The sequence below is a fragment of the Listeria farberi genome (assembly GCF_014229245.1).
Taxonomy (GTDB): domain Bacteria; phylum Bacillota; class Bacilli; order Lactobacillales; family Listeriaceae; genus Listeria; species Listeria farberi.
The window spans coordinates 57672-102376 of the sequence record NZ_JAARZJ010000013.1; the positions used below are offsets into that span (position 1 = coordinate 57672).

The 44705-nt window shown below is 37.2% G+C and carries 43 protein-coding genes, 1 rRNA gene and 1 other annotated feature (1 of these 45 only partly in view); of the genes, 3 read left to right on the plus strand and 41 right to left on the minus strand.

Going from position 1 to position 44705, the window contains the following annotated elements; genetic code table 11:
- A protein-coding gene (gene gltB / locus HCB45_RS12015; RefSeq protein ID WP_185620035.1) for a glutamate synthase large subunit crosses the window boundary here: on the minus strand, window positions 1-591 show its beginning. 4002 nt of this gene lie to the left of the window's left edge; the window shows 591 of its 4593 coding nt (coding positions 1-591); the start codon lies at window positions 589-591; its stop codon lies off the left edge, out of view.
- A gap of 193 nt (window positions 592-784) precedes the next feature.
- Here gltB and gltC point away from each other — a divergent pair, with 193 nt between their 5' ends.
- Window positions 785-1672 (plus strand): glutamate biosynthesis transcriptional regulator GltC, encoded by an 888-nt coding sequence (gltC, locus tag HCB45_RS12020; RefSeq protein ID WP_185620037.1) that lies wholly within the window; start codon window positions 785-787, stop codon window positions 1670-1672.
- Here the strand turns inward: gltC and HCB45_RS12025 are convergent.
- From HCB45_RS12025 to HCB45_RS12085, 13 genes are all read right to left on the minus strand, one after another.
- Window positions 1669-2187, minus strand: a complete 519-nt coding sequence (locus HCB45_RS12025; RefSeq protein WP_185320009.1) for a GNAT family N-acetyltransferase — start codon at window positions 2185-2187, stop codon at window positions 1669-1671. The two genes, gltC and HCB45_RS12025, sit on opposite strands and share 4 nt — an antisense overlap.
- A 2-nt stretch (window positions 2188-2189) precedes the next feature.
- Complete coding sequence (locus HCB45_RS12030) at window positions 2190-3296, minus strand: iron-containing alcohol dehydrogenase family protein (protein WP_185620039.1); 1107 nt, start codon at window positions 3294-3296, stop codon at window positions 2190-2192.
- 91 nt (window positions 3297-3387) lie between these two features.
- Window positions 3388-4203 carry an amino acid ABC transporter substrate-binding protein gene (locus HCB45_RS12035; protein ID WP_185320007.1) on the minus strand — a complete coding sequence of 272 codons (816 nt, stop codon included), beginning with the start codon at window positions 4201-4203 and terminating at the stop codon, window positions 3388-3390.
- Between the two features lies 1 nt (window position 4204).
- Entirely contained in the window at window positions 4205-4852 is a 648-nt protein-coding gene (locus HCB45_RS12040; RefSeq protein ID WP_185608202.1) for an amino acid ABC transporter ATP-binding protein, read from the minus strand.
- A 10-nt stretch (window positions 4853-4862) separates the two neighbouring features.
- On the minus strand, window positions 4863-5504 hold the full coding sequence (locus HCB45_RS12045) for an amino acid ABC transporter permease (protein ID WP_185608203.1): 642 nt from the start codon (window positions 5502-5504) through the stop codon (window positions 4863-4865).
- 56 nt (window positions 5505-5560) lie between these two features.
- Window positions 5561-5801 (minus strand) — a binding site (T-box leader).
- 100 nt (window positions 5802-5901) lie between these two features.
- Entirely contained in the window at window positions 5902-6942 is a 1041-nt protein-coding gene (locus HCB45_RS12050; RefSeq protein ID WP_185320004.1) for a sensor histidine kinase, read from the minus strand.
- A gap of 21 nt (window positions 6943-6963) precedes the next feature.
- The gene (gene ade, locus HCB45_RS12055; RefSeq protein WP_185320003.1) at window positions 6964-8703 is read right to left on the minus strand and encodes an adenine deaminase; all 1740 of its coding nucleotides are present in this window, start codon (window positions 8701-8703) and stop codon (window positions 6964-6966) included.
- Window positions 8704-8723: 20 nt separating this feature from the next.
- Complete coding sequence (locus HCB45_RS12060; RefSeq protein WP_185320002.1) at window positions 8724-9182, minus strand: hypothetical protein; 459 nt, start codon at window positions 9180-9182, stop codon at window positions 8724-8726.
- 21 nt (window positions 9183-9203) lie between these two features.
- Window positions 9204-10079 (minus strand): SDR family oxidoreductase, encoded by an 876-nt coding sequence (locus HCB45_RS12065; RefSeq protein WP_185620041.1) that lies wholly within the window; start codon window positions 10077-10079, stop codon window positions 9204-9206.
- 71 nt (window positions 10080-10150) lie between these two features.
- On the minus strand, window positions 10151-10828 hold the full coding sequence (gene virR, locus HCB45_RS12070; protein WP_185320000.1) for a two-component system response regulator VirR: 678 nt from the start codon (window positions 10826-10828) through the stop codon (window positions 10151-10153).
- Between the two features lie 61 nt (window positions 10829-10889).
- Window positions 10890-12869, minus strand: coding sequence for an ABC transporter permease (locus HCB45_RS12075; RefSeq protein ID WP_185620044.1), 1980 nt, complete (start codon window positions 12867-12869; stop codon window positions 10890-10892).
- Window positions 12859-13626, minus strand: a complete 768-nt coding sequence (locus HCB45_RS12080) for an ABC transporter ATP-binding protein (RefSeq protein ID WP_185319998.1) — start codon at window positions 13624-13626, stop codon at window positions 12859-12861. The genes HCB45_RS12075 and HCB45_RS12080 overlap by 11 nt, the downstream gene beginning before the upstream one ends.
- A gap of 130 nt (window positions 13627-13756) precedes the next feature.
- Window positions 13757-14266, minus strand: a complete 510-nt coding sequence (locus HCB45_RS12085; RefSeq protein ID WP_185319997.1) for a hypothetical protein — start codon at window positions 14264-14266, stop codon at window positions 13757-13759.
- A gap of 205 nt (window positions 14267-14471) precedes the next feature.
- Here HCB45_RS12085 and HCB45_RS12090 point away from each other — a divergent pair, with 205 nt between their 5' ends.
- Window positions 14472-14960 (plus strand): shikimate kinase, encoded by a 489-nt coding sequence (locus HCB45_RS12090; protein ID WP_312026328.1) that lies wholly within the window; start codon window positions 14472-14474, stop codon window positions 14958-14960.
- Between the two features lie 31 nt (window positions 14961-14991).
- Here HCB45_RS12090 and HCB45_RS12095 read toward each other — a convergent pair whose 3' ends face one another.
- The 11 genes from HCB45_RS12095 to pcrB form a co-directional block, all read right to left on the minus strand.
- Window positions 14992-15546, minus strand: a complete 555-nt coding sequence (locus tag HCB45_RS12095; protein ID WP_185319996.1) for a molybdate metabolism regulator — start codon at window positions 15544-15546, stop codon at window positions 14992-14994.
- A 343-nt stretch (window positions 15547-15889) separates the two neighbouring features.
- Entirely contained in the window at window positions 15890-17251 is a 1362-nt protein-coding gene (rlmD, locus tag HCB45_RS12100) for a 23S rRNA (uracil(1939)-C(5))-methyltransferase RlmD (protein ID WP_185620046.1), read from the minus strand.
- Between the two features lie 23 nt (window positions 17252-17274).
- Complete coding sequence (locus HCB45_RS12105; protein ID WP_185319994.1) at window positions 17275-18036, minus strand: hypothetical protein; 762 nt, start codon at window positions 18034-18036, stop codon at window positions 17275-17277.
- Window positions 18037-18182: 146 nt separating this feature from the next.
- A complete protein-coding gene (locus tag HCB45_RS12110) occupies window positions 18183-19115 on the minus strand; it encodes a diacylglycerol kinase (protein WP_185319993.1) in 933 nt (310 codons plus the stop codon).
- Window positions 19116-19256: 141 nt separating this feature from the next.
- Window positions 19257-20687 carry an Asp-tRNA(Asn)/Glu-tRNA(Gln) amidotransferase subunit GatB gene (gene gatB, locus HCB45_RS12115; RefSeq protein WP_185319992.1) on the minus strand — a complete coding sequence of 477 codons (1431 nt, stop codon included), beginning with the start codon at window positions 20685-20687 and terminating at the stop codon, window positions 19257-19259.
- 11 nt (window positions 20688-20698) lie between these two features.
- Window positions 20699-22150 (minus strand): Asp-tRNA(Asn)/Glu-tRNA(Gln) amidotransferase subunit GatA, encoded by a 1452-nt coding sequence (gene gatA, locus HCB45_RS12120; RefSeq protein WP_185319991.1) that lies wholly within the window; start codon window positions 22148-22150, stop codon window positions 20699-20701.
- Between the two features lie 23 nt (window positions 22151-22173).
- Complete coding sequence (gatC, locus tag HCB45_RS12125) at window positions 22174-22467, minus strand: Asp-tRNA(Asn)/Glu-tRNA(Gln) amidotransferase subunit GatC (RefSeq protein WP_003722233.1); 294 nt, start codon at window positions 22465-22467, stop codon at window positions 22174-22176.
- A 124-nt stretch (window positions 22468-22591) separates the two neighbouring features.
- Complete coding sequence (locus HCB45_RS12130) at window positions 22592-23707, minus strand: CamS family sex pheromone protein (RefSeq protein WP_185319989.1); 1116 nt, start codon at window positions 23705-23707, stop codon at window positions 22592-22594.
- Window positions 23704-25719: an NAD-dependent DNA ligase LigA gene (ligA, locus tag HCB45_RS12135; protein WP_185620048.1), complete on the minus strand. Its 2016-nt coding sequence runs from the start codon at window positions 25717-25719 to the stop codon at window positions 23704-23706. The genes HCB45_RS12130 and ligA overlap by 4 nt, the downstream gene beginning before the upstream one ends.
- Window positions 25720-25742: 23 nt before the next feature.
- Complete coding sequence (gene pcrA, locus HCB45_RS12140) at window positions 25743-27938, minus strand: DNA helicase PcrA (protein WP_185620063.1); 2196 nt, start codon at window positions 27936-27938, stop codon at window positions 25743-25745.
- A gap of 64 nt (window positions 27939-28002) precedes the next feature.
- Window positions 28003-28680 carry a heptaprenylglyceryl phosphate synthase gene (gene pcrB, locus HCB45_RS12145; protein WP_185319987.1) on the minus strand — a complete coding sequence of 226 codons (678 nt, stop codon included), beginning with the start codon at window positions 28678-28680 and terminating at the stop codon, window positions 28003-28005.
- Between the two features lie 209 nt (window positions 28681-28889).
- Between pcrB and HCB45_RS12150 the strand changes: the two genes are divergently transcribed.
- Entirely contained in the window at window positions 28890-30245 is a 1356-nt protein-coding gene (locus tag HCB45_RS12150) for a sodium-dependent transporter (protein WP_185319986.1), read from the plus strand.
- A gap of 43 nt (window positions 30246-30288) precedes the next feature.
- On the opposite strand, the gene HCB45_RS12155 is transcribed toward HCB45_RS12150, so the two are convergent.
- From HCB45_RS12155 to rrf, 16 genes are all read right to left on the minus strand, one after another.
- Window positions 30289-30543 (minus strand): hypothetical protein, encoded by a 255-nt coding sequence (locus HCB45_RS12155; RefSeq protein ID WP_185319985.1) that lies wholly within the window; start codon window positions 30541-30543, stop codon window positions 30289-30291.
- Between the two features lie 18 nt (window positions 30544-30561).
- The gene (locus HCB45_RS12160) at window positions 30562-30858 is read right to left on the minus strand and encodes a YerC/YecD family TrpR-related protein (protein ID WP_003720075.1); all 297 of its coding nucleotides are present in this window, start codon (window positions 30856-30858) and stop codon (window positions 30562-30564) included.
- Between the two features lie 137 nt (window positions 30859-30995).
- Window positions 30996-32258: a phosphoribosylamine--glycine ligase gene (gene purD, locus HCB45_RS12165; protein WP_185620050.1), complete on the minus strand. Its 1263-nt coding sequence runs from the start codon at window positions 32256-32258 to the stop codon at window positions 30996-30998.
- 26 nt (window positions 32259-32284) lie between these two features.
- Entirely contained in the window at window positions 32285-33814 is a 1530-nt protein-coding gene (gene purH, locus HCB45_RS12170; protein WP_185620052.1) for a bifunctional phosphoribosylaminoimidazolecarboxamide formyltransferase/IMP cyclohydrolase, read from the minus strand.
- A gap of 5 nt (window positions 33815-33819) precedes the next feature.
- Complete coding sequence (gene purN / locus HCB45_RS12175) at window positions 33820-34386, minus strand: phosphoribosylglycinamide formyltransferase (RefSeq protein WP_185620054.1); 567 nt, start codon at window positions 34384-34386, stop codon at window positions 33820-33822.
- Entirely contained in the window at window positions 34383-35429 is a 1047-nt protein-coding gene (purM, locus tag HCB45_RS12180; RefSeq protein ID WP_185620056.1) for a phosphoribosylformylglycinamidine cyclo-ligase, read from the minus strand. Before purM ends, purN begins: the two co-directional genes overlap by 4 nt.
- An 18-nt stretch (window positions 35430-35447) precedes the next feature.
- Window positions 35448-36875: an amidophosphoribosyltransferase gene (gene purF / locus HCB45_RS12185; protein ID WP_185620059.1), complete on the minus strand. Its 1428-nt coding sequence runs from the start codon at window positions 36873-36875 to the stop codon at window positions 35448-35450.
- Entirely contained in the window at window positions 36860-39079 is a 2220-nt protein-coding gene (gene purL / locus HCB45_RS12190) for a phosphoribosylformylglycinamidine synthase subunit PurL (protein ID WP_185620061.1), read from the minus strand. The genes purF and purL overlap by 16 nt, the downstream gene beginning before the upstream one ends.
- Window positions 39072-39755, minus strand: a complete 684-nt coding sequence (purQ, locus tag HCB45_RS12195; protein WP_185319978.1) for a phosphoribosylformylglycinamidine synthase subunit PurQ — start codon at window positions 39753-39755, stop codon at window positions 39072-39074. Before purQ ends, purL begins: the two co-directional genes overlap by 8 nt.
- Window positions 39756-39758: 3 nt before the next feature.
- A complete protein-coding gene (gene purS, locus HCB45_RS12200; protein ID WP_185319977.1) occupies window positions 39759-40004 on the minus strand; it encodes a phosphoribosylformylglycinamidine synthase subunit PurS in 246 nt (81 codons plus the stop codon).
- 11 nt (window positions 40005-40015) lie between these two features.
- Window positions 40016-40729 (minus strand): phosphoribosylaminoimidazolesuccinocarboxamide synthase, encoded by a 714-nt coding sequence (gene purC / locus HCB45_RS12205; RefSeq protein WP_185319976.1) that lies wholly within the window; start codon window positions 40727-40729, stop codon window positions 40016-40018.
- An 80-nt stretch (window positions 40730-40809) separates the two neighbouring features.
- The gene (purB, locus tag HCB45_RS12210) at window positions 40810-42102 is read right to left on the minus strand and encodes an adenylosuccinate lyase (protein WP_185319975.1); all 1293 of its coding nucleotides are present in this window, start codon (window positions 42100-42102) and stop codon (window positions 40810-40812) included.
- 18 nt (window positions 42103-42120) lie between these two features.
- The gene (purK, locus tag HCB45_RS12215; protein WP_185319974.1) at window positions 42121-43245 is read right to left on the minus strand and encodes a 5-(carboxyamino)imidazole ribonucleotide synthase; all 1125 of its coding nucleotides are present in this window, start codon (window positions 43243-43245) and stop codon (window positions 42121-42123) included.
- Window positions 43238-43726: a 5-(carboxyamino)imidazole ribonucleotide mutase gene (gene purE / locus HCB45_RS12220; RefSeq protein ID WP_185319973.1), complete on the minus strand. Its 489-nt coding sequence runs from the start codon at window positions 43724-43726 to the stop codon at window positions 43238-43240. The genes purK and purE overlap by 8 nt, the downstream gene beginning before the upstream one ends.
- Window positions 43727-43931: 205 nt before the next feature.
- Window positions 43932-44456 (minus strand): DUF2179 domain-containing protein, encoded by a 525-nt coding sequence (locus HCB45_RS12225; RefSeq protein WP_185319972.1) that lies wholly within the window; start codon window positions 44454-44456, stop codon window positions 43932-43934.
- 128 nt (window positions 44457-44584) lie between these two features.
- Window positions 44585-44700, minus strand: a 5S ribosomal RNA gene (gene rrf, locus HCB45_RS12230).
- Window positions 44701-44705 lie beyond the last annotated feature (5 nt).

The window sequence follows — 44705 nt, forward strand, 5'->3', positions numbered from 1 at the left end:
TCTCGTTGATAAACTTGGAACGTAGAAAGTCTCTGTAATTTGTTCGGAAGTCGCCGCAAATTTTTCGATTTGCTTTCTAATTAAATAAAGTGCTCGTTCAAACCCAGCTTCATCTAGCTCAGCTTTTTTTTGAATGAATAGTTGATAAATCGCTGGTTCTGTTTTTCTTGCACCGGCACCAACCTTTGTTACATCAGTTGGTAATTTACGCCAACCAAGGAAAGTTTGGCCTTCACTCGCAATCAGTTTTTCCGTTTCGACCATTAAACATTCACGTTCTGTTTTGTTTTGAGGGAAATTAAACATCCCAACCGCATAATGATATTTTTCAGGCAATTTAATACCTAATTTGCTACACTCACGTCGGAAGAAAGAATCTGAAATTTCAAGTAAAATACCAGCGCCATCGCCCGTATCCCCACCAACTTCTCCACCACGGTGCTTTAACTGACAAAGCATATGAATGCCTTGCTCGACAATTTTATGAGAAGAAATCTTTTTAATATTTGCTACGAAGCCAATTCCACAAGCATCGTGCTCATTTTCCGGATTGTATAGGCCGTGTTTTTTTGGTAAATTAGTTTGTTTCATCTTAGTTCCTCCTCTTCAAAAACCGAATCCTTCAGGGGTTTTTCTGGTAATTATTTAAATTAACTGACAATTAACCAGCGATTCAGCTTACCTTACATTTCTTGTAGTATCTATTTTATTCCTTTTCATTTATCGAAACAATATATATAATAGAATAAAACAATCTCATTTCGAGAACAATTGGAGGTAAGAAATGGAACTACGACAATTAAAGTATTTTATGGAAGTAGCCCGTGTCGAACATATGACCAAAGCTAGTGAGAATTTACACGTAGCCCAATCTGCCGTTAGTAGACAGATAACGAAACTAGAGGAAGAACTAGGTGTTCCGTTATTTGATCGCATTGGTCGCAATATGCAACTTACAAGTGTCGGTCAAGATTTCCTGAGCCAAGCTACCATCGCATTAAATGAACTGCAAAAAGCGGAGGCTCTCGTAACCGAATACACTGATCCCACAAAAGGAACTGTTCGTGTTGGCTTACCCAATTCATTATCTACCAAAGTCTTGCCGTCAGTTATTTCTACTTTTCGAGAAAAATATCCACAAATCACCTACCAATTTATGGAAGGAACAAATGAAGAACTTACCGAAATGCTTGTGAATGGCGTACTTGATATGACTTTTCTTTCACCTGTCCCTGAATCTAATGAACAAATCGAAGCTATTCGTTTTTTTGATGAAAAGTTGAAATTAATCGTTCCAACAACCCACCCACTTGCAGAAAATTTCAATGTTTCACTCAAAGAACTCGCCAATGAAAAATTCGTTCTTTATCCAGAAGACTTTGATTTATATAAGATTGTTACAAAAGCGGCAAATAAAAAAGGCTTCGAACCACAGATAGCCTTTCAAAGCAGGGATTTTTACACAATTCAAGGATTGGTCGGCGCTGGGCTTGGCATTAGCATTTTACCAGAAATGATTTTAGATGGTGCAATTTTTAAAGAAACAAAAAGTATCGCTTTACGGGATAAAGAATTGCGTCGTTCCGTTGGCATTATTACGACAAAAAAACGGAATCTATCCCCTTCCGAGAATTTGTTCCGTTCCTTTATTATTTCATTCTTTTCTCATTAATTATTTTCAGAAAAAGCGGGTGGATAATGAATAGTTCCGGCTAAATTTTCTAAACTTCCATCATACAATTCTAATAACATAAAGTATTCAGCAGGCACATCAAATGGCGCAGGAATAGCAAAATGCTCAGAAGGAATAAATCCAAATCGCGGATAATAATTAGCATGTCCAAGCACTGCAATGGCTGGATATGCTTTTTCGCGTGATAAGCGGATGCCTTCTTCCATTAGACTTGAGCCAACTCTAGTCCCTTGATATGTTGGTAAAACAGCAAGCGGTGCAAGTGCTAAAATAAACCTACTTCGTCCCGCGGCTTCAAGTGAAATTTCACTAAACATGATGTAACCAACAATAAGTCCATCCTCCGCTTCTGCGACTAGGGATAAACCCGGTTGGTAATAATCGGATGTCCGGATACTTTCAATTAAATCTGCTTCCACAGTGCCTTTAAAAGCTTCCTCATTCACACGACGAATGGCCTCGTAATCTTGTGGTTGTTCTTTACGAATAATCATTTTTACTTAGTCACTCGTTTCATTGCCATACTATCTTCTAACTGTTTCATTGCATTTAATACCACATCAGCCGTCATTTCTCCAGGCATCATATGAATTGTTTCATGCGGTTCAGTTGCACGTTTAGATACTGCCACAAGCGTTTCTTCTGCGAGTGTCGCAAGCCCCATATCATACAAACTAGTTGGAAGACTTAATTTGGAATAAAACGGTATTAGTTGGTCGATTTCATTCCATCTATTTTCGATAACTAGTTGCACTAAGATTCCATAAGCTACTTTATTACCATGTAATAAATGATGTGTTTCTGGAACCATAGTTAGCGCGTCATGAATCGAATGCGCTCCGGCACAACGGCCATAATCATCCCCAAAACCGCCAACCATTCCTCCAACTAAAATATTTGTTTCGATAATTTTAACAAAAGCTTCATTTAGCTCTTGTTTGTCCATGGCAGCAAGTGCTTCTTCACTATATTGTAGCAAATTATCACGACACATTTTGGCAGCAAAGTGGGCTATTTCGATTTCGACAGATTTGTTTGGTAAGGAATTAATTATCACATCTGCTTCGTACCATTTGGCTAATGTATCACCTATTCCTGCTATAAGCAATTCTCTTGGTGAATCTAAAATCATTTCCGGATCGATTAATAACAGCGCATTACTACTAGCAAATACATCGTAACGAATCATGGCTCCCTCTTCATCGTACATCACACTAAGAGGCGTATAAGCTGCACAAGTTGATGCAAGCGTTGGTAAGATAATAACTGGCAAACGTAAAACTGCTGCTGCCGCTTTACATACATCGGCAATTTTCCCGCCACCAACAGCGATTATTGCGTCCATCTTATTAGTTTCCATTATCGCTACCAAACGATCACGTTCCTCATAGGTAGAACCACCATTATATACTTCAAAAGTAGATGTAACACTTGATAATTCAGGGAATTTCTTTTTAGCCACTTTCCAAGACGCATTTCCACGAACTACTAAAACATTTTTCAAACCGCGGCGTTCTAAGTGAGCAGGCAATGTATCCCATGCGTCTACTTGGCAAAAATACTCTTGTGGAGCTCCGCGAACAATCAATTCTTTATTCAACAAAAATCATCCCTTCTGTCTGGCACGGTCGGATATTCGGCTGCGACATTTATAATTCAAATTGTATCGGAACTTAAACCTACTGTCAATCGCGCTATTGCTTAGCTATTTCATCATCACCAAACCATTTTTTACTAATTTCCTGCATTTTTCCTTCTTTGTATAATTTTTCAAAAGCTTCGTTAATTTTTGTTTGCAGTTCTTTATCGCTTTTGCGCATACCTACAGCAAAATCTGTCGGATCAAAACCACCAGTTATAATGGTATAGTCATCTTTGTTTTTTTGTTTATCAATATAGTAACGTGCGTATACTTCATCAATAATCAAGCCATCAATACGTTTATTATTCAAATCAATAAAAGCTGTATCGAACGTATCATACAATTCTGGTTCGTTGTTTTTGATAATATCTGTGAGCACTTCTGGTTTTTTAGCCATATCATCAATGGAACTTGCGCCGTTTTGAGCCCCTAGTGTTTTATCTTTCATATCACTAAATTTATTAATATTATTTGACTTCAATGTCACTAATACTTGTTCATTTTTCATATAAGGTTTACTAAATGCAACTTGTTTTTTTCTTGCGTCCGTTACAGTATAGCCATTCCAAATTAAATCAATTGATCCATTTTTCAGCTCGGACTCTTTCATCGTCCAGTCAATTGGCGTGAATTTCGCTTTAATACCGTATTCTGCAAAAACAGCTTTTGCAAGATCAATATCAAACCCGACTAAATTATCATCTTTATCACGAAATCCCATTGGTACAAAACTATCATCTAAACCAATTACAACTTCCTTATCTTTTTTTATTCTACTCCACTGGTCTTCCTTGGACTCACCACTTGAACATGCCCCTAGCGCTAACATTACGATTGCCATTACCGTTATTAATAATCCTTTTTTCATATTAATTTGCCTCCTTTTTAAGTGGTTCTACTTCCATCATTTGATTTGCAACTTTTTTTGCAAAGTCGTGATCATGTGTCACAATAATCTGTGTAATACCAACATTTTTCAAACTCAAAATTAACGACGCCACATGATCTCGTAAATCAGGGTCTAAAGCCGATGTAGGTTCATCAAATAGTAGTACTTTTGGATTCATTGCGAGTGCCCGAGCAATCGCCACTCGTTGTTTTTGTCCTCCAGATAATTGATAAGGCATATTATCCGCTTTGTCTGCTAAATCAAGTAAGCCAAGTAACCGTTTAGCTTCTTTGATAGCTTCTGCTTTTTTCGTTTTCCTAGCAAGGGTTGGTGCTAAAATCAAATTATCTAACACACTTAAGTGCGGAAATAAGTGGAATTCTTGGAAAACAACACCAATCGTATTTTCGACATCTTTCCTCGACATCGGATCAATTTTTTCACCGTCAATAAAAATTTCTCCGGTATCCATTTTTTCAAGACCACTAATACAACGAAGCAAAGTGGTTTTCCCGCCACCAGATGGTCCGACGATAGAAAGTATTTCCCCGTCTTGAAGCGCAATATTCACATTATCTAAAATCGTTTTTTGATCAAATTTTTTCGATAAATTTTTAATTTCCAACATTTTCTTCACCTCATTTATAATAACTAAAACGTTTTTCGAGTTGTTTAAATAGTAGCGTTAGGATAGCTGTTAACGCTAAGTAAATTGCAGCAACTAATACGAGCGGTATTAAGGTAACATCTCTACTCATAGCAATTTTTCCTGCTCTTAGTAAATCGCCAATGCCAAGGATGTAAACTAACGAAGAGTCTTTTACTAAATTGATGACTTCATTTCCGATTGCTGGCAAAACACGTTTGACAACTTGCGGTAAAACAATCTTTCGAAGCGTTTGACCGTAAGTAAGACCAAGAACTTTAGCACTTTCATATTGTCCGCTTTCGATTGATAGGAATCCCCCGCGGAAAATCTCTGCGAAATAAGCAGCATAATTTAGAATAAAAGCTATAAACACGGCATCCATTCGGTCAAAAACAACCCCAATAATCGGTAAACCATAATAAATAAAAATTAATTGTAAAAGTAATGGGGTGCCTCGCATAATCCAAATGTAAATGTTTAAAATAAATTTCAGCGGGGCTATTTTACTAATGTTTCCTACTGCCACTATAGCTCCGAGTGGAATAGAACAAACTAGCGTGACGACAAAAACGAGTAAGGTTGTTTTCGCCCCGTCAAGTAATGCTGGTAAAATCTCCATGATATAATCCATAATTATTCGCTCCTTTTTTACATAAAAAAATCTCGTCTCACTTGGCACAAATTGGCCAAGAGGACGAGAATACTATTCACGTGGTTCCACCTCAATTTGCTGATACTTCACAGTACCAACCTCTGTTAGTTCGAGACTAACAAGCTATAACGGGCTTAACCCGAGTTCGCCTACTCACTTATGCTTCAGCAAACCAGCTCCGAGATGTGTTCGATAACGCTATCTTTATCCTTTCACACCAACCAAGGACTCTCTTTTAAAGAATTACGCTCTACTTGTTCTGTTCGACGCTTTTACTTCTTCTTGCTAATACTCTACCACGATAAAGCGATAGAGTCAACAATTTTAATTAACAAAAAAAGACAAGCAAACGAGTCACTGTTTACTTGTCTTTTTATTAATCTTTCGCTATTAGTAAGTAATCGTCTTTTTGTTCGAAATAAAGCCGTACTTCTGTCCCTATTTCACTTTTAGATTCAATACAAATTTCATGACCTAACTTCTTCGCCATTTGTTTAGCAAGATATAGCCCCATCCCAGTAGCTTTTTTTTCTTGGCGACCGATTGTACCTGTAAAGCCTTGTTCAAATACACGAGGTAAATCTTCTTCTTTAATACCTCGACCGTTGTCTTTAATGTGAAGCACTTTTTTTCCAGTTACTTCAGTGTCGCACCAAATTTGAACATCGCCACCATCAGCAGTATATTTTAATGCGTTAGATAACACTTGGTCGATAATAAAGCCAAGCCACTTACTATCAGTTCGCACATCAATATCTACATTTTGCAAATCAAGTTTCATTTTTTTTCCAATAAAAAGTTTGGAGTGACGCTTAACTGACTCACGAACAACAGCACCAAGGTTTTGTTCTTGGATAAAATAGTCTTTAGAAAATGTATCAAGCCTTGAAAAATAGAGTGCTTGCATTACTAATTTATCAATTGTCTCTAATTCTTCATCAATCTGTGTAAAAATTGTTTTGGTATCATTTAAATCTGGGTTATTAATTAACATTTTGCTTGCTACAACAGGAGTTTTCACTTCATGTACCCAGTATAAAATGAAATCATGATATTCTTGCTGCTTATCTTGAAGTTTACTAATAGTTCGTAATTCTTCTTTATGTTTTTTTGCCATTAGCTGATTAAAAAAAGCTTGCTCACGCGTTCGCGGTTTTGGTAGTAATTCAATAATATTTTCTTCAATTTCGCCACTTACTAGGTCTTCCATTTCGCGCCAATAATTGTATTTAAAGAAGTAGCCTAACACTAAGTAAGAAAGTAGGAAGACAAAAACAAAGACATACAAGTAAATGAAATTCCCGAGAGTTAATTTACTATTAGGATCAATTGAAATTAATACCCCGACGAAAAACATAATACTGCAAAAGAACAACAAGAAAAATCGTTTATCTTTTATATAGCTCCACCAGTTCATATCGCACCTCCCTCATTCAAGTTAAATTACTTCAATTGGAATAATTTGGAATGTCGCAAAATCAAATAAGCCTTGATCGGTTAGTTTTAATTCAGGGATTACTGGTAAAGTCAGGAATGACAATGTTAAAAATGGATCAAATCCTTTAGCTTTACTTATCTGATTAAATGCTTTTAAGAGCCCAGCTAAATCATTTTCTACTTCTTCGTATGATTTATTGCTAAGAAGACCTGCGACCTGAAGTGCTAAATGATGCAATACGTTACCTGCAGCATCTACTACCGCAATGCCACCGCCTGTTTTTGTCACATGGTAGATTGCTTTTTCCATAGCCTCATCGCTCACACCAACTGCGACAATATTATGGGAATCATGCGCGACGGTCGTTGCAATTGCTCCTTCTGTTAAACCGAAACCTTTAACCACACCTAAACCAACGCAGCCAGTATTATGATGACGTTCCACAACAGCCATTTTTAGTAAGTCTTTTTCGATTGATGGGACAAATTTGCCATTTTTAATTGTAACTTGTTCAATCAGTTTTTCTGTAAAGAGATTATTTTTTTTCATCCCAATGACATAGCAAGTTTCATTTGTTAATGGAAGTTCTAAATCTTTGATGTTTAAATGATGATTAATTTTTGGAGAAATGAACTTCGCTTTGATTTCCTTTTTAAAGGCTGCTTCTTTACGCGTTCCGTTTTCAACGACTACTTGGCCATTTTTTAAAACTTTGCTAATTTCAATTGTTTTTAAGTCTTTTAGAAAAACAATATCTGCCTGATAGCCTGCTGCAACTGCACCGAGATAAGGCAAGTTATGGCAATTAGCCGCATTAATTGTCGCCATTTGGATGGCCGTAATTGGCTCAATATCGTTTTCAATTGCGAGTCGGACATTATAATTAATCGAGCCTTCTGTTATTAAATCATTAATTAGTTTATCATCCGTACAAAAACAAAAACGATGGCTATTTTTCTCCGTTACTGCTGAAATAGTTTGCTTTAAATCTCGACCAACAGTTCCTTCGCGTAGCATTACAAACATTCCCGCACGTAATCGGTCAAGTGCTTCTTCTGTATTCGTACTCTCATGATCGGTTCGAATGCCAACAGCAAGATAATTATTTAAATCCGCACTCGTTAAACCCGCCCCGTGGCCATCAATTCTGCCACCTTCTTTTTTTGCATCAATAATTTTTGTCAAAATATCAGCACTACCTTTTGCAACAGATGGGAAGTCCATCACTTCTGCGAGACCGATTACTTTTTCGTGTTTATAAAGAGGATGAAGATGTTTTGCATGAAGTGTTTCGCCGTTATGTTCACCTTCTGTTGCTGGTACGGATGATGGTAGCATGACAAACATATCGAGTGGGGCACCTTTTGCATCTTCAAGCATAAATTCAATGCCTTTTTCTCCGGCAACATTGGCGATTTCATGTGGATCCGTAATAATTGTAGTTACGCCATTTGGAAGCAAAACCCTGGCAAACTCAGAAGGTGTTACCATTGCACTTTCAACATGGACGTGCGCATCAATAAAACCTGGTACGATAAATTCTCCAGCAGCATCAATTATTTGATCGGCATCCGGAAAATGACCAATTCCAGCTATATAGCCGTTTTTAATTGCAATATCACCTTCCATAATTTCACCTGAAAATACATTTACTATACGTCCGTTTTTAATAACTAAATCTGCTTTTGCACGGCCATCACTTACTGCGACCCGCTCCTGCAGTTGCTTTAAATTCTCCACCGATTTTTCGCCTCCATTAATTATGCTCCAAAAAAACCTTCGTCAAGTAAATAACCTTCTGCTGCTTCTATCGTTGGGAAAACGGCTTCTAAATTTTCTCCTGTGTAAATAACCCACATTTTATTTTCATAGACTAAAGAAAGTTTTTCCCCTTCATTGTCTTGATATATTTTTGTAAAACCTTCTTTAAACCCGTCTTCATCTTTATCCATATACTCTTTCGCTTCAAGTAACAATACGCGAATTTCATTTTGAGAGTAGTCTTTTACGTTAACGTAGCCTTGCTTATCTAGCGGTTCTACTTCTAAAAACGGAGCGTAAATAAACGCATTTCCATTAGGGTGAAGATGTTTGACGATGATTTTTTTATCTCTTTTACTCGCCGGATAATGTACGTTCACGCGCCCCATAGAAATTTCATGCAGCTCAAAACCATCGATTGATTCTATTAGCGCTTTTTTATCTTCAAAATTTAACATAATATATTTTTGCCTCCATGATTAATTTTCTTTTAAAATATCCGTCACGAGCGCTGGTAACCAAACTTGTAGATTTTCAAAAGTAAAGCCAGCTTCTGTCGCTTTTCTATTATCTAAGTAATACGTTTTATTAATGCTAAACGGCGATTCATCCACATCATCTGTTACTTCTTCTACGAGTGCCACTTCACCTATTTTCGTTTCAAGCATTTTGATAAAAGCATTTAACGAATATGTACCGTTAGAGCTAGCATTAATTGGTCCGGTAAGGTCTGATTCCACCCCTACCCATTCTAAAAAATGAGCCGCTTCATCTGAGGTAATAAAACTTATTTCCGCCTGCGCATTACTAATACCAATTTCTTCATGGTTTTTAATATGCTCCAAATGAAAATGTAGACGTTTTGTATAATCATCGCATCCAAGGACAATGGGAAAACGGACTGCTACTACTGGAAAAGAAGCTTTTTGAAAAAACACAGCTTCAGCAAGTCGTTTGCCTTCCCCGTAATCAAAATCATCTTTGTCACCACTCACAATTTCATAATGTGCTGAATTAAAATCATCCTCGACCAAAGCGCGGTCTTTTTGACTATAAACAGACAAAGAAGATGTATATATGTATCGTTTTACTTTTCCTTTAAATGCATCTACTGCATAAAGAGCTTCTTTCGGTGAGAAACAAATATTATCATAAATAATGTCCCATTCTTCTTTTGCTAATTGGAATAAGGCATCTCTTGATTCACGGTCTAATACAATACGCTTTACAGAATCACCAAAATCATCTTTTGTTTTCCCTCTCGTGCCAATGGTAATATCATGCCCAGCAGAAACAAGACGCTCTACTAATTTCTTTCCAAAAAAACGCGTACCACCAAATACTAAAATTTTCATATTGACTCCTCCTTCATTTACGAAAAACAGGAAGTTCGCGTTTTTTGGCGCTATCTTCCTGTTTACTTTCTTCATTCAATCATATAACCTTGCCCTTTTTTAGTCTTAATAAATTCATCTAAACCGATTTCAGCTAGTTTTTTACGAATTCGTACAACGTTGACTGTAAGTGTATTATCATCTACAAAACTTTCATCTTCCCAAAGTGCACGCATAATTTCATCGCGACTTACAATGCTGCCTTTTTGTTTCATTAATTCATATAAAATCAAAAATTCATTTTTCGTTAATTCAATTTTATCTTCTAAATGGGTAAGTGTATTAGTATCAATGTGTAAAAATACATTATTATGTTCCATTACGTTCGCTTCTTCTAAATCCGCATACGAATATGTCCGTCTCAAAAGTGCATTTATCCTAGCCATTAATACATCCAAATCCACTGGCTTTTCAATATAATAATCTGCCCCCATGTTCATTCCCATGATTTGATCCATTCGCGAGTTACGTGATGATAAGAAAATAATTGGTACATTCGAAACTTCGCGAATTTGATTACACCAGTAGAATCCATCAAAAAATGGCAGATTCACATCTAAAATAACCAATTGAGGCTCAAAAGATAAAAACTCTTGTAAAATATTATTAAAATCATCAACAATCCCTATTTCAAATCCCCATTTACTTAAATGTTTTCTGATAGTATCACGAATTACCTCATCATCTTCTACGATATATACCTTAACCATTTCTTGTACCTCCTCGGCAGAACTCTCTTTTCATTTTAGCTGAATTAAACACAAAAGCCAATTACTTTTTATCTGCCATAACGATTTTAATAAAAGAATTAATGCATAAAAAGTAATAAGCTGCATAACAAATAATGTAAATACACGTTCCAATTAAAACAGGATATTTTATATTATCCATTAAGTTAATCGAAATTCCCCATAAGGCAGCCATTGAATGGGCGATTCCAAAAAATAATGGAATAGCAAAAATAGGCCAAACTTGTTTGGAAATAATCCTTCGTACTTCCTTTTCGGTAACACCTAATTTAAATAATATATCAAACTTAGATTTTTCAGATACAGCATCCGTTACAAGTTTGAAATAAATAATACTACCTGTCGCTAAGAAAAATACAATTCCAATGAAAATTCCAATAAATAATAAGGAGCCTACTAATGTGGAAATCAAATGATAATTCGTATAATAAGAAGAAACATTTTCAGAAAAAAGTGAAGGTTCCCCGTCCACGATAGTTTGCACTTTCTTATCTAAGTCTTCACTGTGATTAGGATTCGTAATATCGAACATTGCTACTAATTCTGGCGAGAATACTCTTTCTAAATCATCATAATATTCATCTGAAACAACGAGCGTCTCATAAGAAATACCCGTATTGAAAATGGAGTTCTCTCGAAAATCAACTACTTTTATTGGTGGCATTTTTTTAGCCAATGGTTCGTTCGATTGGATTACCATTTTTCTTGTTAGCCATTTATCTTGAATTTCCTGCCTAGCGTAGTAGGTGGTTTTTCCAAGTAAAATAGCGTCTCCATATGCTAGTTTTTTTGGCTTCTCAAAATCACTTTGTTGTTTTGCACCAATACGATTATATTCAGATTCGGCTACAACCGTATGAATCATATTATCCATCCGCATTTTATATTTAGGCATATCTTTATATTTTAGCTTAGCACTAACCATTTCTGCTTGCATCAAACTTTTTAATTGATGGTTTTGATCACTCTGTATCGTTTGAATAATTTTTTGTTCATCTTTTGCCGAAATATCAAGTACTTGGTAACTAGAAGGATTTTCTGCTGAAATATCATTTATCGTTCGGACATAAAAGCTACTCATCGACCCAATAATCGTTAAAGTCGTCGCACTTAACACCGCAATCATCGCAATCGTTCCAGCATTTTTCTTTAATCTAAAGCGAAGAGACGTCACACCAATCATGTTTGTTCCGTTGTAAAAGAAACGTTTATTTCCATATAACTTATGGATCACATATGGTGTTCCAAATCTGACCATAAGCCATGTACCTAAAATAACAGCGCATAAAATTACTAGAACTACATCAAAAAAATCATATGCTAACCAAATGGTTGATTCTTCAATATTGCTAGTTGCCAAATAGTATCCAGATATAATAAGAACAAATCCAATTAACATTAAAATCACAGAACCTTTAGCTACTTTCTCTTCTTTTTCATCGTTTTTAAATAATTGGCTTAAATTATATCTTAATACAATGAAAACAGCATAAAAAGATGTAAATAGCATGATTCCAAAAAAAACAAGTCCTGTATCAACAATCGCTTTAAATGAAATAATAAATTCTGCATCTATCGCTAGTCCAACGATCCAAAATAAAATCATCGCGAAAAACTTTGAAGAAAATATCCCAATTAAAACACCAAACAAAGTCGCAAGCATGTATAATAAAGCATTTTCATAAAATAAAACTACAACTATTTGTGATTTCCGTAATCCAAGCAATGAATAAAGTCCAATTTCTCGTTTCCTTCTTTTAAGAAAAAAACTGTTAGAATAAAATATGAAAAAGAAAATAAATAATATCAACATTACACTCGCAGATGAAAACATTGCTGGACCAAACAATTCCCATCGTTTAAAAACCTTATCAATGAGTGGATTATAAGAAAGTGAAACAAATGTAAAAAATACTAATACACACACAATAAGCGAAACAAAGTAGACGATATATTGGTTAAAATTCTTTCGCATATTGGTCAGCGCAATTTTAAATAACATTATTTTCGCCACCTCCAAGAAGCGCCAACACATCTAACACCTTTTGGAAAAATTGTTTTCGTGAGCTTGTTCCGCGGTATATTTCGGTAAAAATTTCGCCATCTTTAATGAACATAATTCGTTCGCAGTAACTCGCTGCAAAAGCATCGTGGGTGACCATCAAAATAGTAGAATCACGTACACTTTTAGCTTGAGAGAGCCCCTCTAACAAATTAGTTGCTGATTTAGAATCAAGAGCGCCTGTTGGTTCATCAGCAAAGATTAATGTGGGTTCTGTAATCATTGCACGACAAACCGCCGTTCTTTGTTTTTGCCCTCCTGAAATATCTGTCGGGTATTTATTCCTGAGATCGTAAATGCCAAACTGGCGCGCGATAATCTCAAAACGTTCATCAATTTCTGTTTGCTTTACACGTGCTAGGGCTAGAGGTAGCACAATATTATCTTTTACTGTCATTGTATCTAATAAATTATAATCTTGAAAAATAAAGCCTAGCTGATCTCTACGAAACACAGCTAAATCTTTTCCTTTCATTTTAGAAAGCTGTTTCCCGCCAATTTCTATTTCTCCAGAAGTAGGTTTATCTATAGAAGATAAAACATTAAGTAATGTGGATTTACCTGCACCTGATGGGCCCATAATACCTACAAATGAGCCTCTTTGAATTTCTAAACTAATACTTCCTAACGCAGAAAACAAGTTTCCTTTTGAACCATATACTTTTCTGACTTTAAGCGCCTTTAGCACTGTATCCATTGTTTTCCTCCCGTTATACGATTATTTGCTTATTTTACCTTATAATGAGCCAAGATACCATGGGCTATAGTTGTATTTATCAAAAAAATCATTTCTCTATTTTAAGAAAACAGAAAAATGATCCTTGGTATTATTTTTTTTCAATGAATATTTCTTCCCCAACTGTATTATCATCTGTATACGTTTCTTGCATGGACTGGATAATTGCTCTTAATTCTTCTAAACTAACAGACACATCTGCCGCAACAATATCCCAAGCAACCTCTTCCCGGCCGTTGATCGATGTCATAATCTTTAATCTACCCTGAGAAAAAAGAATCACTGCTGGCTTAATTAGTTCTGTCCCTTTAATTTCATTCCATGGCTTAAAATCGCCACGATAAGCAAGGCCACGTTCTGTTAACTCTACAGTCGGTGCAATATTGATTAAACGCAGTAATGGTCGTAAAACACAAAGACCAATAAACACAAGTAAAATCACTTCCTCTGTACCTGTAACACCTTTTATATGACTAAAAATAACATATAATAATAATCCTGCAGCAATCCAAAGTAAACAACTTGAAAAAATTAGGCGGCGGTTTACGCCAAATTCAATTTTTTCGGTTTTATTCGTTTGATTCAGCTCATCTTCTATCATCATTTTCCTCCAGTTTACTTCTCTCTTATTTCTATTGTACTAAAAATGTACTACAATGAAAAGAAAGCATTTTATTGTTTAAAATCGCTAGCAAAACAGATTATTTATTGTTGACGTTTCTAGCATTTATGATATAATTTCTTTAATGCTTTTAAGTAGTAAAATATAAAAACTAATAAAGGAGGAGAACATCATCGATCAAGTTATCTTAATTGGCTTCATGGGAGCTGGAAAAACAACGGTTGGCAATATACTCGCAAAGTTAGCTGATTTGCCTTATATTGATATTGACGAAGTAATTATTCGCGAACAAGGAATGAGTGTATCTGAAATTTTTGCAAAGTATGGTGAACAAGAATTCCGCCGGCTAGAACATGAGAAATTAAAAGAACTAGCTAATACCAAAGCCGTTATTGCAACAGGCGGTGGTATCGTTCTAAATCCTGAAAATAGAAAAGTTTTAAAAAATACATATCCGGTTATTTATTTAGAAACTGATCCTGAAGTATTTATGAATCGTTTAAAAGGTGATACGACACGCCCACTAGTTCAACAAAAATCTCCTGAAGAAATTCGTGCAATTTTTGAACCGAGAATTGCCCATTATCAAGATTCCGCAGACTTCATTGTAAATACTGACAACCGCAATCAACACGAAGTAGCTAAAGCCATTTTAATGATGCTTGATAAGTAGAAAAGAGCGCTAATAATTTAGCGCTCTTTTTTTACTCTGTGCAGTGTCGACACCACATATCCGGCAAAACGGAAGTATAATCTTTCGTAAATGTTAATAAGTCATAAAACATACTATCGGCATAACCTGCATCAATATTTTCGATTTTATTTAGTTCTATTTCACGATGAAGCGATTCAAGCGCGGCATCACGAAGACCAGGAAGTACATAGCCAGTTATTTTAATTTGTGCTAACGCAGCCGAAACAGTTATCCGGTCTGATTCTCTTACAGCACTACCATATTCCGCTAAAAGTTGTTGTAAACGGTCCACTCCATCGTCTTTTGCTGGCACATAGGTAGAATGTTTGACTGTTTCCATCATGTATCGCGGAAAAGAAGCTAAATTAAGACCTTGGTCACTCTTATCGCTAAAATATTCTTCTAAACGATGTAATACCTCCATTCCATCTTCATAGCCAAAAGGGCTGAATGAATCGGTTTTGTCTAAATAATAACTTGCTTTAAAATGTTCTTTAAAATGGGGATGGGTTGTCTCTAGGTCAAGTGCAGCATCTGGGCGGTCAATATACATAGTAATAGCCATTTTATAAGTTCCTCCATTCATGTGAAATCCGTTACATACATCTTACCAAATTCAACCAGTTATGGAAAGCGAAAAAATATTATGACAATTTATCGACAATTTCATGTCTTTTTCATTGTTTATTTTGTATCTTAAATAACTTTTCAATGCTAAAACATTATATTTTTTAAATTATGATATTTAAAAAGTTAAAAATAACACCTTTGACCATATTTTTAATTCATGGTTAAATAATAACTGGACTTGATTTCTGCAAATCTCGTCTGTTAATTTAACTTAGTCAAACACACACACTCGAAAAACAAAAACCGCCATTTATCCCATTTTGGCGGTTTTTGTTTTTTTATTTTAAATTTAAAACGGTCACAGCTTCAATATGGGTCGTCATTGGAAACATATCTACAGGTTGTACTTTCTTCGCTTCATAACCGCCTTCTGTTAATATTTTCATATCTCGAGCTAGTGTTCCTGGATTACAAGAAACATAAACAACCTTTTTCGGTTTCATTGCAAGGATTGTGTCAAGGAGTGTTTCGTCGCAACCTTTTCTCGGTGGGTCAACTACTAAAACATCTGCTACGATACCATTTTTATACCACTGAGGAATAACTTCTTCTGCTTTACCTGTTTCAAAGGTTGTATTCGTTAGGTTATTTAATTTCGCATTTGCACGGGCATCTTGAATAGCTTGGTCAACAATTTCAACCCCATAAACATGTTTTGCTTTTTTAGCAAGACAAAGCGAAATGGAGCCAATTCCACAATATGCATCAATCACAGTTTCTTCACCAGTTAATTCTGCAGAATCAATAGCTTGTTGATACAAAACCTCTGTTTGCAAAGGATTTACTTGATAAAAAGAACGTGCGGAAATGGCAAACTTAATACCATGAATCGTATCTTCAATAATATCTTTTCCCCAAAGTGTTTTTGTGCGATCACCGAAAATTACATTTGTTTTTTGTGGATTAATATTTTGAACGATGGAATGTACTTCTAATTGATTCGTTAAATCATGCATAATTTCCGCTTTAAAAGGGAGACGCTCTTTCGTCGTTACAAGGACAATCATTAATTGCCCTGTAGTATGTGCAAACCTAGTCATAATATGGCGGATATCACCTTTACCCGTTTTTTCATCATAAGGTTCCGTACCATATTTAGCCAGAATTTCTCTTGTTTTTTGAACAGCGAGATCTCCTTTTTCATTATGAATTAGACAGGTTGACATATCAATAATATCATGACTTCTTTTTTGATAAAAACCAGCTGTTAATTTCCCATTCACAAAGCCAACTGGGACTTGTGATTTATTACGGTAACGCCACGGATTTTCCATACCAAGGGTTTCTGGTACTTCTACGCTTAATTTACCAATACGTTTCATCGTTTCTTCTACTTGATTTCGTTTAAAAGCTAATTGTCCGCTGTAACTCAAATGTTGTAAACTACAACCGCCACATTTTGAATAAACGGCACAAGGTGGTTCAACACGTTCAGTACTAACAACTTCAATAGTTTCCATCCGTGCAAAGCCGTAATTTTTATTTAATTTAGTAATTTTTGCTCTCACTTTTTCTCCGGGCAGTGCATTTGGAATGAAAAGTGGGTAGCCATCAATCTTGCCTACACCACTACCATCATGTGTTAAATCTTCAATAGTTAGTTCAACAAATTGATTCTTTTTTAAAAGGGATACTTCCAAAGTCCCTTGCTCCTCTCTTTGCTTTACTTAATAATGTACTCGATGCCGATTGGTTCTGTGATAGTGGCTTCTTTTTGGTCTTTAAATATAAGCATCGTATTTTTTTGCAAAGTAAAATCATATATAAATGATTTTGGATAAATCATTACATTCTTTTGAGCGCTTAAATTCTTTGTATTGTCATTTATCGTTATTTCATCAGGAATTTTATTGCTAAAAATATTTGCAGCTACTTCGGCATCTTTGCTTGAGTAAGCCGTTTCAAGGGTTAATTTAATATCGTTTTTATTGGTCGTTTCTACTTTTATAGCTTTTGGTCCTGTTTCAATCGTTCGTTCGCCACTTTTAATTTCGTAATTAGCAAGCTTTTTTTGGATAGTAGTTGTTGGATAGCGATATTTTGTATTAGTAATATATTCTGAAACTTTTTTTGCATCAATACGAAGACGATATGCTTTCATTTCTTTGTAGCGATTATTAGAAGAAGCTAATTTATTTAAAATTTCAGGATTAGTTGTGGCTATAATTAAATCACCATTTTTAGCGATTGTGGCCTCTGTACTGGGAGATGGGATAGACAAAAATACATTATCTTCTAAGGGAATTTGCATTTGGTCATTTACCCATACTTTATTACTTTCAATTAATTCCGTTTTACTTACTGTTGGAGCTTGTTCTTCGGCATCAACTCGCCAGAAGAAGAATATAGCCGTTGCGATAGTAATGATAAGAATAAGAATAGCTATTATCATAATGAATTTTTTTAATACATATCCACTTGTCATATCGCTTTCACCTCATTTCATGTCAGAATACCTATTATACTTGTTTTGTTCAAATAAGACAAATATCTAACAATAATTACATCCTTCTTACTATGTTGCAGTTAGGACATTTAGGCTAAAGAAAAAAACTACCATGTTGGGCAGTTTTAGTTATTTTCTTTTATAAATAAATCGGTTGCTGGTATATCATCTACACTCGCAAAAAATTCAATATGTTGTTTCAAATTGCGGAATGCCATTGGCGTTTCCCCACCAAGCTCTCCGTCAAGGTTAATTAACATTTTGTCTTCAGAGTGTACAATTACTGTTTCTGATTTCACATAAATAACGTTTGGTTCTTTAATATGATCTCCTCTAAGTGCCAGAGTAACTAAGCGAATAAATTCTGCTAAATTCACTTTTTTGACGATGATGAGCGAAAACTTACCATCATCTAACTTGGCATCAGGGGCAATTTTTTCAAAGCCTCCGATAGAATTGGTTAAACCTAAAAGAAAAAACATGACTTCCCCTTCAAAGACACCTTGATCATATTCTACTTTTACTTTAGTAGCTTTCAAAGAAGGTAGCATTTCAATTCCTTTTAAATAATAAGCTAATTGTCCAAGCATCGTTTTTAATCGACTGGGGACATCATATGTGAGCTCTGTGAGTCTACCCCCGCCGCCAATATTAATAAAATAAGTATCATTTGCTTTACCTATATCCATTGCTACACTTTGACCAGCTGCTATAATCTTCGTTGCTTTTATCACGTCTCTAGGAACATGTAAGGCTCTTGCAAAATCATTCGTTGTTCCTGTTGGAATAATCCCCACTTTTGGTCGATATTCTTTTTCGGCAATACCGTTAATGACTTCATTAATGGTTCCGTCTCCGCCTGCCGCTACAACTAAATCAAATCGATTTCTTACAGCTTCTTCCGCAGCATGTTTAGCGTCATCTGGTTCTGCAGTTGTTGCGTGGGCAGATGTTACGTAGCCTGCTTGCTCTAATATCGAAAGGACATCTGCGAGATTTTTCTTAATAATTTCTCTTCCAGATGTGGGATTATAAATAACTCGAGCGTGTTTTTGCATTATGTTCGTCCTCTCCTTCATTCAAACAGCGTTGTTCAAAAGAAAAGCGCGTTTTGACACATGATAGTAATATTATAGCAAATTTCGCTATAAATTCCTAATAAATAAAGCAGTGAAGCGAAAAGCCCCACTGCTCATAGTTTAACGTTTGTTCATTTCTTCAAGTAATAGTTTATTAACCATTGGTGGATTTGCTTGGCCTTTTGTTGCTTTCATTACTTGACCAACTAAGAACCCAACGGCACGGTCTTTTCCATTTTTAAAGTCAACAATCGATTGCTCATTGTTATCTAAAATTTCGCTAATGATTGTGCGTAAAGCTCCTTCATCGGAAATTTGAACAAGTCCTTTATCTTTGACAACTTGCTCTGCTTCGCCACCATTTTGCGCTAATTCGCGGAAAACTTTTTTAGCAATTTTAGATGAAATAGTACCTGCTTCGATTAATTTAATCATGCCTGCAAGATTTTCAGGAGTTAGTCCTGTTTCATGAAGTTCTTTTTGTTCGGCATTTAAATAGGCGGAAACTTCGCCCATCAACCAGTTAGAAGCTTGTTTAGCGTCCGCTCCAGCAGTAAGAGTTGCCTCAAAGAAATCAGACATTTCTTTTGTTAGCGTTAGAACCATCGCATCATATGCTGGTAGACCAAGATCATTAATATAACGAATTTGGCGTTTGTCGGGAAGTTCAGGAATTTCTGCACGAATGCGTTCTTTCCATGCTTCATCAATAAATAAGTCTACTAAATCTGGCTCAGGGAAATAACGATAATCGTCGGAACCCTCTTTAATACGCATCAAGGAAGTTTTTCCAGTTGCTTCTTCAAAACGGCGTGTTTCTTGTTCGATAATGCCACCAGACTTAAGTACTTCAGCTTGGCGTTTTTCTTCATATTCAATACCTTTACGCACATTGTTAAATGAATTCAGGTTTTTTAGTTCCGTTTTCACACCAAATTCTTCTTGACCAATTGGACGAATAGAAATGTTGGCGTCACAGCGCATGGAACCTTCTTCCATTTTCACATCGGATACGCCAGTGTATTGAATAATAGATTTTAGTTTTTCCAAGTATGCATAAGCTTCTTCTGCAGAACGAATGTCTGGTTCAGAAACGATTTCGATGAGCGGTGTTCCTTGGCGGTTAATATCCACTAAAGAATAACCGTGCGATGTATGCGTATTTTTCCCTGCATCTTCTTCTAAATGAAGACGAGTAATACCGATTTTTTTCTTTTTACCCCCAACTTCGATTTCAATCCAGCCATGTTCGCCAATTGGTTTATCGAACTGGGAAATTTGGTATGCTTTCGGATTATCAGGGTAAAAATAGTTTTTACGGTCGAATTTTGTATGTTCAGCAATCTCGCAGTTGATTGCCATGGCTGCTTTCATACCATATTCGACAGCGCGTTTATTTAAAACTGGTAAAACACCTGGCATTCCTAAGTCTACCACGGTTGTATTTGTATTTGGTTCTGCTCCAAAATGAGCTGGCGCAGAAGAAAATATTTTTGAATTGGTTTTTAACTCTACGTGAACCTCAAGTCCAATAACTGTTTCAAAATTCATTGCTACGCCTCCTATAAGTTTGGTTTTTCTTTATGGAATGTTGTTTCTTGTTCAAATGCGTGCGCTACTTTGTATAATAATGATTCTTCAAAGTAGTTACCGATAATTTGTAATCCTACTGGTAAGCCATCTGAGAATCCACATGGAATAGAAATAGCTGGCACACCTGCTAAGTTAATCGGAACAGTTAAAATATCATTGGAGTACATTGTAATCGGATCATTAATCATACCGTCAATTTTAAAAGCTGTTGTCGGAGAACTTGGTCCGATAATAACATCGTAGTTTTCAAATACATTAACAAAATCTTGTTTAATTAATGTACGAGCTTGTTGCGCTTTTTTATAGTAAGCATCATAGTAACCCGAACTTAATGCATATGTTCCAAGCATAATACGACGTTTTACTTCATCTCCAAAGCCTTCAGAACGCGTTTTTGTGTAAAGTTCTTCTAAAGTAGTCGCGTTTGGAGAACGGTACCCGTAACGAACGCCGTCAAAACGAGAAAGGTTAGAAGAAGCTTCACTAGATGCTAAAATATAATAACTTGCTACACCGTATTCAGAATGTGGTAAAGAAACTTCATCCCAAGTAGCACCAAGTTTTTCGAGTGTTTTAAGTGCATCTAATACTGCTTGTTTGACACCAGGATCAACACCTTCACCAAGATATTCTTTTGGAACACCAATGCGTAGGCCTTTAATATCCCCAGTTAAGCTATCTGAGAAGCGTTCTACTGGTTGATTGATGGAAGTAGAATCATTCGCATCTAAACCAGAAATCGCTTCTAGTAAATACGCATTATCTGCTACGTTTTTTGTAATTGGGCCAATTTGGTCTAAAGAAGACGCAAAGGCAATTAAACCGAAACGAGATACACGGCCATATGTAGGTTTCATTCCGACTACCCCACAAAAAGCTGCTGGTTGACGGATAGATCCACCAGTATCACTACCAAGCGAGAATAATACTTCGCCTGCTGCAACTGCGGATGCACTGCCACCTGAAGAGCCACCAGGAACTCTGGATAAATCCCATGGGTTATGTGTTTTGTGAAAATACGATGTTTCTGTAGAAGATCCCATCGCAAATTCATCCATGTTTAATTTTCCGATATTAATTGTTTGCGCCTTTTTTAATTTAGAAACAACGGTCGCATCATAAATCGGGTCGAAGTTTTCTAAAATTTTACTTGCTGCTGTTGTACGCAAGTTTTTTGTTACGATGTTATCTTTAATCCCGATTGGAAGCCCTGCAAGCATGTTGTTAGGATCTATGCCAGCATCTCCAAGCTCTTCTGCTACACCAAATGCTGCCTCTTTATTTAAAGTAATAAAAGAACCAACTTTGTCCTCTACAGATTCAATTCGGTTGAAAGATTCTGATACTAAATCAAATGGTGAAATCTCTTTTTTTACTAATTTATCATGTAATTCTTTTACTGAAAAATCAAATAAGCCCAAAATATTTTCCCTCCTTAACGTGTTTATTGTTCCATAATTGTAGGTACCTTGAACATGCCGTCTTGCTCATCTGGCGCATTTTTCAGTACTTCTTTACGATCTAATCCTTTTGTTGCCACATCTTCACGTAACACGTTCGATACGTCGATTGCATGGCTGGTAGGTTCTACATTCGTTGTATCTAAAGTATTTAATTGCTCTACTAGCTCAATAATTTTACCGAGCTGACCCGCAAAAGCAGTTGCTTCTGTTTCTGAAACTTCTAACTTGGCAAGATTTGCTACTTTTTCTACTGTTTCTTTGGATATATTTGACAAAATGCCATCCTCCTTTTTAGTGGTACTTTCTACGCGATAGTACTTCCCGCCTGTTAAAAATGGGAAGAACTGTCCTCTCCTGCATAATTATACAACAGGAAAGAACAATTCGCATTGATTTTTATTAATCATAAATGTGAGCAGTAGCTGCATCTTCATTTGCTTTTCTAGTAATTAAAGCGGCTGGACCGTCCGATGTAGATATATTTACTTGTAAATCAGCTGTTTTCGGAATATGTTGTCCTACTAAATCTGTCACATATTGCGTAAAGCCAATAATTTCCGCTTGTCCATAAAATTGTAATGGGATATCAATACTAAGTTCTGTTAACTGCCCGTCTTCATATCTACCACGACCAACTACGCCTGTAAAATTCGGATAGTAATCTTCAATAGATTTTTTGAAGTTAAGGAAATTATCATTGTCTGTTTTGTGATTTTTTGCAGCTTCCGTGGATGGTAAAACGTAATTTTTTTCGTCAATGTCTTTCCAATTAGATAAGCTATCGCCATTTGCTGTTGTATAAGTAAGAAAATTACCTGGAGCTACAGCATCACGTGGCCCTTGCTTATAAATAGCAATCGTAACTGGAACATTTTCCAATCCTTTTGTTTGGCGAATTCGATTCAACACAGTAGCAGACATTTCTTTTCCTTGTGCTAGTAAATCGCTGTCACTGATTTCTTGTTCAAAAGTATCTCCGTATTGTTCTTTTTGATAGTAATCAACAGAATTCATTGCCAGCGCGATAGAAATCCCACCAAGCGCTACTGTATCTTTATCTGTTTGTTTTAAATAATCTTGTTCTAAAATATGTGCTAAGTAAATTGGCTTACGATCTTTTCCGTCACCATTACTTTCTGGATTTAAACCATTGGGATTTTTTTTGCTTTTTCGGTCTAACCATTTTTCTAATGTATCCTTATCCAAATATTGTCCTTCTTGGAAAAGGTAATTGTCTGGCGAATATTTATTTTGGGAAATTCGCATTAAACCCGATTCCAACTCGTTAATATCATACCGAGAGTATATATTCGATACTACAAGACCACGAGATTTACTTGCTTTATACGGTAATACTGTTTTGTAATAATTAGATGAAATTTGATTTTTTGTCATGATGCCCGTTTCTGCTTTTTTATCATCTTTTTGTACCACTTTATCGTTTGAGTCGAGTTTTGGGGCACAGCCAGAGAGAATAAGCGTTAAACCGAGCGCTGCAATTATGAGTTTTTTCATTCGTTTAATCCACCTTCGTCTGGTAAGTACTCTATTAAGTCTTCTTCGGACCAAATAGGAATTGCTAGTTCTTCAGCTTTGGCTAGTTTAGAACCAGCATCACTGCCAGCTACAACAACATCCGTTTTCTTACTGACGCTTCCAGAAACATTTCCACCGAGAGATTCAATTAATGCTTTTGCATCGTTTCGTGTTAGCTTTTCCAGTTTTCCAGTTAAGACAACTGTTTTTCCTGCAAAAACAAGTTCCTCTTCGGACATATTTTCTAGTTTTGGCCCTGTATAGGTCATATTGACGCCAGCCCTTTTTAGTTCTTCTAGTAAATCATGTACTTCTTCATTCGCAAAATAAGTCACAATACTGTCTGCCATTTTTTCCCCAATATCGCTAATACTTGTCAATGTTTCTTTGTCTGCTATTTTCAAATTATCCATTGTTTCAAAATGAACTGCAAGCGATTTGGCTGCTTTAGCACCAACATGGCGAATTCCCAAGCCAAAAAGTAATTTTTCAAGCGAATTTTGTTTACTTGCTTCGATGGATGCCAGTAAATTGGTTACTGATTTCTCACCCATTCTTTCTAATTCTAACAGTTTCTCTTTCGAAAGGAAAAACAAATCTGCTACATCTTTAATTAAATGCATTGAAAATAGCTGAATAATAACTTTTTCACCAAGACCATCGATATTCATCGCATTTCTTGAAACAAAATGGATAAGCCCTTCTTTAATTTGAGCTGGACACTTAGGATTAATACATCTTAGTGCTACTTCTTCTTCTAAGCGAACGAGTTCACTATCACATGTTGGGCAGTTTTTTGGCATGTGGAAAGGTTCTTCACTACCGTTACGTTCTTCGGTAATGCTCTTAATCACTTCAGGAATAATATCGCCAGCTTTTTTGATTAAAACGGTATCGCCAATGCGAATATCTTTTTCTGTAATTAAGTCTTCGTTATGAAGTGAGGCACGGCTAACTGTAGTTCCTGCTACTCTTACTGGTTCTAACACCGCTGTGGGAGTTATTACGCCAGTTCTGCCAACGTTCAATTCAATATCCAGCAGTTTAGTTGGTACTTCTTCTGCAGGAAATTTATAAGCAATTGACCATCGTGGTGATTTCACTGTTGTCCCCATTTGCCGTTGTTGTTCTAAATTGTTTAATTTCAAAACGATACCATCAATATCGTAAGCTAAACCAGCTCGTTTTTCTGTCCACTCGTCAATATAAGCATATACTTCCTCTAAATTATTGCAAAGTCTACGCTCTTTATTGACTTTAAGACCTAGTGTTTCAAGCATGTCTAAGCCTGCGCTATGTGTCTCAACACCCATTTCACCAAAATCGGCTACAGCATAAAGAAAAATATCAAGATTTCTAGATGCAGCAATTTTTGTATCTAATTGACGAAGTGATCCGGCCGCTGCATTTCGCGGATTTGCAAATAACATCTGGCCTTCTTCTTCGCGTATTTCATTTAATTTTTGGAAGGAACGTTTTGGCATAAAAGCTTCCCCACGAACTTCAATGGAATAAGCTTTTTTCAGTTTCATTGGGATAGAACGAATCGTGCGCAAATTAGCAGTGATGTCTTCACCAACTGTTCCATCACCTCGCGTAGCACCTTGATTGTACTTACCATTTTCGTATTGAAGTGATACGGCTAGTCCGTCAATTTTCAGTTCGCACATATAACTAATGTCATCACCGACTTTATCACGGATACGGCGATCAAAATCAGCCAAGTCATCGCGATTAAACGCATTTGCCAAGCTTAACATTGGTGTGTCATGTTCTACTTTTTTAAAACCTTCTAAAACTTCTCCGCCTACTCGTTTCGACGGGGATTCAGGTGTAACCCATTCTGGATGCGCTTCTTCTATTTTAAGTAGTTCTTGCATCTTTTGATCGTATTCGGCATCTTCTACTGTTGGATTATCAATTACATAATAATCATAGCTGTATTGATCAAGTATGTTTATTAGTTCTTCATACCGTTTTTTATCAGCCATTTCTTCACCTGCTTTTTCCAAATTTATACTTTTTCGATTGGCGCAAATTCTGCGAGCAATCGTTTGACTCCAGTTGGGCTTGGGAATGCAATATCAAGTTCCATTCCGCTACCTTCTCCTTTGACACTTACGACTGTTCCTACGCCCCATTTCTTATGACTAGCTTTATCGCCGACTGTCCAACCGAGTGTTTCCGCTCCAGAAGATTTGTAAGCAGTAGTTGCTTTTTGCGGCATGCGCGGTTTGGCATAAGGTTTATCAGCTGTTAATTTATTTTCATTACCTAATTCTAGTAAGTCACGAGGAATTTCGCCAATAAAGCGAGATTCTTGGTTAGATGATGGGCGCCCATAAAGCATCCGGGAGTACGCGCTCGTTAGGAAAAGTTCTTCTTCTGCTCGAGTAATACCAACGTAAGCAAGTCGGCGCTCTTCTTCCATTTCTTCTTCTTCATAAATAGCTCTAGAATGTGGGAAAATCCCTTCTTCCATCCCAACTAAAAAGACGACTGGGAATTCTAGCCCTTTGGCAGAGTGAAGCGTCATAAGCGTCACAGCACCGTTTTGTTCTTCATTGTCTTCATCTAACTTATCCACATCTGCAACGAGAGCTAAATCAGTTAAAAAGGCAATTAACGTTTTATCGTCATTTTCTTTTTCAAAATTTTGTGTGACAGATAAAAACTCATCGATATTTTCTAAACGTGTTTGTGCTTCAATTGTTCGTTCATTTTTTAGCATTGCTCGGTAACCTGTTTTTTCAAGGATTTCTTCTACTAGTTCGGTTACAGATAAGAAATCTTGCATTTGCGTGAAGCCACGAATTAAATCATGGAAGGCAACTAAGTCTTTGCTTATTTTAGGAGAAATCCCTGCTAATTCGATGCGGTTAAGTACTTCAAATAGACTGAGGTCATAAGTTGTCGCAACATTGTTTAGCTTATCTAATGTGCCTGGTCCAACACCGCGTTTTGGTACGTTAACAATACGGGTCAAACTAATATCATCTTCATTATTACTAATTAAACGTAAATATGCCAAAATATCTTTGATTTCTTTTCTGTCATAGAATTTCGTACCGCCAACCATCGTGTAAGCCATATTCGACTTCATGAAATATTCTTCCATTACACGGGACTGTGCATTGGTTCTATAAAGAATCGCAAAATCAGAAAGTGGTCGATTCGAGTTATTTATTTCTTCTTGAATTTTCATAACCACATAGGCAGCTTCTTCTTTTTCCGTTAGAGCCTTATGATAAAAAATCTTTTTCCCTTCTGCATTACTTGTCCAAAGATTTTTCGGCTTACGATTACCATTGTTTTCAATCACGCGGTTTGCCGCTTCTAAAATACGTTTGGTCGAACGATAATTTTCTTCTAGCAAAATAGTCTTCGCATTAGGGTAATCTTTTTCAAAAGACATAATGTTACTAATATCTGCCCCGCGCCAACCATAGATTGATTGATCCGAATCTCCGACGACGCACAAGTTTTTGAATCTTGAAGCAAGTTGTTTCACGAGTAAATATTGCGCGTGGTTTGTATCTTGGTACTCATCCACATGAATATATTGAAACTTACGCTGATAATATTCTAAAACATCTGGTACGCGTTCAAATAACTGAATCGTTACCATAATTAAATCATCAAAATCGAGTGCTTGGTTTTTCTTAAGTTTCTTTTCATATTTTTCATAGACTTCACCGACCATTTTGTCGTAAAAACCACTTGCTTCTTTAATATATTCGCTTGCTGTTATCAGTTCATTTTTTGCATTGCTAATAGAAGCCAAAATACCCCGTGGTTCAAACTTCTTAGGATCGACATTCTTTTCTTTTAAAATGCCTTTAATAACTGATAATTGGTCACTACCATCTAAAATGGTAAAATTCCGTTCATAACCGATTCTGTCAATATCACGACGTAAAATTCGTACGCACATGGAGTGAAAAGTGGAAATCCAAATTGATTCCGCTTCTCCGCCCATCAAATTGCCAATACGCGATTTCATTTCGCGTGCGGCTTTATTAGTGAACGTAATCGCTAAAATATTATAAGGATTCACGCCACGTTCTCTTACTAAATAAGCTATGCGATGGGTTAATACACGTGTTTTACCACTCCCTGCACCAGCCATAATTAATAGAGGTCCTTCTGTACTTTCTACTGCTTTCCGTTGTTCTGGGTTTAATCCGTCAACTAATTCTTTTGCATTCAATTGCATTTTCCTATACACCACCATACAAACATTTGTTCTTATTTTATCATACTACACTTTATAATCAAACCGTTTTCTTTCCAAAAATAGTTGCGGTTTCTAGTGCTTTTTCTAAATCCTCATAAATAATATTGCCCACAATAATCGTATCCGCGTACTTTGCCATTTCAGCAGCTTGCTCTTTGGAACGGATTCCCCCACCATACCAAAAATCGGTGTCGCTTAAAACTTCACTTACTTTTCTTACTGCTTCCGGATCGCCGTACATACCGCTATATTCAACATAAAAAATCGGCAGATGAAATATATTCTCTGCTAATCTCGCATAAGCAACAATATCTTCATCCGTTAAATCTGTTTTTGCTTCTGTTAAACGGGCAACTTTTGCGTCTTTATTTAAAATAACATAACCTTCTGATGTGACTCGCTTCCAAGGAATAAAATCCCCTAGTTCCTTGATTAAATCTTTGTGTAAACCATGCGTCCATTTACTATTTTCTGTATTTAATACGACTGGAATTAAAAAATGTTCTGCTTCAGGCAAAATCATGGATTCATCGCTTACTTCAAGGAAAATCGGTAAATCTGTTTCAGCTAATAATTCGTACAAATTTTCGACTGCTTCTATTTCTAAATTATCTGTCCCTCCAATGATAAATCCATCGGTTCCAGAATGAATGAGCTTTGTGACACTATTATGAGGTAAATTCTTTGCTGGGTCTAACTTGAATAAATGCTTCATTTGCTTCTCCAATTCTTCTCTATAATGGGATATCTTATTATAGCATTAGTTACATTTCATCGCACCCTTACAATAGGAAATTTTAACTTTTTTTAAGCTTTTTTTACGACTTCTTGTTGGGATAGCTTTTATTTTATGGTATGATGAGGAAAATTTGATTTTATTAATACTTCTAGAGCACTGACATAGAAAAAGGAAATGGGGATATTATGCAAGAAAACAGAGAAGAATGGGGCTCAAAAGTCGGGTTTATATTAGCATCCGCTGGGTCCGCAATAGGAATTGGTGCGATTTGGAAACTGCCTTATGTGGCCGCAACTGCAGGAGGTGGCGCATTTTTCTTATTGTTTTTAATTTTAACCTTACTTGTAGTCATGCCACTTTTGATTGCTGAATTTATGATTGGACGAGGTTCTGGTGGAGATGCAGTTCAAGCTTATAAGACGCTCGCCCCCGGAACAAAATGGAACTTACTTGGAAAATTAGGCGTAGTGGGTGCAAGTATTTTATTTTCATTTTATAGTGTTGTTGGTGGTTGGATTATTACTTATTTAATTAAAACGCTCGCTGGTGGGATTGCCGGAGAAAATCAAGCAAGTTTGCTGCATGATTTTCAAGTGACAACAGCTAATCCGTGGATTTCGGTTGGGGCCACCGTTTTCTTTATTTTACTCAATGTAATTGTAATTAGCCGCGGGGTTGTTAGCGGAATTGAAAAAATGAGCAAGTTTATGATGCCCGCACTTTTTATTTTATTTATAGTTTTAATTATCAGGTCTTTGACACTACCTGGTGCAATGGAAGGTGTCGCATTTTTCTTACGACCCGATTTTAGTCATTTTACTGCTCAAACGGTTCTTATTACTCTTGGTCAGGCGTTCTTTTCACTCAGTGTGGGGATTTCGGTGATGGTTACGTATAGTTCTTATTTGAACCGTTCGACTAGTTTACCTCAGTCAGCGATTTCGGTTTCGCTTATGAATGTGTTTGTTTCGTTACTTGCGGGATTAGCAATTTTCCCAGCGGCATTTTCGTTTAATATTACGCCAGATGCTGGACCAGGATTGCTATTTGTTATTTTACCCTCGATATTTAATCAAATGCCGTTTGGAATGTTGTTCTTTATTATTTTCTTGATTTTATTCTTATTCGCCGCATTAACCTCCAGTTTCTCGATGCTCGAAGCAACTGTTGCGCCACTGATGAATGCTGGCGTTAATCGTAAAAAAGCGAGTCTTTGGATGGGGCTTGTGATTGTGTTAATGGCAATTCCAAGTGCCCTTAGTTTCGGTGTTTGGAGCGATGTTCAGATTTTTGGACTAAGTATTTTTGATGCTGCCGATTATCTTGTGTCGAATATTATCTTGCCAGTTGGTGCTTTATTTATCGCGATTTTTGTTGGTTACCGATTACCTCGTGAGTTGCTTTTAAAAGAATTTACCACGAGCAGCCATTTTGGCAAAAAGGTTTTTATTATTTGGCTCTTTCTCATTAAATATATTGCACCAATCGCGATTATTTTTGTCTTCCTATCCGCGACCGGCTTAATTGATTTTCTGTTTTAACAAAAAAAGCAATCCGCTAATTTTTTTAGCGAGATTGCTTTTTTTATATTGCCATCAGTACGATACTAGTCACACAAATCAAGATTCCACTTAGGCCAATCGCCGTTCCAATTGCTCGTTTTTCTCTAACATTAGCAAGCGTCGTGAAAATAAAACAAACAATAAAGACCCAGTGCCATAGTAAAGAAAAATCAAGCCCAGTGCCAGTGGAAATCATATTAATCACAAAATAAATAACTGCAAGAGCAAGAATAGAGATGATTACAATCTGATAGGTTTTACTATTAAACTTTTTCAATATTAATCCCTACCAATCTTATTCTGGCTTTGTCATTCTTGAAAACACCACATCGTACATATCGTTGCCATAATGAAGTGAACGTTTTACACGTGAAATGGTTGCTGTACTTGCCCCAGTTTCTGATTCAATTACATTATATGTTTTTCCATCATGAAGCATTTTTGCTACTTGGAAACGTTGAGCCATGGACTGTATTTCATTCACTGTACAAACATCATCAAAAAAAGCATAACATTCTTCTAAATTCTCGAGCGTTAAAATCCCTTGGAAGAATTCATCCAATCCTTGTCCACGCAACTTCTCTATTTGCATATCTTTACCTCCAAATAATCTCATATATCCTACTTTCATATTTTAACGTACCAACGCGTAAAATACAAACGTTTCTCTTTACGAAACAAACAAAAAAGTACCATCTAGGAATTTATCCTGAGATAGTACTTTCTTTATTATTCTGCTTTTGTGCCAATATCGATGCGATAAAAGAAATTTGGATTATCCAATTTTTGCATTTCTGGATATAGTAAAGTCCTTGCATCACTCATGGTTTCAGCTTCTTTTGCTAGCAATAACACACGTCCACCATCAGAAATAAAATCGCCATTTTCGTCCTGTTTGGTACCTGCATGATAAATTGCTACATCTTCTGCAACATCATTTAGTCCGGTTATTTTATTTCCTTTTTCATAATGCTCCGGGTAACCAGCGCTTGCTAATACCACACCTAGTGTAAGGCCCGTTTTCTTAAATCGAACATCTGGTTTTTCGTTATGGAGTAAAGCCTCTATAAGCGCTGCAAAATCACTTTCTAAACGTGGTAAGACGACTTGTGTTTCTGGATCCCCAAATCGTGCATTAAATTCAATTACTTTTGGACCTTCTGCGGTTAGGATAAGGCCTGCATATAGAATTCCGCGGAAGTAACGGCCTTCTTCTACCATTCCTTTTGCTGCTGGGCGAAGGATTTTTTGGACAGCTTCTTCTATTACAACTTCAGAAATATGTGGCACGGGAGAATAGGCACCCATTCCACCAGTATTGGGTCCTTTATCGCCTTCATAAGCACGTTTATGGTCTTGCGCAATTGCCATTGGATAAACTTCTTCTCCGTTTACAAAAGCCATCAAAGAAAACTCTTCTCCTGCTAAGAAGTCCTCGATAACGACCTTAAGAGATGCGTCACCGAATTTTTCTTCTAACATCATATCTTTTAACGCAAGAACTGCTTCTTCCATTTCTAGCGCTACTGTGACTCCTTTTCCGGCAGCGAGTCCGTCTGCTTTAATAACGATTGGCACACCGCGCTCATCCAAGTATGCTTTAGCTTCTGCATAATCGGTAAAGGTTCTTGATGCTGCCGTTGGAATAGCATATTTCTCCATAAATTGTTTCGCAAAATCTTTACTACCTTCAATTAAAGCTGCATTTGCTTTTGGCCCAAATGCTTTAATTCCTGCTTCTTCTAGAGCATCGACAACACCTTCCAAAAGAGGTACTTCAGGTCCAACGATAACAAAAGCAATTTCTGCCTTTTTAGCAAAATCAATTAAACCTGCTTTATCTGTCTCAGAAATAGCTACTAATTGAATGTCATCTATACACATTCCGTCATTTCCCGGAGCGCAATATACTTTTTCGACATTGTTTGATTCTAGCAATTTTTTACTAATAGCATGTTCTCGACCGCCGCTACCAACTACTAATAAATTCATTTAATGACACGTCCTTTTTATGAGGATTAATGTTTGAAATGGCGTACATGTGTTAGAACCATGGAAATACCATATTTATCAGCCATTGCAATTGATTCTTTATCTTTGATTGATCCACCAGGTTGAATAATCGCTGTAATGCCTGCTTTTGCCGCAGCTTCAACTGTATCATCCATCGGGAAAAAGGCATCGGAAGCCAGTACAGCACCTTTTGCTTTTTCACCAGCTTGTTCTATTGCGATTAAGGCTGAACCGATTCGATTCATTTGACCAGCGCCAATTCCAAGCGTTTGTTTTTCTGAGCCAACAACAATCGCATTGGATTTGACATGTTTTACAATTTTCCACTGAGCTAGTAAAGCTTTCATTTCTGAGTCGGTTGGTTGTTTTTCTGTCACTACTTCATAACTTGTTGTATCTTCTACAAGAGCATCATTCGCTTGAATAAGAAGCCCGCCATTTACAGAAGTTTTCTCGAAACCTTTTACGGAACTCGCAAATGGAACAGTTAACAAGCGAATATTTTTCTTTTTCGCTAAAATCGCAAATGCTTCTTCAGAAAAACTTGGTGCAATGATGATTTCTAAGAAAATTTTGCTCATATGTTCTGCTGTTTTCGCATCGACTTCTTTATTTAAGGCAACAATTCCTCCAAAAATAGACGTTTCATCTGCTTCGTAAGCTTTCAAATAAGCTTCTTCAATAGTTTCACCAACGCCAACACCGCATGGATTCATATGTTTTACTGCAACCGCAACTGGCTCCGTAAATTCACTAGCAATTTTAAGGGCTGCATCTGCATCACGAATATTGTTATAAGATAACTCTTTACCGTGCAACTGTTTCGCAGCACTAATCGAGTTTTCTACTGTACCAGGATCTGTATAAAAAGCTGCATCTTGGTGAGGATTTTCACCGTAGCGCAAGACTTGTTTTCGATTGTAAGTGAACGTCACTTTTTCTGGGAATGTTTCTCCAGTGATGTTCGTTAAGTATTCTGCAATTAAAGCATCATAGGCCGCTGTGTGTCGGAATACTTTCGCAGCTAGACGTTGGCGCGTTTCAAAAGTAGTTGCACCATGTTCTTGTAGTTCTGTGAGTACTGTATCGTAGTCCGCTGTATCAACCACTACCGTTACCGCCGCATAATTTTTCGCAGCTGAGCGTAACATCGAAGGTCCGCCAATATCAATATTTTCAATCGCTTCTTCTAAAGTAACACCAGGTTTTTGAATCGTTTCTTGGAAAGGATATAAATTAACGATGACTAAATCAATTGGCTTGATATCGTGTGCTGCAATAGCTTCCATATGTTCAGCTGTATCGCGTCTTGCTAGTAACCCGCCATGAATTGCTGGATGAAGTGTTTTTACGCGGCCATCAAGCATTTCGGGAAATTCAGTTACTTCTTCTATTCCAGTTACTGGTACGCCAGCTCGTTCAAATGCCGCTTTTGTTCCACCGGTCGAAATAATTTCTACTCCAAGTTCTACTAATTTTTCTGCAAATGGCACGATGCCGTTTTTATCTGACACACTAATAAGCGCTCTTTTCATGATAATTAATCGTTCCCTCCATTTTGAATTAATCCTCGAATCACTTTTGGATAAAAAATATGTTCTACTTGATGAATTTTTTCAGCTAAAGTATCTACAGTTTCTGTTTTAGCGATTGCTACTTTGACCTGGTCGATTATTGGTCCTGTATCCATCCCGGCATCCACGAAATGAGCTGTAACACCAGTTTCTGATACTTTCGCTTCGATAGCTTGACCAATCGCGTCTTTCCCTTTGAATGCAGGTAATAACGACGGATGCAAGTTAACAATTTGTTCAGGGAATTCTGCAAGTAACGTAGGCCCTATCAAACGCATATAACCCGCAAGCACTAATAAATCAATTTCCAAACCGCGCAGTTCTAATAAAATTTCGGTTTCAAAAGCCTCTTTATCTGGATAATTTTTCACATCAAATAGGAAAACCGGAATATTTTGCATGTTTGCGCGTTCTACAACATAGGCGTTTGGTTTATCACAGACAAGTAGCTTCACATGAGGCTTAATGAGCTCATCATCTACTAAAGCTTGAAAATTCGAGCCATTACCAGAAGCAAAAATAGCTATATTCATCCGTTTGCGCCTCCGAAAATAACAGCATCATCAAAACGCGTTGTAACTTCTCCAATAACATAAGCCGCTTCCCCGTTTTGAACAAGTACTTCTAATGTTTTTTCGACATCCTCTTTCGCAACTGCCAACACCATGCCAATGCCCATATTGAAAATTTCATACATTTCAAGTTCGCTCAATTGACCATATTTTTTCATTACATCAAAAATTGGAAGAACCGGCCACGAGCCAAGCTCCACTTTGACAGCTAAATCATTTGTTAACATCCGCGGTAAATTCTCTACAAATCCGCCACCTGTCACATGAGTAATACCGTGAACATCCACTGCTTTTAAAACTTCTAAAACTGGCTTCACGTAAATGCGTGTCGGCTTAAGTAACTCTTCCACAAGTGGCACATCTAGTTCCGTGAACATTTCATTTAACTTAAAGTCATTATCTTTAAAGAAAATTTTTCGAACTAGTGAGTAACCATTACTATGAATTCCGCTCGACGGGATACCAATGAGCGTATCTCCTTCTTTGACTGCACCTTCTGTAATCAGTTTCTTTTTCTCGACAGCTCCGACAGTAAAACCTGCTAAATCATAATCGTCTGACCCGTACATATCAGGCATTTCAGCGGTTTCCCCGCCAATTAAAGCAGCACCAGCTTGTTCACAGCCGTCAGCTACCCCTTTAACAATTTGTTCCATTTTAACAGGATCTGTCTTCCCTGTTGCAATATAATCTAAGAAAAATAATGGCTCGGCACCTTGAGCTAAAATGTCATTCACGCACATTGCCACGCAGTCAATCCCAATCGTATCATGCTTATCTGCTTCAATAGCCAAAAGCAATTTTGTTCCAACACCATCTGTACCAGAAACAAGAACGGGTTCTTTTAAATTCAAACTACTTAAGTCAAACATGCCACCAAAAGAACCGAGTGCACCAATTGCGCCCATCCGCTCTGTTCTAGCTACATGCTTTTTGATACGCTCGACTACTTGATAGCCAGCATCTACATCCACGCCTGCTTTACTATATGCATTCTCTGCCATTCGATTTGTCACTCCTCATTATTTTTCTGCTTCTAAGCTCGCTAAATATTCTGCTTCATAATCGTATAAAGGGGTTGGATAATCACCATTAAAATAAGCCATGCAAAGTCCCCCGTAAGGTTCGTTCGGATAAGGTTTGCCAATGGACTCTACTAAACCTTCTTCACTCAAATACTCTAAAGAATCAGCTCCAATAATTCGACAAATTTCATCAACGGAATAATTAGAAGCGATTAATTCATTTCTTGTTTGAATATCAATTCCATAAAAACAAGGGTAAGCAAGTGGTGGAGAAGCAATTCTCACGTGAACTTCCGCCGCTCCTGCTTCTCGTAAAAGCTGGACAATCCGTTTACTTGTCGTCCCGCGAACGATTGAATCATCAATCATGACAACTCGTTTACCTTCCACAACACCTCGCACGGCAGAAAGCTTCATTCTAACGCCTTGTTCCCTAAGTTCTTGCGATGGCTGAATAAAAGTTCTTGCCACATATCTATTTTTGATGAGACCAAGTTCGTACGGCAGTCCGGCTTCTTCTGCATATCCAATCGCCGCAGAAATACTTGAATCCGGCACACCTGTCACTACATCCGCATCAATAAATGCTTCTTTTGCGAGTCTTTTCCCAGAACGCTTTCTGGCTGAGTGAACATTAATTCCAGCAATATTAGAGTCCGGACGAGCAAAATAAATATATTCCATACTACAAATCGAATGCGTCACATTTTCCGTGAATTTTTCAATCCGCAGTCCATCATTATTAATAATAATCAGTTCACCTGGCTCCACATCACGGACAAATTCAGCGCCAACCGTTTCAAAAGCACAGGTTTCAGAAGCAACTACATAAGAATCGCCAATTCGACCAATCGAAAGCGGTCTAAAGCCATTTGGATCAAGTGCGGCGTACATTGTATCTTCTGTAAGTAACATGTATGCAAAGCCACCTTTGACCTTGTTTAAAGCTACTTTTAAATCTTCTACAAAATCACCAGTATGGCTGCGTTTAATTAAATGCGCTAATACTTCCGTGTCCGAACTTGTTTGAAAGATAGCTCCTTCTTCTTCTAATTCGCGGCGTAAAGTCTTCGCATTCACTAAATTCCCATTATGCGCAAGTGCAAGTGAAGAACTGTGAAAATGAAATAAAAATGGTTGTACGTTTCCTAAGTTTTTTTGACCAGCTGTCGCATAACGAACGTGGCCAATTGCTGCCTTACCATTTAAATCGTCTAGTTCACCGTGCTTAAATACATCTGCTAAAAGCCCAAGATTCCGATGCCCTTTTAACGTTTCTCCGTCTGTTGAAACAATTCCGGCACCTTCTTGACCGCGATGTTGTAAACTATGCAACCCATAGTAAGTGATTTCCGCTGCATTAGGATGATCCCAAATACCAAAAATACCACATTCTTCATTAAGTCCTTTTACTTCAGCAAGCATGGAAAAGCCCCTTCCCAAATAGATCGTAAATCAGATGTACTCACAGTTACTAGCTCTTCTTTATGCTTCACACGAATCGTTTCATCTGCTGTTACTACACCAAGACGATATACTTTTTCTAGTTCCATTAATTTAGCAAAAGCTGCTTCATTTTCTGGTTTTACCGATACTAAGAAACGTGATTGCGATTCACTGAAAAGTTGATTTAACTCAAACGGTACTTCTACATCAGCACCAAGGCCTGCTTTAAAAGTCGCTTCCGCAAGCGCAACACCAAATCCGCCTTCTGCCAAATCATGACTAGAAGCAACCAATCCTTCTTGAATCGCAGTTAGAAGTAATTGTTGGTATTTTTTCTCTGTCGCTAAATTTAATTCTGGCGCGCGTCCGCTAATTTTTCCTTGTTGTAATTTCTGTAATTCCGAGCCGCTATATTCAGCTTTTGTTTCACCAATTAAGAAAATCACATCGCCACTATTTTTAAAATCTTGTGTTGTAATGTGTGACAAATCTTCTACTAAACCAACCATCCCAATCACCGGCGTTGGATAAATTCCCGTACCATCTGTTTCATTATAAAGCGATACATTTCCCGAAATAACAGGCGTATCAAGTTCTAAACAAGCTGCGCTAATGCCATCTGCTGCTTTTTCAATTTCCCAAAAAATTTCTGGTTTTTCAGGATTACCAAAATTAAGTCCATCTGTAATTGCTAATGGCTTTCCGCCAGAACAAACGATATTGCGCGCCGCTTCCGCAACCGCTATCGCTCCACCCACTTCTGGATCAAGATACAGATAGCGTGAGTTACAATCTGTTGTCATCGCAATTGCTTTCTCTGTTCCACGCACACGAACAATCGCCGCATCCGACCCAGGTACAACTGCTGTATCCGTCCGAACTTGGTAATCATATTGTTCATAAATATGTCGTTTACTTGCAATCGTTGGCTGAGCAAGCAGCTCCTTCCAAACTTCTAACACATCTTCAATAACCGGCACAAATGCTTCCTCTTCTTGGAAAGCTTGATAACGAGCTGGCTCTTTCGAAGGCTTATGATAAACAGGTGCATCTTCTGCAAGTGCATCAACAGGAACATTCGCAACCACTTCACCGTGATGAATAATTTTGTACATTTTATCATCCGTTACTTGACCAATCACAACTGCTTCTAAACCATAACGTTCAAATAATGCTTGAATTTCTTCCACATGTCCTTTTTTCACACATAAAAGCATTCGTTCTTGCGATTCAGAAAGCAACATTTCATACGGTGTCATATGTAGTTCACGTTGCGGCACATCGTCCATAATTAATTCCAGTCCAGCACCTGCTTTTGACGCCATTTCGGAACTTGAGCTAACAAGCCCAGCAGCTCCCATATCTTGAATTCCCACTAAAATATCCGAATGATCACGAATCACATCTAAACATGCTTCAAGCAATAATTTCTCCATAAAAGGATCACCCACTTGTACAGCAGAGCGTTGTTGTTCGCCTTCTTCACTAAACTCTACAGATGCAAAAGTCGCGCCGTGAATCCCGTCACGACCAGTTTTAGCACCAACATACATAACAGGATTGCCAATTCCTTTTGCTTGTCCCTTTTGAATATCTTTTGCTTCAATTAAACCGACACACATTGCATTAACTAGCGGATTTTTCGTATAACAAGGATCAAATTGGATTTCGCCACCAACAGTTGGGATCCCAATAGAGTTGCCATACCCAGCAATCCCCGCAACCACTTCACTAACTAAATACTTTGCATGCGATGTATCTAATTCACCAAAACGAAGTGAATTAAGCATTGCAATCGGTCTAGCTCCCATCGAAAATACATCACGAATAATTCCTCCAACACCCGTTGCTGCTCCTTGATAGGGCTCCACATAAGAAGGGTGATTATGACTTTCCACTTTAAAAGCAACACCAAGACCATCGCCTATATCTACAATCCCAGCACCTTCGCCCGGACCCTGCAATACTTGTTTTCCTTCTGTAGGAAATTTCCTTAGTACCGGTTTAGAATTTTTATAACTACAATGTTCCGACCACATAACGGAGAAAAGTCCAGTCTCTGTATAATTAGGCTCACGTCCAAGAATGGAACAAACAAGCTCATACTCATTATCCGTTAAACCCATTTCTTGATAAATCTTTTGTTCTTTAATTTCTTTTGTCGTTGGTTCCAAGTTAGGCATTTACTCGTTCCTCCTTCCAAGCTTTTACAACGGACTCGAAAAGTCTTAAACCATCAGTACCGCCAATAATTTCTTCTACCGCACGCTCTGGATGTGGCATCATTCCAAGCACGTTCCCGCGTTCATTTACGATACCAGCAATATCCGCACGACTGCCATTTGGATTCACGCTATCATATGTAAACACAATTTGGTTATTATCTTTTAATTTTAAAAGTGTTTCGTCATCACAGTAATAATTACCTTCCCCGTGAGCAACTGGAACTTGGATAATTTCGCCTTCTTCATAAAGTTTTGTGAACATCGTATCCGCATTTGCCACACGAAGCGGCACTGTTTTACAAATAAAATGCAAATTATTATTTCTAATTAACGCACCTGGCAGCAAACCAATTTCCGTTAAAATCTGAAATCCATTACAAACACCAAGCACTGGTTTTCCCATTTCAGCAAAGCGCAAAACTTCTGGCATAATACTTGAAAATTTTGCAATCGCACCAGTTCGCAAGTAATCTCCGTAAGAAAATCCACCTGGAAGTAACACCGCATCAAAACCTGCAAGACTTGTTTCCGCATGCCATACATATTCTGCCTCCTCGCCAAGAGAATCGCGAATCGCATGTAGCATGTCAAGATCACAATTAGAACCTGGGAACTGAATGACAGCAAATTTCATCGTTTACGCCTCCTCAATTTCATATCGGTAATCTTCCATCACCGGATTGGTTAACAGTTTATCGCACATTTCATTTAATACTTCATGAATATCTCTTTCTGACTTCGCTACTTTAAGTTCCATAAATTTACCAATACGAACATCTTCTACTTCCACGTAACCCATGCTTTTCGCTGCATCTTTTACTGCAACACCTTGTGGATCTAATACGCTTTTCTTTAAAGTGACATAAACTTTGACATTATACATTTTGTGGCCTCCTAGTTTTGAACTTGCTTTAATCTATTCAATACTTCTGTATACACATCTGTTAAATTGCCAATATTCCGACGAAAGACATCCTTATCGAGCTTTTGATTTGTTTCTTTGTCCCAAAGTCTGCATGTATCTGGTGAAATTTCATCTGCTAGTAAAATATTTCCATCCGCATCACGACCAAATTCTAATTTAAAATCAATGAGAGTAATATTCATTTGATTAAATAAAGTCTGCAATGCTTCATTAATAGTACGAGCTGCCTTTCGAATCGTTTCCATCTCAAGCTTTGTCGCAATTCCGAGATACAACACATGATCGTCATTAATAAACGGATCATCTAAGGCGTCATCTTTATAATAAAATTCCACAATCGCATTTGGAATTTCCTCCCCTTCTTCTTTACCAAGACGTTTCGCAAGACTACCAGCCATCACATTACGAACAACTACTTCAAGTGGAATAATTGACACCTCTTTCACCAATTGCTCCGTTTCCGAAATCATTCGGATAAAATGACTCTTTATTCCCGCTTCTGCTATATGGGAAAAAATAAGCGATGTAATTTGGTTATTAAGCTGACCCTTACCAGCAAAAGATTCTTTTCGTAAGCCATTGAGCGCCGTTGCATCATCTTTATAAGCCACACGCAAGACCCCAGCTTCTTCTGTTTTAAAAAGTCGTTTTACCTTTCCTTCATAAACCAATTCATTAGTCACGATAATTTATCTCCTTATAAAGTACTTAACCTCTTTGAAAAAATAAATATCAAAGAGGTTAGGTTGTATTCTGCCCGTAATTATAATCCTAAGCGATCAAAAATTAAGTCGACATTCTTCAGATGATAGTTGTAATCAAAACAGTCTGCAATTTCTTCTGCAGATAGATTTTCAGTAATAGTTGCATCTTGTTCTACTAATTCACGAAATGGTACTTGTTGTTCCCAAGCTTCCATCGCTCTTGGTTGCACGACATCATAAGCCGCCTCACGAGCTAAACCTTTATCAATGAGCGCTAGTAATACGCGCTGTGAGTAAATAAGCCCAAGCGTTCTGTCCATATTGCGCTTCATATTTTCTGGGAAGACCGTCAAGTTTTTCACAATATTACCAAAACGATTTAAAATATAATCTAATAAAATAGTTGAATCCGGTAAAATAATTCGTTCTGCTGAGCTATGAGAAATATCACGTTCATGCCAAAGCGGTACATTTTCATAAGCAGTAACCATATGCCCACGAATAACGCGAGCTAGTCCAGTTACATTTTCAGAACCAATTGGATTACGTTTATGCGGCATTGCGGACGAACCTTTTTGTCCTTTTGCAAAGAATTCTTCTACTTCGCGTACTTCACTTTTTTGTAGTGCACGTACTTCGACTGCAAATTTTTCGACAGAAGTAGCAATTAAAGCAAGCGTTGCAAGATATTCTGCGTGACGATCACGTTGCAATGTTTGCGTTGAAATCGGCGCTGGAGTAGTTCCTAGTTTTTCACAAACATATGCTTCCACAAAAGGATCAATGTTAGCATAAGTCCCAACAGCTCCGGAAATCTTTCCGAACTCTACACCGTCAGCAGCAAAGTTAAACCGTTCTAAATTACGTTTCATTTCCTCGTACCATAGAGCAAGTTTTAAACCAAAAGTAGTTGGCTCCGCGTGAACACCGTGCGTACGACCCATCGTTACTGTATATTTATGTTCTTTCGCTTTTTCGCCAATAATCGCAATGAAATTCTCCAAGTCTTTTCTTAAAATTTCATTTGCTTGTTTGAGTAAGTAAGAATTCGCTGTATCTACTACATCTGTTGAAGTTAAGCCATAATGAACCCATTTACGTTCCTCACCAAGCGACTCAGAAACCGAACGAGTGAACGCCACCACATCATGTCTCGTTTCTAGCTCAATCTCATGAATACGTTCCACATCAAACTTCGCATTAGCACGAATCTTCGCTACGTCTTCTTTCGGAATATCACCAAGCTCTGCCCAAGCTTCACAAGCCAAAATTTCTACTTCTAGCCAAGCCTGATAACGGTTTTGTTCTGTCCAAATGTTGCCCATTTCTTTACGAGTATAACGTTCTAACATCCTTTTTAATTCCTCCAGTTACTTCCAAATTTGCGTTTCTTCTATATCACTCAATACCGCTTTTGGTTCATCAGTCAAGATAGTTATATGACCCATTTTGCGATTAATTTTAGCTTCTTTTTTACCATAATAATGTACAAACCAATGTGGATAATCTATCATTTGTTCATTCACTGCCTCCACATGTTGCCCTAAAATATTGACCATTAACGCTGGTTTCAATAGCTCAGGTTTTACGAGCGGTAAGCCAACTATCGCACGAATATGCTGTGTGAACTGCGAAATCGAACAAGCTTCAATCGTAAAATGTCCTGAGTTATGAGGTCGCGGAGCAAGTTCATTTACATAAATCGCCCCAGAACTAGTCACAAACATTTCTACAGCTAAAACACCACATAATTGAAGTACATCAGCTAATTTTTTAGCAATTTCTTCCGCTTCTTCATGGACATCCGCTGCTACTTTGGCTGGTGCAATAGTCGTATGCAAAATATTGTTTACATGAACATTCTCAGCTACTGGGAATGTTTCCACTTGTCCATTTAAGTTACGCGCAACAATCACAGAAATTTCTTTTTCAAAAGGAATCCAAGCTTCTAACACACAAGAACCGTAACGCAACAATTGTGCCGCATCCTCAATATCACTTGCACTGTGAATAACAACTTGTCCCTTCCCATCATATCCGCCTTGCGCTGTTTTTAAGACAGCAGGATAACCAATACTTCTTATCTCATTTTCGATTTCTTCTTTATCAACAATTACAGCATATGGCGCAATATTAATGTTAGCAGATTCTAAATAAGCCTTTTCTAAAATTCTGTCTTGCGTAATCGAAAGTAATTCCGATCCTTGTGGGACAGATACTAAGTTTTGCGTCATTTTTAAAGCATCATAGTCGATATTTTCAAACTCATAAGTAACTACATCTGCTTTTTCGGAAAGTTCGCGTAATGCTACTTTATCATCATAATCAGCTACGACTTGTTCATCGCTTACTTGAGCTGCTGGACAATCTGCTGTAGGATCTAAAACAATAATTCGATAACCCATTGCTTTTGCAGCTATCGCTAGCATACGTCCTAATTGTCCACCACCGATGATACCAATTGTACTATTTGTCAGTAAAAATTTTTTATCCAAGAGAATCACTACTTTCCAGAACTGTTTCTTCTAGTGTAGCACGTCTTTTTTGTAATCTGTTAGTAATTGCATCGTCCGTTATAGATAAAATTTGTGCGGCTAGAAGTCCAGCATTTACTGCACCACTTTCTCCAATAGCAACTGTCGCTACCGGAACACCTCCAGGCATCTGTACAATAGAAAGTAACGAATCCATTCCATTCAACGCTTTTGATTTAATTGGCACACCAATTACAGGCAAAGTCGTCTTTGCTGCAACCATACCTGGCAAATGCGCCGCGCCCCCAGCACCGGCAATAATAATTTTTAAACCACGTTCCCGCGCTTGTTCTGCATATTGAAACATTAAATCTGGTGTACGATGAGCAGAAACCACTTTTTTCTCATAAGCTATGTCTAATTCATCTAATACATCACATGCTTTTTTCATTGTATCCCAATCTGAGGTACTCCCCATAATGACACCAATTACAGCAGGCATTACGTGATCAACTCCTTAATAATCTCTTTTCGACTCTTTCATTCTAACAATAGGTACGATAAAAGTCAACGTAAAATCGAACATTTAATTGTTACATTTTATTAACGTTCGTGTTTAGGGCGTATTTGGTCTTTTTACTAGCATTATGTATCCAATTTCACCAAATAAATAAAAAAAGAAGCTACCATCATAGGTAAGCTTCTCTTCATTTCCGAACCTGTTTAACCCAAAAACCACCATGGATTTGTTTTGGCTCAGAAGAAACAATAAATGCACCATTATCAATTTCAATAATATGTTTATATAATTTCCGCTCATTTTTTCTTTGTGTCAAAATTTCAAGCATCATCCGTTCACCATCACGACCACTCGCAAGCCAACTAGTAACCCCATATCCTAAATCACGAATTTGATTTGGCAAGTCTAAGTTATATTCTTTTGTAATAACGTTCACTGTAATATACCCTAAAGCAATTCGCTCTTCAATTTTCATACCAACGATAATTCCTACGCCAAATCCAATTGCATACGCTAAAACATTGGCAATATTATTTAAGTTATCCAAAACCAAACTAAGGGCAACTACATAGATAATCATTTCAAACACACTTGAAAGAGCAGCTAAATAACGATAACCTTTCATCGTCAAAAGTAACCTCACCGTATAAATCGTCACATACAAAATATTTACAATAAAAATAGTAACCACTATAAATATACTGTTATCCACTAAAATACCCCCCACCAAAAAACTGCATTTCATTGTGAGTCTTTTACTAATATAACATCCAATAAGGTAGCTGACAAAAGAAACACCTCAACAAAAAAAGTCCTAAATAATTAGGACTTTGTTAGATTGCCCGGCAGCGACCTACTCTCGCAGGGGGAAGCCCCCAACTACCATTGGCGCAGAGAAGCTTAACTACCGTGTTCGGGATGGGAACGGGTGTGACCTTCTCGCCATAACTACCAGACAATA

What these genes read in the sequence shown, in the direction of transcription:
- purD (WP_185620050.1), bottom strand. Translation starts at nt 32,258, where the DNA reads ATGAATTTATTAGTAGTTGGTAGCGGCGGTCGAGAACATGCTATTAGT.
- HCB45_RS12065 (WP_185620041.1), bottom strand. Translation starts at nt 10,079, where the DNA reads ATGAAAATTTTAGTATTTGGTGGTACGCGTTTTTTTGGAAAGAAATTA.
- purB (WP_185319975.1), bottom strand. Translation starts at nt 42,102, where the DNA reads ATGTTAGAACGTTATACTCGTAAAGAAATGGGCAACATTTGGACAGAA.
- purL (WP_185620061.1), bottom strand. Translation starts at nt 39,079, where the DNA reads ATGCCTAACTTGGAACCAACGACAAAAGAAATTAAAGAACAAAAGATT.
- gltC (WP_185620037.1), top strand. Translation starts at nt 785, where the DNA reads ATGGAACTACGACAATTAAAGTATTTTATGGAAGTAGCCCGTGTCGAA.
- purQ (WP_185319978.1), bottom strand. Translation starts at nt 39,755, where the DNA reads ATGAAATTTGCTGTCATTCAGTTCCCAGGTTCTAATTGTGATCTTGAC.
- HCB45_RS12035 (WP_185320007.1), bottom strand. Translation starts at nt 4,203, where the DNA reads ATGAAAAAAGGATTATTAATAACGGTAATGGCAATCGTAATGTTAGCG.
- HCB45_RS12110 (WP_185319993.1), bottom strand. Translation starts at nt 19,115, where the DNA reads ATGCAAAAACACGCTCGAGTTATTTATAATCCCACATCTGGAAGAGAA.
- purS (WP_185319977.1), bottom strand. Translation starts at nt 40,004, where the DNA reads ATGTATAATGTCAAAGTTTATGTCACTTTAAAGAAAAGCGTATTAGAT.
- HCB45_RS12025 (WP_185320009.1), bottom strand. Translation starts at nt 2,187, where the DNA reads ATGATTATTCGTAAAGAACAACCACAAGATTACGAGGCCATTCGTCGT.
- HCB45_RS12150 (WP_185319986.1), top strand. Translation starts at nt 28,890, where the DNA reads ATGCAAGAAAACAGAGAAGAATGGGGCTCAAAAGTCGGGTTTATATTA.
- HCB45_RS12130 (WP_185319989.1), bottom strand. Translation starts at nt 23,707, where the DNA reads ATGAAAAAACTCATAATTGCAGCGCTCGGTTTAACGCTTATTCTCTCT.
- purM (WP_185620056.1), bottom strand. Translation starts at nt 35,429, where the DNA reads ATGGCAGAGAATGCATATAGTAAAGCAGGCGTGGATGTAGATGCTGGC.
- HCB45_RS12105 (WP_185319994.1), bottom strand. Translation starts at nt 18,036, where the DNA reads ATGACAAGTGGATATGTATTAAAAAAATTCATTATGATAATAGCTATT.
- gatB (WP_185319992.1), bottom strand. Translation starts at nt 20,687, where the DNA reads ATGAATTTTGAAACAGTTATTGGACTTGAGGTTCACGTAGAGTTAAAA.
- HCB45_RS12095 (WP_185319996.1), bottom strand. Translation starts at nt 15,546, where the DNA reads ATGGCTATTACTATGTATATTGACCGCCCAGATGCTGCACTTGACCTA.
- HCB45_RS12060 (WP_185320002.1), bottom strand. Translation starts at nt 9,182, where the DNA reads ATGTTAAATTTTGAAGATAAAAAAGCGCTAATAGAATCAATCGATGGT.
- HCB45_RS12040 (WP_185608202.1), bottom strand. Translation starts at nt 4,852, where the DNA reads ATGTTGGAAATTAAAAATTTATCGAAAAAATTTGATCAAAAAACGATT.
- purE (WP_185319973.1), bottom strand. Translation starts at nt 43,726, where the DNA reads ATGCCTGCTGTAATTGGTGTCATTATGGGGAGTACCTCAGATTGGGAT.
- purF (WP_185620059.1), bottom strand. Translation starts at nt 36,875, where the DNA reads ATGCTTGCTGAAGTAAAAGGACTTAATGAAGAATGTGGTATTTTTGGT.
- purH (WP_185620052.1), bottom strand. Translation starts at nt 33,814, where the DNA reads ATGAAAAGAGCGCTTATTAGTGTGTCAGATAAAAACGGCATCGTGCCA.
- HCB45_RS12050 (WP_185320004.1), bottom strand. Translation starts at nt 6,942, where the DNA reads ATGAACTGGTGGAGCTATATAAAAGATAAACGATTTTTCTTGTTGTTC.
- HCB45_RS12080 (WP_185319998.1), bottom strand. Translation starts at nt 13,626, where the DNA reads ATGGATACAGTGCTAAAGGCGCTTAAAGTCAGAAAAGTATATGGTTCA.
- pcrB (WP_185319987.1), bottom strand. Translation starts at nt 28,680, where the DNA reads ATGAAGCATTTATTCAAGTTAGACCCAGCAAAGAATTTACCTCATAAT.
- HCB45_RS12085 (WP_185319997.1), bottom strand. Translation starts at nt 14,266, where the DNA reads ATGATAGAAGATGAGCTGAATCAAACGAATAAAACCGAAAAAATTGAA.
- ligA (WP_185620048.1), bottom strand. Translation starts at nt 25,719, where the DNA reads ATGGCTGATAAAAAACGGTATGAAGAACTAATAAACATACTTGATCAA.
- HCB45_RS12160 (WP_003720075.1), bottom strand. Translation starts at nt 30,858, where the DNA reads ATGCAAATAGAGAAGTTGCGTGGACAAGGATTGGATGAATTCTTCCAA.
- purN (WP_185620054.1), bottom strand. Translation starts at nt 34,386, where the DNA reads ATGAATATAGCTATTTTTGCTTCTGGTAATGGCTCGAATTTTCAAGCT.
- HCB45_RS12075 (WP_185620044.1), bottom strand. Translation starts at nt 12,869, where the DNA reads ATGTTATTTAAAATTGCGCTGACCAATATGCGAAAGAATTTTAACCAA.
- HCB45_RS12045 (WP_185608203.1), bottom strand. Translation starts at nt 5,504, where the DNA reads ATGGATTATATCATGGAGATTTTACCAGCATTACTTGACGGGGCGAAA.
- virR (WP_185320000.1), bottom strand. Translation starts at nt 10,828, where the DNA reads ATGGTTAAGGTATATATCGTAGAAGATGATGAGGTAATTCGTGATACT.